The organism is Streptomyces sp. GS7 (assembly GCF_009834125.1).
Classification (GTDB): domain Bacteria; phylum Actinomycetota; class Actinomycetes; order Streptomycetales; family Streptomycetaceae; genus Streptomyces.
Genome location: NZ_CP047146.1, coordinates 4,293,337 through 4,351,007, shown reverse-complemented (window position 1 = coordinate 4,351,007; position 57,671 = coordinate 4,293,337). Strand labels below are relative to the sequence as shown.

Annotated in this window: 36 protein-coding genes and 5 pseudogenes (2 of these 41 only partly in view); 21 read left to right on the top strand and 20 right to left on the bottom strand. The window is 69.4% G+C overall.

Annotated elements, in window-relative coordinates; translation table 11 throughout:
- Positions 1–231: the 3' portion of a hypothetical protein gene (locus GR130_RS40665; protein WP_236573200.1), read on the top strand. The gene continues 330 nt to the left of window position 1, outside the view; only the last 231 of its 561 coding nucleotides appear in the window; its start codon lies beyond the left edge, outside the window; it ends in the stop codon at positions 229–231.
- A gap of 34 nt (positions 232–265) precedes the next feature.
- On the opposite strand, the pseudogene GR130_RS19175 reads toward GR130_RS40665, so the two are convergent.
- Positions 266–715: pseudogene (locus tag GR130_RS19175) on the bottom strand (transposase); the annotation flags it as partial.
- Positions 716–817: 102 nt separating this feature from the next.
- On the opposite strand from GR130_RS19175, the gene GR130_RS19170 reads away from it, so the two are divergent.
- Positions 818–1,228, top strand: a complete 411-nt coding sequence (locus GR130_RS19170) for a hypothetical protein (RefSeq protein WP_159505863.1) — start codon at positions 818–820, stop codon at positions 1,226–1,228.
- Positions 1,229–1,419: 191 nt separating this feature from the next.
- Here the strand turns inward: GR130_RS19170 and GR130_RS19165 are convergent, their stop codons facing one another.
- The 4 genes and pseudogenes from GR130_RS19165 to GR130_RS19145 all read right to left on the bottom strand — a co-directional run bounded on the left by GR130_RS19165 (position 1,420) and on the right by GR130_RS19145 (position 4,865).
- On the bottom strand, positions 1,420–1,797 hold the full coding sequence (locus tag GR130_RS19165) for a hypothetical protein (protein ID WP_268977929.1): 378 nt from the start codon (positions 1,795–1,797) through the stop codon (positions 1,420–1,422).
- A gap of 249 nt (positions 1,798–2,046) precedes the next feature.
- Positions 2,047–2,538: a peptidylprolyl isomerase gene (locus GR130_RS19160; RefSeq protein ID WP_159505861.1), complete on the bottom strand. Its 492-nt coding sequence runs from the start codon at positions 2,536–2,538 to the stop codon at positions 2,047–2,049.
- A 1,174-nt stretch (positions 2,539–3,712) separates the two neighbouring features.
- A pseudogene (locus GR130_RS40660) lies at positions 3,713–3,802 on the bottom strand (transcriptional regulator); the annotation flags it as partial.
- Between the two features lie 247 nt (positions 3,803–4,049).
- Complete coding sequence (locus tag GR130_RS19145) at positions 4,050–4,865, bottom strand: SDR family NAD(P)-dependent oxidoreductase (protein WP_159505860.1); 816 nt, start codon at positions 4,863–4,865, stop codon at positions 4,050–4,052.
- 648 nt (positions 4,866–5,513) lie between these two features.
- Between GR130_RS19145 and GR130_RS19140 the strand changes: the two genes are divergently transcribed.
- Positions 5,514–6,203 carry a haloacid dehalogenase type II gene (locus tag GR130_RS19140; protein ID WP_159505859.1) on the top strand — a complete coding sequence of 230 codons (690 nt, stop codon included), beginning with the start codon at positions 5,514–5,516 and terminating at the stop codon, positions 6,201–6,203.
- Between the two features lie 151 nt (positions 6,204–6,354).
- On the opposite strand, the gene GR130_RS19135 is transcribed toward GR130_RS19140, so the two are convergent.
- From GR130_RS19135 to GR130_RS19125, 3 genes are all read right to left on the bottom strand, one after another.
- Positions 6,355–6,828 (bottom strand): DUF4231 domain-containing protein, encoded by a 474-nt coding sequence (locus GR130_RS19135; RefSeq protein WP_159505858.1) that lies wholly within the window; start codon positions 6,826–6,828, stop codon positions 6,355–6,357.
- Between the two features lie 276 nt (positions 6,829–7,104).
- The gene (locus GR130_RS19130; RefSeq protein WP_236573198.1) at positions 7,105–7,458 is read right to left on the bottom strand and encodes a zinc ribbon domain-containing protein YjdM; all 354 of its coding nucleotides are present in this window, start codon (positions 7,456–7,458) and stop codon (positions 7,105–7,107) included.
- An 863-nt stretch (positions 7,459–8,321) separates the two neighbouring features.
- The gene (locus GR130_RS19125) at positions 8,322–8,678 is read right to left on the bottom strand and encodes a hypothetical protein (RefSeq protein ID WP_159505856.1); all 357 of its coding nucleotides are present in this window, start codon (positions 8,676–8,678) and stop codon (positions 8,322–8,324) included.
- A gap of 1 nt (position 8,679) precedes the next feature.
- Between GR130_RS19125 and GR130_RS19120 the strand changes: the two genes are divergently transcribed.
- The 5 genes from GR130_RS19120 (at position 8,680) to GR130_RS19100 (ending at position 16,630) form a co-directional block, all read left to right on the top strand.
- Entirely contained in the window at positions 8,680–9,285 is a 606-nt protein-coding gene (locus GR130_RS19120) for a polysaccharide deacetylase family protein (protein WP_159505855.1), read from the top strand.
- Between the two features lie 1,121 nt (positions 9,286–10,406).
- On the top strand, positions 10,407–11,348 hold the full coding sequence (locus GR130_RS19115) for an ABC transporter ATP-binding protein (RefSeq protein ID WP_159505854.1): 942 nt from the start codon (positions 10,407–10,409) through the stop codon (positions 11,346–11,348).
- Positions 11,345–12,736 carry an ABC transporter permease gene (locus GR130_RS19110; protein ID WP_159505853.1) on the top strand — a complete coding sequence of 464 codons (1,392 nt, stop codon included), beginning with the start codon at positions 11,345–11,347 and terminating at the stop codon, positions 12,734–12,736. The genes GR130_RS19115 and GR130_RS19110 overlap by 4 nt, the downstream gene beginning before the upstream one ends.
- A 4-nt stretch (positions 12,737–12,740) precedes the next feature.
- The gene (locus GR130_RS19105) at positions 12,741–15,494 is read left to right on the top strand and encodes an alkaline phosphatase family protein (protein WP_159505852.1); all 2,754 of its coding nucleotides are present in this window, start codon (positions 12,741–12,743) and stop codon (positions 15,492–15,494) included.
- Positions 15,495–15,907: 413 nt separating this feature from the next.
- Entirely contained in the window at positions 15,908–16,630 is a 723-nt protein-coding gene (locus tag GR130_RS19100; protein WP_159505851.1) for a dienelactone hydrolase family protein, read from the top strand.
- Between the two features lie 156 nt (positions 16,631–16,786).
- Here the strand turns inward: GR130_RS19100 and GR130_RS19095 are convergent.
- Positions 16,787–17,329: pseudogene (locus tag GR130_RS19095) on the bottom strand (GNAT family N-acetyltransferase); the annotation flags it as partial.
- Between GR130_RS19095 and GR130_RS40650 the strand changes: the two are divergent.
- Together GR130_RS40650 and GR130_RS40645 are read left to right on the top strand one after the other, a co-directional pair.
- Positions 17,328–17,615, top strand: coding sequence for a hypothetical protein (locus GR130_RS40650; protein WP_236573196.1), 288 nt, complete (start codon positions 17,328–17,330; stop codon positions 17,613–17,615). The pseudogene GR130_RS19095 and the gene GR130_RS40650 sit on opposite strands and share 2 nt — an antisense overlap.
- A 385-nt stretch (positions 17,616–18,000) precedes the next feature.
- A pseudogene (locus tag GR130_RS40645) lies at positions 18,001–18,180 on the top strand (histidine phosphatase family protein); the annotation flags it as partial.
- A gap of 337 nt (positions 18,181–18,517) precedes the next feature.
- On the opposite strand, the pseudogene GR130_RS19080 reads toward GR130_RS40645, so the two are convergent.
- Positions 18,518–18,730: pseudogene (locus tag GR130_RS19080) on the bottom strand (recombinase family protein); the annotation flags it as partial.
- 157 nt (positions 18,731–18,887) lie between these two features.
- Complete coding sequence (locus tag GR130_RS19075; protein ID WP_236573195.1) at positions 18,888–19,556, bottom strand: DciA family protein; 669 nt, start codon at positions 19,554–19,556, stop codon at positions 18,888–18,890.
- 134 nt (positions 19,557–19,690) lie between these two features.
- Between GR130_RS19075 and GR130_RS19070 the strand changes: the two genes are divergently transcribed.
- The 3 genes from GR130_RS19070 to GR130_RS19060 all read left to right on the top strand — a co-directional run bounded on the left by GR130_RS19070 (position 19,691) and on the right by GR130_RS19060 (position 20,769).
- Positions 19,691–19,900 carry a helix-turn-helix domain-containing protein gene (locus GR130_RS19070; RefSeq protein ID WP_159505849.1) on the top strand — a complete coding sequence of 70 codons (210 nt, stop codon included), beginning with the start codon at positions 19,691–19,693 and terminating at the stop codon, positions 19,898–19,900.
- Positions 19,900–20,463 (top strand): Clp protease N-terminal domain-containing protein, encoded by a 564-nt coding sequence (locus GR130_RS19065; protein ID WP_159505848.1) that lies wholly within the window; start codon positions 19,900–19,902, stop codon positions 20,461–20,463. The genes GR130_RS19070 and GR130_RS19065 overlap by 1 nt, the downstream gene beginning before the upstream one ends.
- A 147-nt stretch (positions 20,464–20,610) precedes the next feature.
- Positions 20,611–20,769 carry a hypothetical protein gene (locus GR130_RS19060; protein ID WP_159505847.1) on the top strand — a complete coding sequence of 53 codons (159 nt, stop codon included), beginning with the start codon at positions 20,611–20,613 and terminating at the stop codon, positions 20,767–20,769.
- Positions 20,770–20,950: 181 nt separating this feature from the next.
- Here GR130_RS19060 and GR130_RS19055 read toward each other — a convergent pair whose 3' ends face one another.
- Positions 20,951–21,721, bottom strand: a complete 771-nt coding sequence (locus tag GR130_RS19055; RefSeq protein ID WP_236573193.1) for a uridine kinase — start codon at positions 21,719–21,721, stop codon at positions 20,951–20,953.
- Positions 21,722–22,128: 407 nt separating this feature from the next.
- On the opposite strand from GR130_RS19055, the gene GR130_RS19050 reads away from it, so the two are divergent.
- Positions 22,129–22,584, top strand: a complete 456-nt coding sequence (locus GR130_RS19050; protein WP_159505846.1) for a nuclear transport factor 2 family protein — start codon at positions 22,129–22,131, stop codon at positions 22,582–22,584.
- A 447-nt stretch (positions 22,585–23,031) separates the two neighbouring features.
- Here the strand turns inward: GR130_RS19050 and GR130_RS19045 are convergent, their stop codons facing one another.
- The 3 genes from GR130_RS19045 to GR130_RS19035 all read right to left on the bottom strand — a co-directional run bounded on the left by GR130_RS19045 (position 23,032) and on the right by GR130_RS19035 (position 24,449).
- Positions 23,032–23,205, bottom strand: coding sequence for a hypothetical protein (locus GR130_RS19045; RefSeq protein WP_159505845.1), 174 nt, complete (start codon positions 23,203–23,205; stop codon positions 23,032–23,034).
- A 362-nt stretch (positions 23,206–23,567) separates the two neighbouring features.
- Positions 23,568–23,969: a hypothetical protein gene (locus tag GR130_RS19040; RefSeq protein ID WP_159505844.1), complete on the bottom strand. Its 402-nt coding sequence runs from the start codon at positions 23,967–23,969 to the stop codon at positions 23,568–23,570.
- A gap of 195 nt (positions 23,970–24,164) precedes the next feature.
- Positions 24,165–24,449, bottom strand: a complete 285-nt coding sequence (locus tag GR130_RS19035; RefSeq protein ID WP_159505843.1) for a hypothetical protein — start codon at positions 24,447–24,449, stop codon at positions 24,165–24,167.
- Between the two features lie 237 nt (positions 24,450–24,686).
- Between GR130_RS19035 and GR130_RS19030 the strand changes: the two genes are divergently transcribed.
- Both GR130_RS19030 and GR130_RS19025 read left to right on the top strand, forming a co-directional pair.
- On the top strand, positions 24,687–25,352 hold the full coding sequence (locus tag GR130_RS19030; RefSeq protein WP_159505842.1) for a nitroreductase: 666 nt from the start codon (positions 24,687–24,689) through the stop codon (positions 25,350–25,352).
- A 784-nt stretch (positions 25,353–26,136) separates the two neighbouring features.
- Positions 26,137–27,225 carry a serine hydrolase domain-containing protein gene (locus tag GR130_RS19025; RefSeq protein WP_159505841.1) on the top strand — a complete coding sequence of 363 codons (1,089 nt, stop codon included), beginning with the start codon at positions 26,137–26,139 and terminating at the stop codon, positions 27,223–27,225.
- A 336-nt stretch (positions 27,226–27,561) separates the two neighbouring features.
- On the opposite strand, the gene GR130_RS19020 is transcribed toward GR130_RS19025, so the two are convergent.
- Positions 27,562–27,969, bottom strand: a complete 408-nt coding sequence (locus GR130_RS19020) for a hypothetical protein (RefSeq protein WP_159505840.1) — start codon at positions 27,967–27,969, stop codon at positions 27,562–27,564.
- 553 nt (positions 27,970–28,522) lie between these two features.
- Between GR130_RS19020 and GR130_RS19015 the strand changes: the two genes are divergently transcribed.
- Positions 28,523–28,981, top strand: coding sequence for a nuclear transport factor 2 family protein (locus GR130_RS19015; RefSeq protein ID WP_159510083.1), 459 nt, complete (start codon positions 28,523–28,525; stop codon positions 28,979–28,981).
- Positions 28,982–29,057: 76 nt separating this feature from the next.
- Here the strand turns inward: GR130_RS19015 and GR130_RS19010 are convergent, their stop codons facing one another.
- A complete protein-coding gene (locus tag GR130_RS19010; protein WP_159505839.1) occupies positions 29,058–30,656 on the bottom strand; it encodes an FAD-dependent monooxygenase in 1,599 nt (532 codons plus the stop codon).
- An 82-nt stretch (positions 30,657–30,738) separates the two neighbouring features.
- On the opposite strand from GR130_RS19010, the gene GR130_RS19005 reads away from it, so the two are divergent.
- Both GR130_RS19005 and GR130_RS19000 read left to right on the top strand, forming a co-directional pair.
- Entirely contained in the window at positions 30,739–31,404 is a 666-nt protein-coding gene (locus tag GR130_RS19005) for a TetR/AcrR family transcriptional regulator (RefSeq protein ID WP_159505838.1), read from the top strand.
- A 270-nt stretch (positions 31,405–31,674) separates the two neighbouring features.
- Positions 31,675–32,616, top strand: a complete 942-nt coding sequence (locus tag GR130_RS19000) for a cytochrome P450 family protein (RefSeq protein ID WP_159505837.1) — start codon at positions 31,675–31,677, stop codon at positions 32,614–32,616.
- A 62-nt stretch (positions 32,617–32,678) separates the two neighbouring features.
- Here GR130_RS19000 and GR130_RS18995 read toward each other — a convergent pair whose 3' ends face one another.
- On the bottom strand, positions 32,679–32,990 hold the full coding sequence (locus tag GR130_RS18995) for a hypothetical protein (RefSeq protein ID WP_236573191.1): 312 nt from the start codon (positions 32,988–32,990) through the stop codon (positions 32,679–32,681).
- A gap of 1,025 nt (positions 32,991–34,015) precedes the next feature.
- Here GR130_RS18995 and GR130_RS18990 point away from each other — a divergent pair.
- Both GR130_RS18990 and GR130_RS18985 read left to right on the top strand, forming a co-directional pair.
- On the top strand, positions 34,016–34,990 hold the full coding sequence (locus GR130_RS18990; RefSeq protein ID WP_159505836.1) for an alpha/beta fold hydrolase: 975 nt from the start codon (positions 34,016–34,018) through the stop codon (positions 34,988–34,990).
- Positions 34,991–35,013: 23 nt separating this feature from the next.
- Entirely contained in the window at positions 35,014–35,817 is an 804-nt protein-coding gene (locus GR130_RS18985) for a MerR family transcriptional regulator (RefSeq protein WP_159505835.1), read from the top strand.
- A gap of 357 nt (positions 35,818–36,174) precedes the next feature.
- Here GR130_RS18985 and GR130_RS18980 read toward each other — a convergent pair whose 3' ends face one another.
- Together GR130_RS18980 and GR130_RS18975 are read right to left on the bottom strand one after the other, a co-directional pair.
- Complete coding sequence (locus GR130_RS18980; RefSeq protein WP_159505834.1) at positions 36,175–43,743, bottom strand: non-ribosomal peptide synthetase; 7,569 nt, start codon at positions 43,741–43,743, stop codon at positions 36,175–36,177.
- Positions 43,740–57,671, bottom strand: the 3' portion of a protein-coding gene (locus GR130_RS18975) for a non-ribosomal peptide synthetase (RefSeq protein ID WP_159505833.1). The gene runs 423 nt beyond the window's last position; only the last 13,932 of its 14,355 coding nucleotides appear in the window; its start codon lies off the right edge, out of view; the stop codon is at positions 43,740–43,742. The genes GR130_RS18980 and GR130_RS18975 overlap by 4 nt, the downstream gene beginning before the upstream one ends.

Below are 57,671 nucleotides of genomic sequence, written 5' to 3'. Positions count from 1 at the left end.
GCGGCCGAACTGGAGCCCGCCGAGCGGGACGCGCTCGACCAGGGCGTGACCGTACGGCGCGGCCAGGGCTACACACTCCGCGTCAGCGCCGTCCCCGCCGTGCACCGCGGACTCCTCGCCCGCTGTCAGCCGCTCGACGGCGGCCATGGCGCCCCGGCGGTCCCCGCCCAGCGCAAGGCCCGTCGCGAGTACGAGAACCGGGTCAGCACCCTCGCGTCGACTGGACCATGATCAATCTCAGCGCCAACCACGGTTCGATTGATCCCCGGGGCCGGACCCAGCGGTACACGCCCAGGCCGGAGCCGTGCCCGGTGCCGCGCCGGGCGATGTGTGGGTTGATCTGGAACCGGCGGACCTTGTCCCGATGGACCTCGTGGTCATAGCCGCGGCCGGCGTACAGGTGCTTGGGGCGGCGCAGCGGCTGGCCGCGCTTGCCGCGGATCGTCGGGACAGCCTGGATCGGCGGGATCAGTTGGGTGACGTCGTTGCGGTTGCCGCCGGTGGTGATCGCGGCAAGCGGGATGCCGTGCGCCTCGACGATCAGGTGGTGCTTGCTGCCGGCCTTGCCCCAGTCCACCGGGGACGGACCGGTGGCCGGCCCGCCGTTCATCGCGCGGACGTGGCTGGAGTCGACCGCTGCATCGGAGAAGTCCAGCAGGTCCGCGGCCCGCAGCTCGGAGAGCAGCAGCTCGTGCAGGCGCTGGACGACGACAGCAAGCGTAGTGGTGCAGCCACGTGCCTAACTTGCCTGCAACAGTGATGGCCGCCTGACCTGTGGAAACTTGGCCCAACCCTAGATAACGCGCTCTATCGCTGGGTGGGCGGCCGTGAGGAACTGCTCGATCTGGCCAGTGCCGAGATGAGCCGGCGGATCGTGCCCCGGCGCGACCCCACAGAAGCCGACTGGCGTGACTGGCCGGCCGAACTCGCCCACGCGATCCGGCGCGAGTTCCGCGCGGTGCCCGGCTTCGCCGCCCGCGCCCTCACCGGCGGGCACAAGGCGGCGGGACACGACGCCGTCGAGCGCGGCGTGGTGACGGCCTTCACGCTCGGCGGGCTGCCGCCCGAACGCGCCCGTCAGCGTTGGTACGTCTTCGCAACCGCCGTCCTGGGGCGGCTGGCCGCCGAGGAATCCGGTCGGTTCCCGGCCGACCCTCCGATGGACTTCAACGCCATGCTGGAGGTGCTGCTGGCGAACGTCCAGGCTGAGGACCGGCAGAGCCAATAGCCGTGACGACAGGGACAGACTTCAGCCTCCGGATCGCGCGGCCCGAGCCCAAAGGACTTGCTACAGGGGGGTACAGACCATGCACAGGCGGCAGCCGGCACAGACGACTTCGAGAATGACGGGCAGTCGCTGACCATCACCTGCAGACCATCAGGCGGTGACGGGCAGGATGCTCGCTGCTGAGCCTCGCGTCACTGCGATCGGGGAGCGCGCGGGAAGACTTCGCGTACCGGCAGCAGCAGTCCGACGAGCGACAGCACGATGAACACCACCTGGTGGACGTGGTCCTTGCCGGGCGGAAGGCGACCCACCAAATGTGCGATCCAAAACAGCGGGTAGAACCACTGCACCCACCACGCCCAACCCTCCCGGTGCCGGAACGGCACCAGCGTGATCAGCATGCCGAACAGCCCCAGGCCGACGGCGGCCACCCCGTCGGCCCGCATCAACCCCGCGTCACCGGATCCCGGCGCGATGACGGCGACGAGGCCGAAGACGAAGATGCCCGCGCCTACCAGGACCAGGCAGATCCACGAAGCCCGTATCCGGGCACTCTCACGCTCCATCACGTATACGGGGTACCCGCCGACAACACCACACACGCCCACAGAAGAGTGGACGACCAAGCCCCCTGGGTGAGCCTGCGGACCACGAGCACCGCGGGGCGAGGCGGTCACCGGCTTGCGGCGGGCGCGCAGAGCGGTGGTGTATTCGCCTCCGTCGCGGACTTCCTCAGGTTCGCGACGGAGGCGCCCGTCGAACAGACAGTCCGGAAACCTGGGACTGCCGCAGTGCCATCCCCGCCGGCGCAGCGGACGTCAGGCGACGGTGCCGCTCCCCTTGATGACGACGTCGGAGCTCAGGGCACCGCTGCGGGAGCCGAGGGCCTCAATCTGCTTCACCAGGTCCTCGCCCTCGACGACCTCACCGAAGACGACGTGCTTGCCGTCCAGCCAGGGGGTGACGACGGTCGTCACGAAAAACTGGGAGCCGTTGGTGTTCGGGCCGCGGTTGGCCATCGACAGCAGGAACGGCCGGTCGTGCTTGAGGGAAAAGTTCTCGTCGGCGAAGGTCGCACCGAAGATGCTCTTGCCGCCGGTGCCGGTGCCGTGCGTGAAGTCGCCGCCCTGGAGCATGAACCCCGGGATGACGCGGTGGAAGGCGGAACCGGCGTACCCGTAGCCGTTCTGGCCGGTGGCGAGCTCGCGGAAGTTGCGCGCGGTCTCCGGGACAACGTCGTCGAAGAGCCGGAAGACGATGCGCCCGGCGTCCTTACCGTCAATAGCGATATCGAAATAAACGTTCTGCATGGCCACATCCTGACATCCGCCGTCCCCGCGCCCAATCCGGCCCACCAATGAGGCCCCGGCGCCACCCTCGCGATGGCCCGCAACGCGCACCGCTCAGCGGCACCGCCATCGCCGGGCGGACGGAAGCAGACCGGGAGCTGACGTTCGCCTTGCTGCCGGCCCCGAGGACATCACCACGGGTGCGTGCTCCTGTCCGAGCTGCGTGACTGGGCACGGGACTCCCCCACCACGGCGGCACCGGGCATCGCGCGCAGCCTCATCCAGTTCACGCTGAACGTCATCCCGGACCCCGACAGCAAGGACATCGCCGACACCCTGGAGGCAATGCGGGACGAGCGCCTGGTGGTGGCCCACACGGTGCACTCAGCAGCCGGTACGCACCCACCCGGTGCGCACCACCCGGTGCACACCGGACGCGTTCAACGCGGCGAAGCAGGCCGGTTGAGGACGTCGCACTCCCCCTCGACACGGGCCGTGCTCAAGGGGAAACACGCGGGTGCTCATCGGATGGATGCGCGCCATCGTCACCGGCGATGCAGAGCACTCCCCGCCAGTGGGCTCCACTCACAGGAGTGGGGTGCGGTGCATCGTCGGTGCGCACCGCCGCATGGGGTGCGCAGCACCGGATGCACTCAGTGGCCGGCTTCTCGTCCGCGGTGCAGCAGGGCCACCACCGACGCGTCAGCCGCGCCATAGGCGGATTGCTCGGGAGTGTCCTGAGCTCGGCAAAGCGGGCGGTCAGATGCGATCGGCCTCCGCGGCCCTACCGACCCAGTGTCATTTCATGGGCGCCCACTGCCCCTTCAGGACCGTGCGCTGCCGAGCGCAGCGGCGCAGCACCTCCCCTACCGCGTCCGCCAGAGCGGTCAGGTCATCGGGGGCCGGGACTCACAGGACCAGGTGCCGCTTGTTGTGGACCAGCAGCAGGTCGGCGGCCGCGGAGCAGGCGGTAAGGGTGAAGTGGGGCCGCGGTTTGAACGCCTGGTGTCGGTGTAGAGCTTGGCGCGCAGCACCCCGGGTTTGTTCCAGGCATACAGGCCGTGGCGGTTGAGCGGAAGGCGCGGCTTCGGTGCGGTCGGAGGCGAGGTTGAAGCAGAAGCCGGTGAAGGGGCTGTCGCGCCATTCGCGGAGGCCCTGGGTTGGCCGGTCGTCTCGCCCTGGTCGTTGACGAGGCCCGGGCGGCGTCGCCGTGCACGGCCATGCGCGCCAAAGCCGTGAACGCCTTGGCGTAGTCGGCGAGTTCGCGGGGCTCTTGCACAGGCACAAGGCCCCGCCTCCGACGTCGACATTCGCATCTGGTGCGCGTCTTGGGGCGCGGACGACCAGGCCGACGACCTGATCGCCGCCGCCCGCGCCGGCGGCATCGAAACCCCCGGCGACGAGCACGGCTGTGGCCGGGCGCCATCCAGGCCAGCCTCTTTCTGGGGCCCTGGCCCTGCCAAGGGTTCCTGGCTTCGCCACGGGTTCCGGCCCCGCGACGGGCCTGTGGAACGGGCCTGTCCGGTAGTGCGCTACAGGCGCGGGGTGCGCGCCTCGATCCGGTGATCGAAGGCGGCACCGCCGACGCCGACCGTGGTCACCCCGCCGTCGACGGTCAGGACGGCCCCGTTGACGTAGGACGCGGCCGGCGACAGCAGCCAGTCGATCGCCTCGGCGACCTCCTCCGCATCACCCGGCCGCCCGGCGGGAGTCAGCCGGTTCGCCTCCTCGTACGCCGCCTCGGCACCACCCGCCAGCCCCGCCTCGGCCGCGAACCGCGCCATCCGCTGATCGGCCATCTCCGTACGCACCCAGCCCGGGCACACTGCGTTGGCCCGCAGCCCCTGCGACCCGTAGTCGACGGCGAGGGAGCGGCACAGGTGGAGCAAAGCCGCCTTGGACGTCGCATAGGCGGCGTTGCCGGCGCTGTTGCGGAGGGCTGCGACCGAGGCGACCGCGACCACCGCGCCGCGGGCCGCGAGCAGATGCGGCAGCGCGGCGCGCAGCAGCAGGAACGGGCCGGTGAGGTTGGTCCGTATCAGCTCTTCCCAGTCCTCGACGGTGGTGTCGCCGACCGCGCCGCCCCGCCCGATTCCGGCGTTGAGCACCACACCGTCGAGTCTCCCGTAGGCCGCAACCGTCGTCTCGACGAGCTCGCGCACCGCCTCGGGGTCGGCGGCGTCGGAAGGGTGGGCCAACGCTCCGGTCTCCCCAGCAACCCGGCGCAGTGGCTCGGGCCGCCGCCCGGAGATCACAACCTGGTGCCCGGCCGCGCGCAGCAGCCGCGCGGTGGCGGCCCCGATTCCCGTTCCCCCGCCAGTCACCAGGACAACTCGCTGTTCCGACATGGTCGTTCGCCTCCGAAGGTGGTCAGCTTCCGGTTCCCCGCACTGCGAGCATACGAAGCGCCGACACCACCGGGCCGACCGGGTGCCGCAGCCGCCGGCACCACGGCCCGATACGGAGTGGGGGAGGAACGACCACGACAAAGGGCAGCAGCGCACAAGCGGCAATCTACGGGTGGAACAGTCGGACGGTCTGCGGCGGAGACTTGCGGCACAAGCACACCGCATCGAGGCCGCGTCGAGACGGTCCTGCTCCTGAACCCGGCCCCAGCACCGGCGAGCGGCAGGCCACCCGGTCCGCCCTGGTCAATTCCTTCCGCCGCCCCATCGCCCACGGCTTCTTGGGACGCGACCATCACGACGGCTACCTCGCCACCGGCCCGCTCCCCGCAGTCGTGTCAGCCATCCGCCCTGGCACCGGAACGTCGCCCAGCTCCCACCGAGGTTCCCCGGAAAGTCGGGCACTGGCCTGGCCACCAGCTCACGCCACGGCCTTGAACCCGCCGCCCAAGGCCGACCACCGCCACAGCATCGCAACCCGGCGCAGCAACCGGGCACCAGGTGCACTGTGCGGGCCGGAATCAGGATGGCTTCCCGCTGCGTTGGCACAACAGGCACTGTCACAGCACGCTTCGTCCAGGAGACCCTCATATGGCAAAGCCGGAGATCGATGCCGTCGTGTTGGACGTGCTCGGCACACTCGTCGACGAACCTGCCGGTATCCGCGCCGGGATACGTGAACTCGACCCGTCACTCGACGATCCCAGGATCGAGCAGCTCCTGACGCTGTGGCAGGAACACATCGACCACGAACAACGCCGCATCCTCGACGGCGTCCGGCCCTACCTCGCCAGCGACACCCTCGACCAGGAAGCCGCCCAGCTCGTCGCCGACGCCGCCGGAGTCGACGACCCGGCTGCCGTGACCGCGTTGGCCCTGTCAGCTCATCGACTCCCGCCGTGGCCCGACACAGCGGCAGGGCTCGCCCGACTCGGCGAACGGTTCCCGCTGATCGGACTCTCCAACGCGAGCAGGACAGCTCTGCTGGGAATCAACGCCCACGCCAAACTACGTTGGCACCAGGCCCTGTCCGCCGAAGACACCCGGACCTACAAGCCGGACCCAGCGGTCTACCAGCTGGCCGTCACCATCTCCCAACGCCCGCCAGAGCAACTGCTGATGGTCGCCGCCCACGCCTGGGACCTGCGCGCCGCGCAAAACCTCGGCCTGCGCACCGCCTACGTCACCCGCCCCGTCGGCGACCCACCCACACCCTCGGACCAATTCGACCTACACGCCGAAGACCTGACCGACCTGGCCAACCAGCTCGACACAACCTAACCCTCCGCCCCACTCGCGCCCCACGAACTCAGGCGTGAGCCGACAGACTTGTGGGCTCACGCCTACGCTCGGAAAGGCTCGCCCCGCCGACAGCCGCCAAGGCGAGGCAGACGGAGTCGAGTCCCACAGCGCGCTTGCACACGCGTGCCGACTAAGCACTCGACGACGGTGCCGGTTCGCGACGGTGCTCCAGCCACGTACGACTCAGGTCATCCCAAATAGCCTGATACCTACGAAAGATGCGGCCAAGATGGTCATACGTCAGGTCGCCGGCAGCCGTCGATGCCACGAGATACTCCAGGTCATCAGCAAGACGCTGAAAGCGGTACTGCGACTCTTCCATCAGCACCCACCGAGAGCGCCAGTTGAAGAACGATTCGACAGCTCCCATCACCGTCACCAGGGCCACCAGCGCAAAGGCCAGGTCTGCCCATACACGCAGGCCCAGAATGATGGTGGACGCCGCAGACAGTGCCAGCGTCAGCAACTTGATCGCCGAAGCGCGCCGACGGAACTGCCGCTTCTTTCCCCGGGCGTAGTCGTTACCTTGCCGAATCTTGCCCAGCAGGAGAGCAGCCGTCTCTGTCGGGGTGAGACCCGCGCCCAATCCACCGTCCGGGTGCACTCCGCCCCCCACCCAACCCCCGCATCACTTACATCACTTACGGCTCATTCTGTCAGACCTCCTTCGGCAACCGCGTCGTTTCCCAGTGCCTGCGCTCGACAGCCGCGCTGACCGCGGGCAGTCCCACAAGACGATCAAACGTCACTGACAACGGCAAAAGTTCGGACACAGAGGACAGGATGCTTCTTGCCCTGAGCTTGATCACCGAAGCGCGCGAGCGGAACTGCCCGGGACGACGTCCCGGGCAGTTCCGCTCGCGCAGGCGTGTGCAGCGGCTCAGGCCTTCTTGACCACGCTGGACTTGAGGTGCATCTGGCCGAACCCGTCGACCTTGCAGTCGATGTCATGGCCGTCCGGACCGTCCACGAGCCGGATGTTGCGCACCTTGGTGCCCGCCTTGATGCCGGTCGGGTGGCCCTTGACCTTCAGGCTCTTGACCACCGTGACGGTGTCGCCATCGGCAAGGACATTGCCGACCGCATCCCGAATCACCTTGTCACCGGGCTCTTCCGCGGCCTCGACAAGCGCGGGGGTCCACTCGTGGCCGCATTCCGGACAGACCAGGAGCGCGCCCATCTCGTAGGTGTACGCGCCGGCGCATTCAGGGCACGGGGGAAGATTCTCGCTCACAGGGACAGTGTAGATCCGGAGATGGGACACGTAATTCCGTCCATGGCCGATGAGCGACAGGCTCATGAGACGTCGGGCGGGCCGGCATACAGCTCCGGCGATCCGCCGACGCCGTGCGGGGGTGGCTTTACTGTCGCGCTCAGCTCGTCGGTCATGCAGAGGGCTTCAGCGAGCCGGTCCACGGGCGGGCACACCGGCCGCCGGAGGACGATCCGATCGGCCCCCACCGGACTTCAGGCGGCCGGCAGAAAGAAACGCCGTGGTCGGCGACGAGGACCTGGAGCCGGGCCGTAACGGCCCGCGGGCCGAGCGTCGCCCAGATAACCACGGCGGCGCGGCAAGGCCGCGCTCCTGACCTACGCCCCGCCAGCCGGCGACAGGCGGCCAGCGACGGCGGGCCGGAGGCGACGGACAACGGCAGCAAGCCAACGACGGCACACGCCAGCGGACCGGCCGCGGCACCAGACGACGGCGGACGGACAGACAGCCCGTAGCGCTCGGCCTGCCGGGTGGCGTCGCCGAACCGGGAGAGCCGGCGCGGTCTGTGCGCGCCGAAGTCGGTGCCGGCGATGGCCCGGACCGCGGTGGCCGCCCCGAGAACTCGGGGCGACAGCCGTTGCGGCGCATCACCGCAGGTCCGAAGCGATGCAGATCACACAGTGAGCCCCTGGGCCGCGGCTCCGGATTGCCCTACCGTTATCGACATAACGTGCAAAACGGACTATTCGTGTCCGGCCCGTCACAAGGAGTAGGCGAACCAGGAACAGGCGGCACATCGGCCGCCGAGTCCGCCCGCCGCTGCCCGGGTCCACGACGACCACCGCGCGGCCACTCCCCCACCCCGTGGGGCACACCACCACCCATCACCGCTGAACAGGCATGCCCGCCGGGCTGCCGTTGGAAGGATCTGCTGTGGCATTGGACAGTGCGAAGAAGGCGGCAGCCGCCGCCCTGGTGGCGCTCACCGGAGCCACCCTGGCGGCGTGCGGAACGCATGCGGCCAAGACGTCGTCGGCGGGTGAGCCGCCGTCCGCCTCAGCTCCCCCGTCCATCGTCACCACCGGCTCGGCCTCCCCTTCCCCCACCCCCTCGCACAGCGCATCGTCCTCGACATCCAGCGCCGCGCCGTCATCCTCGTCGCCCGCCGCCCCCTCCTCCCCGGCCGCCCCCGCGCCCAATGGCCCAGGCAGCACCTCCACCGTCCCGTCGAGCGGGTTCACGGTGAGCAACGCGCTCCAGTCAAGCATCCACGACGGCGGCAAGTCGGTCGCGCTGACCTTCGACGACGGCCCGGACCCGCGCTGGACGCCGAAGGTCCTGACGCTACTGGCCCAGCACCATGCCAAGGCCACGTTCTGCGAGATAGGGCCGAACGCGCAGCGCTACCCCTACCTCACCAAGTCGATCGTCGCCGCCGGTGACCGCCTGTGCGACCACTCCGTACACCACAACGAGCACCAAAGCAGCATGCCGCTGGACTACAACATCCACGAGATCGCCGACGCTCAGCGGGAGATATCCAACGCGGCCGGTCCCGGGGCCAAGCTCTGGTACTACCGCGCACCCGGCGGCGACTTCAAACCCGCCATCCGAAACATCGCCGCCCAACACGGACTCCGACCCCTCGGCTGGAGCGACGACTCCGACGACTGGAAACGACCCGGCGTCGCGAACATCGTGCAGAACATCAACCGCAATCTGCACCCCGGCTCGATCATCCTCATGCACGACGGCGGCGGCGACCGCTCGCAAAGCGTCGCAGCGCTCGCCCAACTACTGGACCAACTCGATGCCCAGGGCTACACCTACAGCTTCCCGGCACGCTGAGCCCACTCGCACCACCCTTGCCCCAGCACCGAGAAGAACCCGCACCGCGAGCCCGCCCGCCACATGATGGTTTATCGAGCAGACACCACGGGCGCGCGGACGGGCAGGGACAGGCTCCACACGCCGTTCCCCGATGGCCTGGCGGCGCCCGCCCTCGCCGAGGCGGGGCAGCTGCGCGTCGAACTCCACCGCGGCCCAGGCCCGGCGGACGCACCCGATGTGAAGCACCTCCGCACCGGTCGCACCCGCCGCCGGCACCCAGACCGCTCCCAGCGGGTGGAGCGGTCGGCCTGCCCGGGCCGGCGGAGTGTCGCCGATGGTCGCCGGCCTATGGCCGTCCGGACCGAACGACACCGAGGTGACCGCATCGATGTGACCGCATCGATGTGACGGCATCGTGTGGCCGGAGGGAACGACCGGGGAGAGAAGCCAAGGCGAGAAGCCGGCAGCCACAGATAGCGGGGATCAAGCACATTCCACAGCCGCACCCGACCGTCGATGTCGGCCGGTAACCGAGACGGGCAGCGACCGCCCAAGTCACCCACCGTCCACCGGCGAGAGGCTTCGTCACGATCGCACACAGGGCGGTCATCATGCCGCTCCCCCGGCTGCTTCATGGTGACCGCAATCGCGCAGCGCAAGGCTACGCACGGTCTTTCCCCCGGCCGATGCCGCTCGCCAACTCGCCCGAGAAGGAGCCGAGTCGAGGAAGCCTCCGGCATGAACCCACGGGACGGGTGGACCGGGGGGGCGTATGCGGCAGGTCACGTCTCCTCGCACTACCGCCGGTGAACCCCAATCGTGCACGCCGCCGCGAACCTCCTCACCAGCAGAGCACAGACACCATCGACAGCCGCCGGTTCGCTGTCACGGCCGACGAAGTCGCCGTGCTCTTCGGGCAGGCATCCGCGCATCCGCACAGAGTGCCGCACTTTCTCCCACACGCCCGCGCCGTCCACCGCGCCCGCCGCTGCCGACACCCCGGCGCTCCTCGGCGCCCGCCCGGGCATCGTCGCGGTGCATGCCGGTCGTCAACCGTTTCATGGGCATTCAACTGACTGCTCCTGATGACCGTTGTGCACTTCATCTACGGTCCGTGAGGCTTTCGAAGGAAGGGACTCATGGACGCACTCCTCGCAGTCCGGGCTCGCGGGATCACCAAGTGGTTCGGCGATGTGGTCGCGCTCGACGGCGTCGACCTGGATGTGACGCAGGGGCAGATTCACGGCCTGGTCGGACCGAACGGCGCCGGTAAGACGACCTTGCTCGGCCTCCTGCTGGGCCTGGCCGTCGCCGACAGCGGCAGCCTCGACATTTGGGGTACACCGGTCGGGCGGGCGCTCGACGCTCCCGACGGTGTCGCGGGCTTCGTGGACGGCCCCGGTCTCTACCCCTCGCTCACCGCCCGGCAGAACCTCGCCGCGCTGGCCGCTCTCCGCGGTGACGACGCGCGGACGACGGCGATCGACGACGCGCTTGCGCAGGTCGGGCTCACCGATGTCGCCGACGAACGGGCGCGCGGCTTCTCCCTCGGCATGCGACAGCGGCTGGGGCTGGCCGCGGCGCTGCTCACCAAGCCCCGGCTGCTTGTGCTCGACGAGCCGTCCAACGGTCTGGACCCGGCCGGCAAAAAGCACGTTCACGGTGTCCTGACCCGGCTCGCGACGGACGGCACCAGCATCGTGCTCTCCAGTCACCGCATGGACGACCTCGAGGCCCTGTGCTCCGACGTCACCATCCTCGCCACCGGGCGGGTCGTCTTCTCCGGGCCGCTGAGCAAGCTGGCCGCCGAGGAGCAGGAACTGGACTACCGGGTACGCACCTGCGATGCGCACGCCGCGCGCCAACTGGCTGCCGAAACGGCCGGGATCCGCCTCGTAGCCGACGCCGGGCCACGGCACGACGCGCAAGTGCTCGTCGTGCGCGCGCTGGCGCCTGCCCTCGACGAACTGGTGGTGCGGCTGGTGCAGGCGGGCGTCGCGGTACGCGAGCTCTCACCCGTGGTATCGCCGCTCGAGGCGGCGTTCCTCGCCCTCACCGAACCTGAGGAGGCCGGGCGATGACCGCGACCCTCACCCACGCCCAGCCCCACGGTACTGATACCCGCCGTGCCTCGGTGGCGCGTGTCTACCGTTTCGAGCTGGTCAAGCTGGTCTCGCAGTGGCGGATCCGCCTGCTGGTTCTTGCCTGCTGGATCGCGCCGGCGCTCTTCGTCGCCGCGGTGAGCCAACAGAGCACGCTGCCCGTCGACACCCTTTTCGGCCGCTGGATGCACGCCACGGGATGGGCCGGACCGCTGGTGATGCTCGGTTTCGCGGGCACCTGGGCGCTTCCGTTGCTGACCTCGGTGGTCGCCGGGGACGTGTTCGCCGCCGAGGACCGGCTCGGCACCTGGCGCCACCTGCTCGTGGCGGTCCGGTCGCCCAGGCGGATCTTCGCCGCCAAGGCGTTCGCCAGCCTCACCGTCCTGCTGCTGCTCGTGGCCGGGCTGGCCTGTTCCAGCGCGGCCGGTGGGGTCGTGGCGGTCGGCAACCAGCCACTGGTCGGCCTCGACGGCCATCAGCTGACGCCGGCGGACGCCGCCGTCAAGGTCCTGCTCGCCTGGGTCTGCGTCCTGGCTCCGACCCTCGCCCTCGCCGGGATCGGACTGCTCGGGTCCGTCGCGCTGGGGCGCTCCCCGATGGGACTGCTGCTGCCGGTGCTCGTCGCCCTCGCGATGCAGCTCGCCCAGATGATGCCGCTGCCCGTCGCCGTACGCCTCGCCCTGCCCAGCTACGCCTTCATCGCCTGGAACGGTCTGTTCACCGGCCCGGCCCAGCTCGCCCCGCTCCTGATCGGCATCGGTGTCTGCCTGGTGTGGGCCGTGCTGGCTACAGCGCTGGCCTACCTGCTGTTCCTGCGGCGCGACTTCACGAACCCGAGCTACGACGGCTCGGGGCGCCGCGCGATCACGGTCGGAGTGCTGCCGCTGGTCGGGCTGGTCGCCATGACGGTGGCGGTCCTCACCACGTCGATCACGGCCACGACCACGGACACGACCGCGGGCACGGCGACCGGCTCCGGGATCGGGCAGGCAAAGGTGCAAAGCTCGGTCGCCACGGCATTCGCCCACCTGTACCGCATCCAGACCGAGCAGCTCCACCGGCCCGCCGTCACCGAGGCCCAGCTGAGAACCACTGCGGCGTGCAACAAGGGCAGCGGCCAGGTCGCCGCGCAGGGGCCGGGCAACGACTGGCGCTGCGTCGTGTCCTGGTATCTCCCCGGCGTCCAGGCCGCGGGGCAGGCCGTCTATCAGCTCGACGTGACACCGGACGGGCGGTTCATGGCCGATGGCGATGGGCCGAAGGAAGTCAACGGCTACTTCCTGGTGCGGACCCCCGAGGGGGACGCGCCGAACCCACTGTGGCAGTTCGACGGCAATGTCGAACTTCTCTCCACCTCGAAGGGATGACTCCATGCAGGTCATACGCCGCAGGCGGCATGACGAACACGACCGTTCCGGCTTTCTCGACAGACGCTTCGGCCGCCGCAGTGCCCTGGCAACGGCCACCGCGGTCGTTCTCGCCGCCACCGCCGGCATCGGCTATGCCCAGACGCACCAGTTCGGCACCGAACAGGTCGGCCAGAAGACGGCTGACGGCCAGGTCGTCTCCAGCGACCAGTACATCGCCCCGTACGGCGACCGCCTCGTCATCAACAACGGCAAGATCATGTCGTCCTCGGTCAGCCCCGACGGCACCCACGTCGCGGCCTCGCTGACCGACGGCGACGCGGCGCTGGCCATCGTCGACCGCAAGAACTGGAAGGTGCAGCAGCTCGTCGGCGCCTCCGCATCGTCGAACCCGCGCATCAGCAGCAACTCCGTGGGCCAGGAAGGCCCCACGTACTCGCCCGACGGCAAGCAGCTGTGGCTGGGCCAGACCGACGGCTACACCAAGTTCACCGTGCGCCCGGACGGCAGCGTCACCAACCCGACGTTCATCCCGATCCCGGCGGACGGATCCAAGCACGCGCTGGTGGGTGAGCCGGTGTTCTCGTCCGACGGCTCCACCGTGTACGCCGCGGTCAACGGCCAGAACAAGGTGGTTGCCCTCGATGCGGCGACCGGGGCCGTCAAGCACAGCTGGGACGTGGGCAACGCCCCGCGCGACATGGTCAAGGTCGGCGACAAGCTCTACGTCAGCAACGAGGGCGGCCGTCCGGCCAAGCCCGGCGACACCACGATCAACTCCTACGACACCCAGGTACCCGCCGACCCGAAGACCGGTGCCACCACCACCGGCACGGTCAGCGTCATCGACCTGGCGAAGCCGGATGCCGCCGTCAAGAGCATCGACGTCGGTCTGCACCCGACCGCCCTGTACGCCAAGGGCGGGGCACTGTTCGTCACCAACACCGCCACCAACGACGTGTCGGTCATCAGCACCGCCCGCGACAAGGTCGTGCAGACCATCGCCACCCGTCCGTGGCCGGAGGCGTCGGTGGGTTACGAGCCCAACGCGGTGACGCTCACCGACGACGGTCATCTGCTGGTGACGCTCGGCCGCGCCAACGCGGTCGCCGTATACAAGTACAAGAGCCCGCAGGAGCCGGTCAGCTACGTGGGCCTGCTCCCCACGGACTACTTCCCCTCGCAGATCGCCACCGTCGGCAACCAGGTGCTGGTCTCCAACACCCGTGGTGTCGACGCCCGCCGCCCCAACGCCAGTGGCGCGCACGGCACCCACGACACCACCTCCAGCCTGCAGCGGTTCACCCTGCCCGACGACAGCGTCATCAGGTCCGAGACCGCCAAGGTCTTCAAGCAGAACGGCTGGACGGGCGACTCGGTCAACAAGACCGACGGCAAGAGCCACGCCAAGCCGACAGCGGTCCCGAAGCGGCTCGGCGACCCCTCGACGATCAAGCACGTCTTCCTGATCGTCAAGGAGAACCGGACCTACGACCAGGTCTTCGGCGACATCCCGAAGGGCAATGGCGATGCGAAGCTGACGCAGTTCGGCGAGAACGTGACGCCGAACCAGCATGCGATGGCCAAGCAGTTCGGGCTGTACGACAACACCTACGACATCGGCACGAACTCTGCCGAGGGCCACAACTGGCTGATGCAGAGCGACAATCCGGAGTACACCGAGTCCTCGGCCGGTGAGTACCAGCGCAGCTACGACACCGAGAACGACGCTCTCGGCCACCAGAAGTCCGGTTTTCTGTGGACCGGCGCGCAGGCGGCAGGCAAGTCCGTCAAGGACTTCGGCGAGTTCCAGTCGGTGGAGAGCAAGCCGTCCGCGGCGTCCTGGCAGAACCTGTACTGCGACGCCAAGACCATGGACGCAACCGGGAAGCCCACGGCCTACCCCATCAAGACCGGATCGGCCATCCCCTCACTCAACGACGTGTCGGTGCCCGGCTTCCCGATGTTCGACCTCGACGTCCCGGACATCTACAAGTACCAGGTCTGGCAGCGGGACTTCGAGAAGAACGGGCCGGCGAACCTGAACATGCTCTGGTTCTCCAACGACCACACGGGTGGTCCCGCGAGCCCGTCCGCCCAGGTCGCGGACAACGACCTCGCGGTCGGCAAGATGGTCGACAAGATCTCGCACAGCAAGTACTGGAAGGACTCGGCCATCTTCGTCGTCGAGGACGACTCCCAGGCCGGCCTCGACCACATCGACGGCCACCGGGCTCCGATCCAGGTCATCAGCCCCTGGGCACAGCACGGCAAGACCGACAGCCACTACTACACGCAGATCACGATGATCCGGACCATCGAGCAGATCCTCGGGATCCACCCGATGAACCAGAAGGACAGCGCGGCCAGCCCCATGAGCAGCGCCTTCACCCCCCACCCGGACACCACCCCGTTCAAGGCACAGCCCAACCGCGTCCCCCTCACCGACGGCCTGAAGACCCAGCCGTCCTGCGGCTCGGACAACCCGGCACCGCAGAGCCCCAAGGCAGCGGCCGTCTCGCCCGCGAAGGTACCCGCGGACAAGCAGGACCTGGCGGCAACCTGGGACAAGTGGAAGTCCAAGCAGCGGCTGACCGGCCCTCACGCCGTCCCCGACTACGCCAACCCCGCCCAGATGAACCGCCTCACCTGGTACGAGACACACAACTGGAACAAGCCCTACCCCGGCGAGAACAACATCCTCGCGCCGCAGGATGTACCAGGCGCATACATCCCCTCCTCGGAAAACGACGGCTGACGTCTACCGGACGCTGAAGGGCGGCTGACTTCACCACGGCCCGGACCACAACCGGTCCGGGCCCTCGGCCGTCTTCTTCCAGCGGCCACACGTGCAATGCGGCGCAGCCTCAAAGCGCCCCCGAGCAAAATGCCATCGGGGTGGTTTGCGGCACTGAACGGTTTCCTGCGCTACGGAACCACACGGCCCTAGCCTTCAGGCAAGTGGCTCCGCGGCATCCGCCCACGGAGCCTCCGTAAAAAACCTGTTGGCGGACCGTGGCGACCACTGCTACTTTTCCGGAGGCCGTGCGAGAGAACGAGGAGGTGGTACCCGTGAACGCAGTATCGACATGGGTGCTCCCCTCCGGGGTCACGGTCGGGCGATAGGTCGTCCGGGAGCGCCGTTCCAGAGCACTCCCGAAAGGCACGACCATGCACTTCACTTCTGAGCAGCGCCTCGACGACGGCGTCCTCGAACGCGAATTCACTCTCGGCGAGATTCCCGGCACCCTGTGGACGCCTGAATCCGCCGCACCGGCCCCGCTGATCCTGATGGCTCACAACAACGGCCTGCCCAAGGGGGAACCCCGGCTGGTGGCCCGGGCCCGGCGGTCCGCGGCGTACGGCTACGCGGTGGCCACCATCGACGCCGCCGGGTGCGGTGACCGGCCCCGTTCCGCCGCCGACGAGCAGGCTCGCGCCGACCTCCGCCGGGCGATGCAGGCCGGCGAGCCGGTCGACGAGATCTTCGAGTCCTTCGTCGGCCCGCTGGTCGAAAAGGCGGTCCCGGAATGGCGGACCACCCTGGACGCCCTCCTTTCGCTGCCCGAGATCGGCGGCCCGGTCGGGTACTCGGGATGGACCGCCGTCGGCATTCAGCTGGCGGTGGTCGAGCCGCGCATCGCGGCCGCCGGTTTCTTCGCCGGGGGTTACGTGCCCCGTGCCCAGCGCGAGGAGGCCCGGCAAGTCACCATTCCCCTGCTGTTGCTGCTGCAGTGGGACGACGAAGGCAACCCCCGGCAGCGAGCCCTGGACCTGTTCGACGCCTTCGGCACCAAGGAGAAGACGCTGCACGCCAATATGGGCGGGCACGTCGGCACCCCGTGGTTCGAGGTGGAGGACGGGAACCGGTTCTTCGGCCGGCACCTGAAGTGAGACCGGGCCGTCAGGCCGGCAGCAGACGCTAGGCGCTGTCGGCCAGGACGCCGCTCATCGAGGACAGGTCCCGGCCCTCCTCGATGAGCGGTGGCCAGCAGATGCACAACCGCCCCGATCGCGGCGGTACCGGCCATCGGCGGTACCGGCCGATCGGGGCGGCGTGACCGGGTACCACACGCCCATCCACTGTTCGGCGCCCCACGCCTCGTACCGTTGCACCTCGGCGAACCCCAGCTTCGCCGCGAGGCCCATCGAGCGGTCGTTGGCGGTCTGGGTGCAGAGCACAACCGGCTCGCCGGGAAGCGCGTCGGCGAACCAGCCGAGCACCGCCGCGCACGCCTCGGCGGCGTACCCGCGTCCCCATGTCTCCGGCAAGAGCAGGTAGCCGAGTTCGGCCTCCCCGGCATCCGGACGGACATGACTCCGACGCTCCGCGTCGCGCCGGTTGAGTTCGATGATGCCGATCATCGCTCCGTCGAGCTCGATCACGAAAAGGCCGGGGCGCCTCTCGGGCGTCTCAGGCAACGTGCGCTCTAACTCATCACGCGGCCGAGGGCCACCGAGGTAGGTATGCACCTCCGGTGAGGCGAGCAGCTCGATGAACACCACACGGTCCCGGGCCTCGGGCTCGCGGAGCACGAGCCGCTCGGTCTTGATCGGGGTAGGTGGCCAGGCGACGGATCCTAGTTCAGTCATGGCCGGCAAGTTATCGCACGCCCGCCGGGCAGGAGCCTCAGACGATCGACGGCGGCAGCAGCTTCCGACCCGTCGAACCGATCTGGATATCGGTCTCCGTGCACGGCTCGAAACCGTGACTGTGACCGTGACCGTCTGGGACATCCTGGGCGAGTTCTTCGACGGCCTTGCGCGCGACTTCCGCTCGCTCAGCATCCTCGTGTTCCAGCCGAACCCACGGATGCATCGGCCTGAGGCACAGCACTGGACCCGTGGGTTCACGCTGAAAAGCCTTCGGTTTCCCTGAACCCCCGGGGATCACGGCCCGGGAATCCCAGCTCGGACACCACCCGCAAAGTAGACGGCGTGCCCAGCTGCGGCCGGGAGCGAGGTGTCATCGGAGTCCTCATCCGCGGCACTCCGGGCAGTTTGCCCACCTGGGACAGAGATAGGAGCTCCGGGCCCACATGCTGGGCTCGGCACACAGCATGACGAACACCCGATGTAGTGCGCGGCCGGCCGGCCCCTTGTCCACGGGTGCGCATCGCGGTGCCGCACCCCTTGTGTCCACCTGAAAATCGCCCCGTTGTCCAGGCCGAATGTGCCGACGTTCCCCTGGACCACATGCGCAACCCACCCGCTCTGCTCCCTTTCGCTGCACGATGCAGGAGCACGACCCGTGCGATCGCCGCATGCAAGTTCGGCTCACACTTCTCACGGCCGCGCGCAGCGCCCCGCTGTTGGCCGAGCGTTTCCACGAGGACCGGCCGCTCGACCAGGCCGGCCGGTACGAGGTGCAACGCGCCGCCCCCACCCTGCGGCCGCTCGCGGCCGCGGAGTTGCGCTATTGCTCGCCGACCCCGCGCCGACGCGGGCACCACCGCGGCCAAGCAGCGCGACGACACAGCACCCCAGAACCAGCACCAGGCGCACGAGCGAGTCGGCGAAGGAACGAGCAAGACAGCTGAGGGCAGAGAAGGAACCAAGGAGTCGCCGCCCGCAGCCAGCCCCGGCACCGTACTTGCACAGCGTCGTACGGAAGACCCCGAGCAGCCTCGCGACCAAAGTGACCATGCTGTCCAACTGCGCGAGCAAGGCTCCGGCCTGCCCGACCTGTTCGGCGGTCGTCGCCAGCGGCCGCCCGATGCGCTTACCGCAAGCGCGGGCCGCCACCAGGCCCTCGTGGGTGCACTGCACGATGAGTTCACGGATGAACTCCGCCAGGGCCGCGAACACGTGGAACACCAACCTCCGACCCGAGGTGGTGGTGTCGAGCGCCTCGTGGAGCGACTGGAAGCCGATGTCCCGCTTGCACAGGCCCGACACGATGGCGATCAGGTCCTGGATCGAGCGGCCGAGCCGGTCGAGGTAGGGCACCACGAGAGTGTCTCCGAGCCGCGGGTAGTCGAGGCACCTCCACAGTTCCTCGCGTTCCCCGTCCTCGCCCGATCAGCTGCTCTTCCGAGTCCGCGCTGCCCAACACCGCCGCCTGGACCCGCCGTTCGTCAGCCCCCACAAACTCCCCCATCTCCTCCAGCCAACTCACCGCGTCACCAGTGGAGTTCCCCAACCAGATCGCCTATCGGCTCTGCTCATCCCGTACGCCCCAGCTGTGATGCGCCCGCTGCCCTGCCGACCGCTCCGTCCACGGCCTACCCCTTCCAGGCAGCATGCTCGGCCCGCGCCCGGCCTTCCGCCTGGGCGTAGGCTGCGGCGGCTTCACGGCGACGTTGGGCGCGGAGCTGCTCGATCGGGGCGGGCGCATCGTCCGATACAGCGTGGGGCCCCGGCAACGACCTCCGATCGAGCCCGCACATCGCCCGGTTCCGCCGCTCCACCGCGTCCATGATGGCCGGGCCCTCCCCGCGCGGCGGGCCGCCTCCTGGTGCGCGGCCACGGCGCGACGGTAGCCGTCCGAGGCGGTCTCCCGGGTGCGCATCGGCCCGAGGGGCGCGGACGCAGGCGCCGGATCAGCGTCGGCTCGCTCGGGAACGGGCACGGCGCCCGGCGGCAGGATCCGCCGGACGCGGACGACCCTGCGAACGGCCGACGCGTTGGCGGCCGCCATAACGTGAGCCTGCCCCAGGCGCGCCTTCGTCGCCCAAGCCGACGACTTCGGGCGCACGTTGAGCCGGGCCGGAGCCCGCGTGAAGCCGACGACGGCCACGACCTGTCCGGCCGGCTCCGGGACGACGGCTGCCCACCGCTCGCGCAGCGCCGCGGCGGCGGCCGGGAGTTCCCCGCGCATCTCGCCGCCGGGTCCTTTGGCACCTACGGGTGCCCGACTCCGGGACGCCCAACAGGTGCGGTGAGACTGGTGTGATACCGGTTGACGTCAACCAATGTTGACACGATCTTTGTTGTCAATGTAAGTTGACACGCATGACTGAAGCAACGGATCTCGCCGCGCGGGCGAGCGACCCGGACCCCCGGGCCGGGCTCCGCGCCGTGGCCGCGCTGCGCCGGCTGCTGGAGCGGCTCGAAGCCGTACAGGTGCGGAGCGCCCGCGCGAAGGGCTGGTCCTGGCAGGAGATCGCCACCGAGCTGGGGGTCAGCAGGCAGGCGGTCCACAAGAAGCATGGGAGGCGCTGATGTTCGAGAGTTTGACGGTAGGTGCCCGGGAGGTGGTGCGGGGTGCCGTCGAGCACGCGGAGCGCACCGGCAGCGACACCGTCGGCGAGCCGGAGCTGCTGCTCGCACTGCTGGACCGCACCGGCTCCCCGGCCGCGGCCGCGCTCGACACGCTCGGCGCGCGGCGGGAGTCGCTGGCCGGGGAGCTGGCGGTGGACCGGCGCCGGGGCGGTATCTCGGCGGCCGACGCGGCGGCGCTGGCTGATCTCGGAATCGACGTGGACGAGATCGTCGCGCGAGTGGAGCGGTCGCACGGCGCCGGCGCGCTGGCCGACGGGCCCCGGCGCGCCGGGCGCGGGAAGCGTGTGCGTCGGAGGTTCACGCCGGAGGGGAAGGCGGTACTGGAGCGCTCACTGCGGATCGCGGGCGGGCGCGGCGACCGGCACATCGGCGAGGAACATCTGCTACTGGCGCTGACCGCCCGGCCCGGTCCGGCAGGGTCGGTACTCGCCGGACACGGGGTGACGTATGACGCGGTGGTGCGGGTGCTGGAAAGCGCCCGCCCGGCTGGACGGGACAGCTGAAGGGAGAGGAGCGTGATGCGGAGCCGCCCGGGCGCAAGGTGCGCTCCACGAACGGCCGCAGGGTAGCCACACGAGCGCCGATGCACCGGCGTACCTGCGCCTGAGCACCGGCCCGCGGGAAGCAGCGTGCCGGCCTCGGTCCTCGCCATGGCCCACCAGATACTCGACGCCCCCGTCGTGCCGATGGCCACCGGATCGATCGCACTGTTCCTGGTGGTCTTCACCACCGGCACGCTGCTGAAGCCGCACGGCGGGGCCGTCGGGAAATCCGAGCAAACCCCCGCCTCTGGAGGCCGACCGGTCTGAACCAGCAGGCGCACGTCCTACCGCCGCCGGCTCCGGCCACACCGCCCCGATCGCACCGCTCCCGCTGTCGCCCCGTCACTCGCGGCCTGCGCGACTGGCCCACCGCCTGCGGGGGCGCGTCGACCGCCCGGCTCCCGAGATCGCTGCTGGTCTCACCCGGTGGTGTCCTTGCGGGCTGACGTCACGGTGTCACGACCCGCGGACGCGCGAACACCGAGTTGTCGATGACGACGTCCATCATCCGCAACGGGTCGACTTCCTGAAGATAGATACCCTCGGCTACCAGATACCTGTTGCGATGGATCGACTCGGCTTCGGATCCGGCCCAGTCCTGGTCACGCTCGGCACCCCGCTGAACGGACAGCTCTGCATCCACCTGCAACCAGATGCGGAAGTCCCAGTACTCATTGATCTCGGGGCGGAAGGCGAAGACACCATCCACGATCAGCACGGCATCCGCCCCAAGCGGCGTCGCGTCGGACGAGTGATCTCGCTGGGTCAGTGGGTCGATGCTGCACAGGGCACAGGCCGTCGCTCCCGATGACCGGCAGGGATCCAGCAGCAGGCGCTTGACCGCCTCATAGTCATACGCGTTGCGGTAGTACCCCTCACCAGACTCCCGGTCATAGAGGTGCCGCTCCCTCCACGGCTTCTTGAAGTCGTCGAGAGTCGCCCGAAGCACTGGCCGCCCCGCAGCACTGATCCACTCAGCCAGTTCATGTCCGAAGCTCGTCTTCCCAGCAGCGGTGAAGCCGTCGACCCCCACGAGCAGACGGCCCTGGCCGAGAGCCAGGATGCGCTTGGCGATCTTGTCGACCAGCATGCTGCGTTCGACGGAGACCGCCGGATGACGGGGCTGCCGCCACGACGAAGCCGAATGATGCACGTCCCGCCGTGGTGATCCCATGAAGGTGAACCTATCGGCTGGTTCAACGGCCAGGAAGATCACCATCAGCGCTTACAGGGCCGCCCCCCACGGCCATCCTTCCAGCCCAGCAGACACGATGAAGCGAGACAGCCGTCGGCAACTGCTTGGCGCGGGCACGATGAGATGAGACACGGACGTGGTCCCCTCTCACGTCAAAGCACATCCTCGCTGGTCAGAAATCCCCGCACAGGCAAGTTCGAATCAGACGGGACAGCACGCCGGCGGCCGACCTCGGACCGCCGGTGTCCCGTCTCGGCTGAAGTGGTCCGCGTCTCAAGTGATTTGGTCCGATTCGCCGCTGATCTCAGGTGTCTTGTGGGGTTTGGCCGCCATGCCGGGCGACTGGCTGGGGTGCAGCGGAGATTCGCCTGCGTCGAGGGCGGCTAGGCCGTACTGTTTCACGTGCCCTCAGAGCCCAGGATGGAGGAATCGTGCCGCAGACACCGAGGCAGTTACTCGAACGCTTTCAGCAGGCGATGCTGGACTTCTCGCCGGATGCGCTGGCTGACCTGTTCGCCGAGGACGCCGTCTATGAGTTTCCCTTCCTTGCCCCGCAGCGGGAGGCGTCTCGCTACGAGGGGCGCGAACAGATCCGTGCGGGTTTCACCCGGGCTTGGGCTTCGCCGTATCCGTCACCAGTGGTCGGGTTCCGCGACGTGCGGGTGCACGACACGTCGGACCCGGAGCTGATCATCGCCGAGCATGAGTTTGATGCTGTCAATCACGCCACAGGAGAGACTTTCGCATCACGGTTCGTACTTTTCCTGCGGGCTCGCGGAGCACAGATCGTCCATGTGCGGGACTACGCCGACGTTCTGAGGCTCTCAGCCGGCTTCGGGCGGCTGCCCCAACTGTTCGGGCAACTGCAGAGCACTGACCAGAAGTAAGGCACGGGACGGCTGACCACCCAGGCGCGGCTTCAGTTCGAAACCCCAGACGGACCAGATCAACTGAGACGGCAACGGGCACCTGCCTTCCCGGGCCAGATCAACCGAGATACTCGGCGTCCTCACGTCTCACCCATTCCGGTCGCCCCGGGTCGGAGCGCCGCTGCACACCAGACCATTTGCGACGGGACAGCCGGTTTCTGTCCGGTCTCGGAGGATCTGGTCCCAGCACCAGCACCAGCACCAAACGGAACGGTACGGAACGCCCCAGGAAAGCGTGATGCCCTGACATCTGGGCCGGCTGGTGGGCTGGTCGGCTCCGATCCGGAGAGGACCAGTCGCACCCCGCTGACCGCCCGCATCGCCTGCTTCGCTCACCGCATTGCGGCCGACCTGCCCGGCGCCCGCCACACCTGCTTCCGCCCGGATCTATCCCAGGCAGGGAGCTCAGCCGTCGAGTAGGAAGGAGCCGCTCAAGATGTTTTGAAGACCTTCGGTGATAGGGGCGGTTCCGACCCGAGCAGCTCCGGAATCGGGCCCGTCGGCGTTGGCGGTGCCGGCTCCAAGGATGATCAGCACGGAGGCCGTTACTGCTGCAGCGAGAGCGGTCAGGCGCTTCATGAGGGACTCCACTCGTCAAGGCGACTTATCGGCAAGATCACTCGCCATCCTTCCCCCCACCACCCGAACCGCCTCCAGCCGGCAGCCATGTCACTCCAACGCCACGCCGGTGCTACTTGGACAGCTCCGGCTCAGGTCTGTCGTGGCCTTCTTCGCGGAGTTCCTCACCGAGGCCCTCGGTCCGCGTGTCACGGCCTCCTGCGGGTCGCCGAGGAACCACCCTGCGGCCCATGAGGCGTACGGCCCGCCCCGGAGCAGGCGACAGCCGCACCCTGGAGGGGGTGCGGCTCGGCCGGGCGAGCCGGGCGTTGCCGACTGCTCAGCGCGCTTCGCAACGGGCCCGCTTCGCGGCGCGGGCTGGATCAGCCGCAGTCGGGCGTCATCGAGCCGACGGGCGCGCCGCTCAGTTCCTTGTCACCGAAGCCATTGATCTCCTGTTCGGAACCGGCGAAGTGCGCCTTGTCGTTGAGGCGCACGATGCAGCCGAAGCTGTCGGGGATCGGATTGCGCGCCGACAGTGGCTTGATCACCGGGTCGAGCGAGTCGACCTCGGGAATGGTGAAGCCGGTTCTGGTGACCTTGGCGTTGAGCCGGTAGAGGACCTGCCCGGTCTGGTGCGGCCCGCCGAAGAGGCAGAACTCGCCCTTGCGGCAGGCGTTTGACGCCTCGGAGGCGTCGGCGGCCGAGGCGACGGGCGTGACGGATGCCGAGAGGCCGATGACTGCCAGAGAGGCCAGACCGAGGCGTATGGCGCCATGTGGCACGAGAACTCCTTGAATGGGAAACGAAGGGGCAAAACCTGCCACACGTCAACCTACCGAAGACCAATTCACGATCAATGGGCCTTAACGGAATCAAGATCAATTCCAGCCAGGAACCAGCAGCATCGATGGGGCAAGCGCCCAACAAGACCCGTGCGTCCCGAACTGCCGGCCATCGTCACACTCACTCTGCAGCCGTCAGCCGACGCCCCAGTTCCCCGCGAAGTGCCGTGCACAGTCGCCTTGCTGGTCGACAACCATCCACTCGCTGGGCATCCGGCGGGCCCAGTCGACGAGGTCGAGGCCGGTCTCATCAACGATAGGGAGGCGGAAGGCATCGACCGCGTACTGGCAGGCAAGCGACTCCGGCCGCTCGGCGGCAACCTGCTCGGCGGCGACGACCTCGGCGACCTCGGCGGCCGCAGCCGCCGAGGTCGTCGTCGCGGCCGTCCGCCCGGCTCGGCGCCCGCTCCGTCTCCCCAAGGCGGGTGGACGCCTGGTGACGGCCTTTCACCATGGCCGCGTCGTGGGCCTGCTGTCCGCATGGCAACGCCACCAGGCGAGGTCCGGACGCGGGGGCGGCCCCGGCGCCGCTGTCGGCCGATTCCAGCGCCTTGGGACCTGCCGCAGAACTCGGTGCGATCCGGGTCACGTTGCTGCCTGCTGTCTGTGCTGACGACGATAGAGGGGTGTTGTCGTTGAGTGAGAGGTGGAGAAGACGTGGATGTGTATGAGGCGGTGGACAGTCGCCGGGCTGTACGGGCGTTCAGCGATGAGCCGGTGTCCAAAGAGACTCTCGAACGAGTGCTGGCTGCAGCGACACGGGCTCCGTCGAGCGGGAACCTCCAGCCGTGGCATGTCTATGTCGTGACCGGTGAGCCCTTGGCCGAACTGAAGAGGCGCGCGACAGCCAGGGCTCTGGCGGGAGACCCGGGTGACGAGCGGGAGTATCCGATGTACCCGACCGACCTGGCCTCGCCGTATCTGGATCGCCGTTCCGCCGCGGCCACCCAGCGGTACAAGGCGCTGGGGATCGAGCGCGACGCCCCCGACAGGCCCATGAAGATCGCCGCCTTGAACTCGGAGGCGTTCGGAGCGCCGGTCGTACTGTTCTGCTACCTCGACCGGACGATGGGGCCTGGGCAGTGGGGGGACGTGGGAATGTACCTCCAGACGGTCATGCTGTTGCTGAGGGCGGAAGGGTTGCACAGTTGTCCCCAGGTGATGTGGACGATGTATCGCAAGACCGTCAGCCAGATCGTCGGAGCCGATGACGGGCTCGTACTGTTCTGCGGTGTCGCGGTGGGATTCGAGAAGGAAGGCGTACCGCGGCTGCGTACCGGGCGGGCGGACATGATGGAAACAGTGAGCTTCATCGGAGTATGACCGCTCCGGCGTCACGGGAACTGGGCTGCGAACAGCGGAAGTCAGGGACGTTCAAACGAGAGCGTCGTGACGCCAGAGCGATACAGCGGTAGAGCGATACATCGCACCGCGAATCGCCTCGGCAGCAACTCGTGCACGTGGTCGATGGTGCCGAGGTTTTTGTCGGTGGAGGATGGAGCGATCCGGAGCGCTGTGTATGCCTTGGCCAAGTGGGTTGGTCAGGAAGGGCGGTCAGGAGGGCGTATGTGACGAGCCTGCGCAGGTGTGGGTTGCCGGACGGGGTGAGCTCGGTCTCGATCGCAACGGCGCCCCGCCGCCGGCTGTATCCGATTCTCGCTGGTTCGAGGATGTGGATGTGGAAGTGTAAGTAGTTGCTGTCAACAGGGGCCTCCGCCTGTTCTGTTCCGCCTCACCGGTCCTGAGCGGTTCTCACCGACGGCCGGTGACCCACAGCTCGCCTCACCGGACATGTGAGGCGCAGTTCAGGACGTCGCCGGACCGGCCGAGGGGCGCTGGGTGGTCGCCGCCTCGGCCCGTCTGTCTGACGGCCGTAACAGCCCACCCGGCAAGGGACGCCGGTGCGTTGACCGATGGCGTCGCCCTTGCTTGGGCTTCGATGTGAGTGCGAGGGCTCCGGTGCGGCAGGGCGAAGATGGTTCGATCTCGTCGAAGGTGGGTTGTTCTCAGACATTGATCGGGTCCGCGCCCCGGGACCTGGCAGGCTGCCCAGAGGCGCTGTCGGCTTCGCCGGCGGACGAGGGAGCGGTCTTTGGGGAGGCTGGGGTTGGAAAGGGTTCTTCACGTCCTGGACGAGGAGATCGGCTTGGGGGATCCCTGGGAGGGCGTGGACGCGGAGGCTGTGGCACGAGCTGCCCGGCAGCAGGCCGAGCGCCCGGTGCCGGGCGTCACGGACATGGCCTCGTATCTCGCGGCTCAGGTTTCCGATGACTCCCACCGGGAGGTCGTCGGTCCGCTGCTCGATGGCCAGGGTGCGAGCGGCGTCGTCGTCCGGCACGGAATGGTGATCGCGTCCTGGGGTGACCCGACGCGCGAGGAGATGGCGTACAGCGCAACGAAAAGCGTGCTCGCTCTGGTGGCCGGCATCGCCCACGACGACGGCATGCTGATCCTCGACGAGCCCGTGTGCGTCCACGTAGGGCTGCCGCAGTTCGCGGATGCCCATGGGCGGGCGATCACCTGGCGCCACCTGCTGAACCAGTCGAGCCAGTGGGAGGGCGAGCTGTGGGGCAAGCCGACATGGGCCGATGCGCAAAGCACGCGCGAGGGCACCGAGTCGACCGGCGGGCCACCCGGCGAGGGCTGGGCGTACAACGACGTCCGCGTGAACCTGACCGCCCTGGCACTGACCGCCCTGCTCCGCCGTGCACTGCCGGACATCCTGCAGGACCGCGTCATGGCCCCGATCGGCGCATCGTCGTCGTGGCTGTGGCACGGCTACAGCCACTCCTTCCTGGACATCGACGGCACCCGCGTGCCGGTGGTCTCCGGCGGCGCCCACTGGGGCGGAGGACTGTGGATCAACGCGCTCGACCTGGCCCGCATCGGCCACTTGTGCCTGCGCGGTGGCCGATGGGGCCACACCCAGGTCCTCTCCGCCCGCTGGATGGAGGAGATGTGGACACCGTGCCGGGTCAAGCCCAACTACGGCCTGTCCTGGTGGCTCAACGACAGCCGCACGGTATGGCCGGCCGCTCCGGCGACCGGACGCTGCGCCCGCGGCAACGGCGGCAGCCACCTGCTGTGGGTTGACCCTGCCCGCGACCTGGTCATCAGCTCCCGTTGGGGAGGCGAAGTCGAAACCCTCCTCACGGCGGTATCGCAAGCGGTCACACCTGGCCCGCCCATCGCCTGATACCGCATGCCGTCTCCGCTCCCCTCGCACCTGGCCAGGCCCCTCACCGAAGACTGGCCGCCACGAACGGACTTCACTGGTCAGACATGCAACCGGTCACACTTCGGTCGGAAGGGCCAATCGTCGGGGAGACGCGCCGCCGTCGGTCCTACCGACGGCGGCGCGGGGGCGGTAGCACGCCCACCTCGCACCGGGTAGCTCTCGCCGACCCGGACGCCCTTCGTCCGCACCCTTCCACAGTCCCACGCAACAAGCTGGCTGCCCCGTCGCGCTGAAGAGCCCACCACATCCCGCAGGACAACGTACGGACAGTTGAGCGTGCTCACCGAAGCTCGGTCAACGCACCCTGACGGTTTCGGTGGGCGTGACCATCTGCAGATGGAGCTTGTTCGCGTTCCAGCCCGTCTCGTAAAGCGCCCCGCGGAACTGCAGCGTGCCACGGTGCTCGGCCCGGACCCATGTGTCGACCGCGCCGCCGTCGAAGACCGCACCGTGAGCGCACTTCACCGTGCGCCAGGATCCGGTGCCCTGTCGTTGCTGCACACAGAACTTCTGAAAGCGGTCATCGTCGTTCGAGGCATCCCCCTTCACGTGGACGCGCGCGCCGGCCTTCACGACGTGCGGGCTCACCTTGAAGTCGTAACTGATCTTCGCAAAAGCCGTCACCGCACTCAGCCCGAGTGCCGATATGCCGACTGCCGCAACGACGGCCGCACGTGCAGTACGTCGGTTGACAACGCCCATCGCCTGTCTCCCCCTTCGGATGGTCTTGTGCTCGGCAAGAGTGAAGAGGCTTCAGGGCACGAAGCCGTTCCTCGGCCCGCAGCCGCCCGTTCCGCTCACCGATCGCAACCTGTCAGAGGGCGAATGACGGAACACCGTTGCCCCGCGGTTCGTCATTTTTCGGCGGCTCTCAACCAAGTGGGGGCAGCCCTCCCAGAGCCTCCGAGATTCCCCTGTGCTCCAGCCTCTCCACCTCCAGCCTCTGCGCCGCAGTTGAATCGACAGGGCCGCCCATGCTGAGGACGCGGCCTGCGCGTGACGTAGTGAGGGTGTCCCCATTGACGCTGAAGGGCTCAGGCTGCCGGCCGGCCCTGTCGGCATTCAGGTTGTACCGGAGGACACATCGCCCGAGCTCGGAGACGGCGCCATCCGCCAGTTGGGAAGGGACACGCGGGGCTGGGGGACGCGCCCTATGGCGCCCCGGTTCTCGCTCGCGCCACCGTTGACCGCGTGACCAGGCCAGGGCCCTGCGCGATCGTGTTCTGGGCGGCACCCTCGCGGAACTGCTCGGTCTCTGACCGCGCGCACGACGCCGACCGTACGAGGAACGGCGCACACAGGAGGCCGGAGAACGTCCGCCGGCTGCGCTGCCGTTGGGGAACGGACGATCCACGGAGTCACCCACCGCGAGTTCACCAAGCTGCCCGAGCTGTACGCCGAGGACGCCGTCGTGGAGCACCCGTTCGCTCCGGTGGGCTCACCAGAGCGGTTGCTGCGGGGCCGTGACGAGCTGAGGGAACACTTCAGCCGGGTCCTCACCCGTGGACTCGACATGCGGGCGGAGGACCTGCTGGTCCACGAGACCGCCGACCCCGAGGTGATCATTGCCGAGTTCAACTACCGGGGCCGGGTGGCGGCGACAGCGGAACCGATCGAGATCGCGTGTGTCTTCGTGATCCGCCTCCGCGACGGGCGGATCGTCTCCTCCCGCGACCACGCTCACCGCGCCGCGTCGCCGCCAGGAAGCTGCTGACGCGACACCTCTCTGGCGGAGCCGGCTGCGTAGGTGGGACCGGGGGCTTCTTCCCGCCGCGGCGTGCCTGCCGTCGTCAGCCCTGCCTGGCGAGGACCGTGCGGAGGACCTCGGCGAGTACCGCGGCCGGGTCCTTCGCGGTGGATTGGCCGCGCCAGGCGACGAAGCCGTCCGGGCGGACGAGTACCGCGCCGTGGGCGCCGATGCCGTGCGCCTTCTCACCGCCCTCGGTGTCGATGTCTGCGCCGAGGACGTACGGGTGGACTTCCACCCCCATCGCGGTGCCGAGGTCCTTGGCGGTTTTGGCCCACAACTGGCCGTGGTGGCCGGCCAGGAGGACGAAGGTCTCGCCGTACAGGTCGAGGAGGGAGCCGCCGTCCGCGGTCGGGTGGTGCGGTGCCCGCGTGCCCGGTTGTGCACGCAGCTCGACGGCGGGGATCGGTTCGGTCTCGTGGTTGCCGGGCACAGCCGCCGAGGCGTACCGGAAGCCCATCGTCACCGCCGAGTAGTCGAGCAGTTCCACCTCCGCACCGCCGGCCATCCTGTCGCCGAAGCGGGCGAACGCCTGCTGCATGGCGAGCCGCCCGTAGGGGCGCCGCTCGGCGTCGTAGGTGTCGAGCAATCCGGGGCCGGCCCACCCGTTGAGGACGGCGGCGAGCTTCCAGGCCAGGTTGTGGGCGTCCTGGATCCCGGTGCTCCCGCCGAACCCGCCCGTGGGAGGCTGGATGCGCGCGGCGTCCCCGGCCAGGAACACTCGGCCCGAGTGGTAGGACCGTGCGACGTGGGCGCCGATCGGGAAGCCGAGCACGGTGACGTCGGTGCCGGGGATCTGGGGCCGCAAGGAGACGTCGATCTCGTCCAGTCCGGACGCGTCCCGCACCATCTCCGCCACGCGTTCGGTGGTGAAGTCCTCCACCGACTCGCGCCGCGGGTCGTATCCGGTGCTGAACAGCCATCGCGTGCCCGAGTCGTCGTGCGGCATCATCGAGCTGAACGGGCGCGGTTTTTGCAGGTAGGCGATGCCGATCTTTCGGCCGCGCACGGCGGCCGAGAGGTTCGCGTCGACGATTGCGGTGATCGTGTCGAACAGCACTCCCGGCCCGTCCGTTGCGATCCCCAGCCACGTGCGGATCCGGCTGTTCGCCCCGTCGGCCGCGATGACGTAGTCCGCGCGGATCGCTCCCTCGCCGCCGCCGGCGCGGTCCCGGACGGTCACCGTGACTCCGTCGACGTCCTGGTCGAGGGCGGTCACCTCGGTCAAGTACCGGATGTCGGCACCGAGTTCGCGGGCGCGGTCGCGCAGCAGGAGTTCGAGCCGGTCCTGGTCGATCCCCGCGTAGGCCGACGGGCTGTAGGTGCGGGGGTCGACGGACTCCGCGTGGTCGGCTTCCTCGACCGGTTCGTACTCGTCTGCGAGCGTGTTCGCCCGCAGCGGCACGAAGACGTCGTCGCCGCCGCCGCGGAAGCTCTCCTGACGGATCGCCGGACCGAGTCCGACCTGGCGGAGGACCTCGACGGTCCGCGGTGTGATGCCGCGCAGCCTCGGGTGTAAGAGCAGGTCGGGGTGGCGCTCCACCACCGTCACCCGGACGTCCTTGTGGGCGAGGAAGACGGCGGCGCTCAGCCCGGTGAGGGCGCCTCCGACGACGAGTACCTGAGTCTTCTGCTGATTCATACCGAGGAGAATCAATCACCCAGATGAACTTGTCAACCAGATGGTTGATTATGCTGACCGGCCGGATGGCAGAATCCTGGCCATGACCAGTGAGAAGAGCGGCACCAACGCACGGCGGTCGACGCGGCGGGCGCCGGCGGCGCACGAGCGGCAACGCGATCCCGAGCGCACCAAGGCGTTGATCCTCGACGCCGCGACCGAGGTGTTCTCCGCGAAGGGCTTCGCCGGCGCCCGGGTGTCCGAGATCGCCGCGCGCGCCGGTGTGAACCAGCAGCTCATCACGTACTACTTCGACGGCAAGGAGGGCCTCTACCGTGAGATCGGCCGGCGGTGGCGGGCTTACGAGGCCCAGGCGGTCCCCGACGACATGGACCACGCCGAGATGATCAAGCACTATGTGCGGGCGAGCGTCGACCCCCGGCTCGGGGGGCGCCTCCTCGCCTGGGAGGGCCTCGCCGACACCGGGGAGGACGACGAAGAGGCGGCCGAACGCAACGCCCGGCTGCAACACGAGGTGGAACTGATCCGCAAGCGTCAGCTGGCCGGCGAGCTTGACGACCGGTTCGACCCGGCCGCGCTGCTGCTCATCGAAATGAGTGCGGCGAATGCGCTGGCGATCTACCCCCAACTGGCGCGCGGCCTGTTCGGCGCCGACGGAAGCTCACCGGAGCTGGTCGAGCACTTCGCCGAGCAGCTCGCCCGGCTCATCGAGTGTCTCGTGGGCAGCAGCTCCGGCCAACCCGAATGAGGGGAGTGAACCCATCGCCCGTCCTGTCCCTCAGGGAGCTCACATCGGTTCGGCTCCGGCTGCGTAAGGCACACGACACCGACCGCGACGGACTCATCGAGCTTCAGCCGACGAGCGCTCGGGCAGGCTCGCCACCCGCCTCGGCTTCCACCACGTGAGCACCTTCGAGGCACACGACGCGGAGCACACCCTCGCCGCAACCAATCTGCACTCGTTCACAGTCTGAACGGCACGCCACTGCCACCGGCTCTGGACGCCAACCTGCTGAACATGGACGGAGCGGACCACCTCCGACTGCGCCGACTGGTTTCCCGGACCTTCACACCTCGCCACGTCGAAGCCCTGAAGGACCGCGTCCAACTCATCGCCCGGCAACTGGCCGACGACATCGCCGTACGCGGCAGGGCCGACCTTGTCGCCGACTACGCCAACCCTCTGCCTCTCGTCGTCATCGGCGACCTCCTGGGCGTACCCGATGAGATCCGGCGCCCGTTCTCCCGGTGGGCGGGCGCCATGCTCGACCCCGAGTACCCCGGACAAGTCGCCGAAGCCGTGGAGCACATCCATCGCCATCTCCTGGACCTTGTGGCCCTGCGACGCGGCACCCCCGGCGACGACCTCCTGTCACGGCTGATAGTCGCACGGGACCAGGGCGAAAGACTCACCGAGAACGAACTCGTCTCCCTGGGCTTCCTGCTCCTGTGGACCGGGAGCGAGAACACCCAACATCTCATCAGCAGTGGACTGCTCGTCCTGCTCCGCCATCCCGAGCAACTCGCCGCGCTGCGCAGGGACACCAGGCTCCTTCCGGCCGCGGTGGAGGAGATCCTGCGCTTCACCCACCCCAACCAGTTGGCCATCCGCCGCTTCCCGACCGAGGACATGGAACTCGGCGGTGTCATGATCCCCGCCGGCGACACGGTCATGCTGGCCTTGAGCTCGGCCCACCGCGATCCCGCGTGCTTCACCGACCCCGACCGGTTCGACATCCGACGCCAGGACAACGCGCACCTCGCCCTCGGCCACGGCATCCACTACTGCCTGGGGGCACCGCTCGCCCGGATGGAAGTTCAGGTTGCGCTGTCCACACTGCTGGAACGATTCCCCCACATCGACCTGGCTGTCAGCGAAGACCGTCTCCCATGGCGGGCATCGTTCAGGTCCCATGCCCTCAGGCAACTCCCCATCACCGTGTCGACCACTCAGGGCTGACCTGCGTACTGGCCGTGCTGGAGAGGAGCCGGCGGCGTCGGAGCGCAGATGCGGTGGCGCTACTACGCCCCCGACATGCTCCGGTACGTCACGAACAGGAACCAGAGCACCGGTATCAACGCCCCCAGGATCGCGGGCCGTCGATACAACGGTGCTCCGGGATCCAGCTGCGGGCCGGGTTGCCCTGGGATCGGCGCCGGGAGTTTGCCCAGCCTGATCCTGGCTACGAGGTTCCAGATGAGCGTGAAGGGAGTGAACAGGAAGAGGGAGAACGGACTCCACCAGCCCTGCCAGAGCGTACTGCCGGTCATCTCACGGCACAGCGCGATGCCGCAGCTCCGGCAGAAAGGGCCCTTCATGGTCAGGAATCGCATGAGGATGAGAATGCCCTGGTGTCCCCGTACGGTGACGTCCGCGGCCGGCACGGCACCACACAGTCGGCAGCCGGCATGGTGCGGAAGCGGAGCCTGCTGAAACGGTGCCGGGTGCCCCTGGTTCCAGGCGGGTGCGGACTGCTGGTGCTGGCCCCAGGCGACAGGTGCCTGGGGTTGCCCCCACCCCCAGGCTGGCGGGGCGGCCTGCGGGTGGGGCGGCTGGTACGGCTGGCCCGGCTGCGGATGAGGGGCCTGGAACGGCACAGGCTGAGGCTGAGGTTGCGGCGGAGTCGCCACGAATTTCCCCCGTGTGTGAATCAGTGCAAACAGAAAGCGCGTGCCCGCCGTCGGACGGCGAGCACGCCGGATATGTCTACCAACACCCGCACGGGAATTGCAACGAGAAGCGTCACGGTGCCATCGGCATCCCGTGGGCAGGAAGGCGGCGCCGACGCAGTCGGGTCGGGCACAACATCCCGCGGTGCTCAGTGGGTTGGGCAGGCGCAGAGGCTCGAAGTTCTGCCAGACCACGGCTTGTGCGACTGCCGGTTCGTCCTCCAGTGCCTGGTATGACACGCCGATGAGCAGTACACCGTCGGGCGCCGTGCCCCGACCTGAGCGGTTCGCCGCGGGGCGGTTCCTGCGACCGCACGCTACGGGCGCGTCCACCGCCGCGACTGCGACAGTCGACCGAGCGGGTAACGGCGGCCACCGCTCAGCAGCGAGGATCAGCTGCTGGTGGCCTTCGGGCCTACCGCGCGATACCCCCCATTTCCGAGCACCGCGGTGTCAGCGGCTCGGTCGGCTACGGCTTTCTACAAGCCGGTACAGGTTCCTCGCTCCGCCACATCCCGGCAACCGCGAGGCGCACCGGCCGCCGTACGGCAGCACGGCGGTCAGGGGTTGCGCCGTGGTGACAGCTGAAGCCGGCCGCCGCGATCCGCGGCCGGCGGCGGCAGGTGTGCCGAGGTCACTCGCCGCGGCGGTTGACCCTGACGCAGGGGCAACCTCTCAGCATGGTGGGCATGACTACGAGAACCAGTGCGAGCGAGGTCGCGGGACTCCACAGGGGGTACGGCCAGCATGAGGTGGTCGCCGGAGTCGACCAGGGACTGCGCCAACGGACGGGCAACGACAGGCCGACGGGCGACGGCGGGGAACGGATCGGTAGAGACGACCGGACGATGCGGCACTTCGCGGTCCACCACGATGGCGTGACGATCCCGGTGTCCCGTGGCGGCCGGGGGCGACCGCTGGTCCTGTGCCCTGGGCTGAGTTCGACACAGGCCGATCTGCACGAGCTGACCGAGCTGCTGCGGCGCGACTACGACGTGGTGACCTTCGACCTCAGAGGCCATGGCCTCGCCTCGCCCGCCGACCGGTACTCCTTCGAGGCGTTCCTCAGCGATCTCACCGCGGTGATGGCGGAGTTGGAACGACTCGACCTGCCCGAGGCACCCCTGCTCGTGGGCTACTCGCTCGGCGCGGACCTGGCCGTGCACTATGCCTCCGAGCGTCCTGACACCGTGGCCGAACTTTTTCTCATCGACGGCGCGAACCCGGTGCCCGAACCGTTCATCACCGAAGCCGACCTGGCGGAGTTCCGCAGCATGTGGGAGGAGCAGGCGGCGCGGCAAGAGGCCGAGTGGACCACGGACACCATGGACACCACGACTGAAGTGCTGCTCACGGCACAGGACATACTCGATCTGAATCTCGAACTCGATGTGCTTCGTTCCGGAATCCTCGACCAGTACCGGAAGATCGACCACCCGACAAGCCTGATCATGTCGACCTCGATCGCCGGCGACAGCACCGAAGGGCGTGCACCGCGACACAACCAGCTCTGGCGTGACGGCATCGAACGGCTCATCCGCGAGCGGCCGCACGTCTCCACCTCCTGGCTCGACGCCGATCACCGACTGGTCTTCACCCACGCCCCGGAAATCGCCCGGATCATCCGGAGCGCGCACCGTCCTGTCGGCAGGCCGACTTCGTAAACAACTCCTGGGAGACTGGTTCGATGCTGACCATCGGCGAGCTGGCGTCGTACGCCGGAGTGACGGTGCGCGCGGTGCGGCACTATCACGCCAAGGGACTGCTGCCGGAGCCGGAGCGGGACCGCTCCGGCTATCGGAGGTACGACGCCGGCGCCGTGGTCGAGTTGATCAAGATCCGGACCCTCGCCGGGGCCGGCGTCCCGCTGGCGCGCGTGCGCGAGCTGCTACAGGCCGACGAGCAGGAGTTCGCCGCGGTGGTCACAGACATCGACAAGCGGCTGCGGGCGGAGATCCGGGAACGGCAGCGGCACCGTGAGCGGATCGCCCGCCTCGCCTCCGGGGACAGCCTGGCGCTGCCCTTGGAGGTGGTCGGGTTTCTCGACCGGCTGCGGGCGCTCGGGGTCGACGAGCGGATCGTTCAGGTCGAACGCGACGGCTGGATCCTGCTGGCCGCGCACTCACCGGAGCGAGTCCCGGAGTGGATGGCGCGTAAGCGGGAGCAGATCGCCGACTCACCGCTCATCGACTTCTATCTCACCCTCGGTCAGGCACTCGATCACACCGAAGACGATCCGCAGCTGGTCGGGATGGCCGACGAACTGGCCACCTACATCACGCAGTTGGCCGACAACCAGGGCGATTTCTACGTCGACGATGCCGACATCGATCCACCGTTCGCCAAGCTGATGGACACCCTGGCCTTCGACACCGCGCCGCCGGCCCGTCGGCTGATCCAACTGCTGAAGAAGCGAGGCTGGACCGGCTGGACCAAGCTGGAGCGAGTGGACCCCACACGGGATGCGGCCGGAACACGGCAGGAGGACTGAGGTGCACTCTCCCGGATACTCGACCTGGCGGCCGGGCACGGGCTGGGACTCGTCGACGAGACCGTGTTCCCAGGCACCGGTCAAGGCCGCAGCCCGAGACGATGGCGCAAGGCCATCGAGGCTGGCCGCATCCCCTGGTGTACCCGTGCCGACCCGGGCCAGTTGGCGGAGGTCAGCCGACGGCTCTCTGCGCTGCCGGACCAGGACGCGCCGCGGCCGGACCCGCTGTATCGCCTCAAGGCACGACAAGGCATCTTGACCTGCCCCTCGACCTGCTGAGGCGCAGGTCAAGGGGCAGGTCACGAACCTACCTCCACCGTGTGCGTCGCAGGTTCCGAGCGGATGTGCCGGGCCGGTTCAACGGGCGAGCGCGGGCGCGGGGAGGAATCCCGTGCCGGCGAAGAACGTCAGGTAGGCCCGCACGGTCTCGTCGGTCATGGGCGGGAGGTGGACCCCCGATGCCGCGGCCGCTCCGTGGGTGAGGGAGGAGTCGAAGGTCCGACGCGTGCGGCGGGGCCGGCCCTCCGCTTCGCCGGCCGTCCCCTGCCGGCCGGTGCCGCCGAGGAAGAGCTGGGCGGCGTTGTCCGGCTGGTCGGCCACCAACCTGCGCCAGTGGTCGAGTGGTACCGGCTGCACCGTGTAGCCCAGCGTGGCCGCTGCCTGGAACACCTGCGAGAGCATGGGTGGCGCGGGGTGGGTGAGATGGAAGGCCGTATGTTCCCAGCCGGCCGGGTTCCGCGCCGCTTGCCGGTTGCTCGCCAGGGCCACGACTGCCGCGCTCACGTAGTCCACCGGTATCCACTCGGTCGACTCGTCGGCTCCCTCGGGTACCGCCTGTGCCTGGAGGCACCCCTTAATGTACTGCCACAGCAGGTCGCGGTCCTGGCAGGCGCCCGTGCCCGAGGCGCCCGAGATGCGCGCGGGTCGGTAGACGGTCACCGGGATTCCGCGGCTCTGCGCGATACGTACGATCTCCTCGGCGACCCACTTGCTCTGCGAGTAGCCGTCGGGCAGTTCGTGCACGGGACCGACGGCGGACGCTTCCGTGAGGGGGCCGCCGGTGGACGTGTGCGGTGGGTACACGCCGGTGGTCGAGACGTAGTGCATGCCGGTCGATTCCGATGCGGCGGCGATACGGAGGAGTTCCTCGGTGCCCGTTACGTTGGCAGCGCGGAGTTCGGTGTACGGGGCGGCGAAGTTGACCCTGGCGCCGTTGTGGTAGACAGCGCCGACCCGTTTCCGCAGGGCCTTGTGCTCCCTGTCGGACAGGCCCAGGCCCGGCGCGCCCAGGTCGCCCGGCAGTGGACGGATCAGGTCGCCGTAATGCTCCCTCCACAAACCGTACCGCTCCAGGCCGGACCGCAGCCGGTGCGCTCCCTCGGCGGTGTCGCGAGCCCGCACCAGGCAGTCCACCGGACCGCCCGTCGATTCCAGCAGATCGCGCAGGAGGAACGCTCCGAGGAAGCCCGAGGCGCCGGTCAGCAACGGGCGGCGCGCGGCCGCGGGTTCACCGGGCGCGGACCCGGCCGCCGGGGTGATGTCCGGCGCCAGGCGCACGTCCTGGCGCGGGTCGGGGCCGGTCGCGTCCCCGGAACCGCCGGCCGGCTCGTCCAGGAGGCGCCGTACACCGTCCGGGGTGGCTGCGGCGAAGAGGGCACGCATCGACAGCCGTACGCCGAACCTGTCCTCGATGCGCCGGGCCAGCTTGACCGCGAGCAGGGAATGTCCGCCGGCCTCGAAGAAGTCGTCGTCGAGACCGACATCAGGCACGCCGAGGACGTCGGCGAACACCTCGCACAGCAGCTTCTCCTGCTCGGTGTCCGGGGCGCGTCCGGCGCCGGTGCTCGCGGAGGGGCCGGGGGCGGGCAGCCCCCGACGGTCGATCTTTCCGTTCGGGGTGAGCGGCAGGGCGTCGAGCGCGACGAACGTGGACGGCACCATGTACTCGGGGAGTTGCGAGACGAGTGCCTGGCGCATCCGGGCGATCGCCGGCTCCCGCTGTCCGTCGGCGGGAACGACGTAGGCCACCAGCCGCCGGTCACCGGGCCGGTCCTCCCGGACGACGGCGCAGGCGGCGCTGATCCCGGGCACCGCGGCCAACGCCGTTTCGATCTCCCCGAGTTCGATGCGGAAGCCCCGTAGCTTGACCTGGTCGTCGGAGCGGGAGACGTATTCGAGTTCGCCCCGGTCGTTCCAGCGGACGAGGTCGCCCGTGCGGTACATGCGTCCGCCGGTGCGGCTGAACGGGTCGGCGACGAACCGGGCAGCGGTCAGGCCCGGGCGGTGCAGGTAGCCGCGGCCCAGTCCGTCGCCGGCCACGTACAGTTCTCCGATCACGCCCGGCGGCACCAACTCCAGTGCGGCGTCGAGCACATACACCCGTGTGTCGCGCACCGGGACGCCGATCGGTACCCGGTGGGTCGGCGCCTTCGGGCCGGCCGCCTCCTGCACGTCGCTCATGGTCGCGCAGACCGTGGTCTCGGTGGGCCCGTAGGCGTTGACCAGCCGTCGGCCGCCGGCCCACCGCGCGACCAGCGCCGGCGCGCAGGCCTCCCCGGCGAGCACCAGGGTGGTACCGCCTGGTATGCCCTCGTCCTGCGGCATGACCGCGAGGGCGGCCGGCGGGAGGGTCAGGTGGGTGATGCCGCGTTCCACGAGGAGGGCGGCGAGCGGGGGCCCCGGCACCAGTTGTGCCGGGTCGGCAACCTCCAGGCAGGCACCGGTCAGCAGTCCCATGCAGATGTCCCAGAACGCCGCGTCGAAACTGGACGACGCCATCTGCAGCACCCGGCTGGTGGAGGTGAGGCCGAGCCTTTCCGCCTGCGTACGGACCATCGCGCCGACGCCCTGGTGGGTGACGACGACGCCCTTGGGCCGGCCGGTGGAGCCCGAGGTGTAGATGACGTAGGCGGGGTGGGCGGGCAGGGGGCCGGTGTGCGGGTCCGCGGTGTGGCCGGTGGACCAGGCGGCGGTGTCGTCGAGTGCCAGGCAGCGGTCGACGGTGGGCAGTGCGGCGCGCAGGTCCGTAGTGGTGATCAGGAAGGCCGGCGCGGCGTCGTCGAGCATGAAGGTGATGCGGGCGGGCGGGTATGAGGGGTCGACCGGCAGGTAGGCCGCTCCTGTTTTCAGGACCGCCAGTATCGCGACGATCATGTCGGCCGAGCGGGGCAGCGCGAGGGCCACCAGGTCCTCGGGGCCGATGCCCTGTCCGGACAGGTGCCGGGCGAGGTCGTTGGCACGGGCGTTGAGTTGCGCGTAGGTCAGGGTGCCCGTGGCGTCGCGTACGGCCTGGGCATCGGGGGTACGGGTCACCCACTCCCCGAAGAGCTCCGGCACCGTCGGGGCCGACAGGGACGCGGCGGGTCCGCGGCCCCACTCCTCCAGCATCCGCGACCGCTCCTCGGCGGTGAGCAGGTCGTAGCCGCGGACGGGCACGTCGGCGTCGGCCACGACCGCGGACAGCAGGCGGCGGAGCCGGTGGGCGAGCCGGTGCACCGTCTCGGGCTCGAACAGTTCGGTGGAGTACTCCAGATGGCACTCGATGCCCGCGGCAGCACCCGCCGCGTCCCGCGTCTCGGTGAAGCTGAACGTCAGGTCGAACTTGCTGATGCCCGTGTGCACCGGCTGACCGCTCACCGTGACCCCCGGCAGCTCAACACCGGCCGCCGCCTGGTTCTGCAACACCAACATGACCTGGAAGAGCGGATGACGATCCTGCGAACGCACCGGATTGAGCGCCTCCACCAACCGCTCGAACGGCACATCCTGATGCGCGAACGCCGCCAGATCGAACTCCCGCACACGCTCCAGCAGTTCACGGAAAGTGGGATCCCCCGACAGATCCGTCCGCAACACCAGCGTGTTGACGAAGAACCCCACCAGATCGTCCAGAGCCTCATCGCTCCGACCCGCCACCGCCGTACCGAGCGGGACATCGTCACCCGCACCATGCCGCGACAACAACACCGACACCGCCGCCTGCATCACCATGAACAACGTGCACCCGCACGACCGCGCCAACGCCACGAGCCCCCGGTGCGTGTCCTGGTCCAGGCTGAAGAAATGCGCCTCGCCCCTGTGGTCCGTCACGGCCGGCCGCGGGCGGTCCCACGGCAGCACCAGCGCCTCGGGCGCACCGGTCAGGGCCTGGCGCCAGAAGGCCAGTTGGCGGGCCGTCAGGCTCTCGGGGTCGGACTCCTCCCCGAGCATGCGCCGCTGCCACAGGGTGTAGTCGGCGTACTGCACCGGCAACGGCGACCAGTCGGGACCCCTGCCCTCGACACGCGCCCGATAGGCAACACCCAGATCCCGTCCCAACGGCGCCAACGACCAACCGTCACCGGCGATGTGATGCAACGCCAGCACCAGCACATGGTTCTGCGCGCCCAGCCGCAGCAGGCTCACCCGCAGCGGTACTTCGGCTTCCACGTCGATCGGCTCGGTCACCGCCGCCGAGATCCGGCCGGGCAGGTCGGGCTCCTCGACATCGTCGACGGTCAGGGCGAGCCACGCCTGCGCCGGGCCGAGGACCACCTGTTCGGGCTCGCCGTCGTGCTGGGGGAAGACGGTGCGCAGCGCCTCGTGTCGCTCGACGACGTCGCCCAGCGCGGCGCCGAGAGCGTCGACGTCGAGCGGGCCGTCGAGGCGCAGCACCAGCGGGATGTTGTACGTGGCGCCGGGCCCGTCCAGCCGGCCCAGGAACCACAGGCGCTGCTGCGCGAAGGACAGCGGAAGTCTCGCCGGGCGCTGCGCGGGCACGACGGCGTCCCGGGCCGCGCCCGCACCGTCGAGGGCCTCGGCCAGTTGCACGACCGTGGGGTGCTCGAAGAGCGTGCGCACTTCGAGTTCGACGCCGAGTGCGGTGCGGATACGGCTGACCAGGCGGGTGGCCAGCAGGGAGTGTCCGCCGAGCGAGAAGAAGCTCTCGTCGACGGGGACGCGGCCGGTGCCGAGCACGTCGGCGAACAGATCGGCGAGCAGTTCTTCCCGCACGGTGCGCGGGCCGCGCCCGCCGGTGTCCGCGGCGTGCCGGGGCGCCGGCAGTGCCCGCCGGTCGAGCTTTCCGTTCGGGGTCAGCGGCAGTGCGTCCAGCACGACGAACGCCGACGGGACCAGGAACCCGGGCAGCGTCCGGCCCAGCTGCTCCGCCAGTGCCGTCGCGGATGTCGTCGCGCCGTCCGCCGCCACGGCATAGGCCACCAGCCGCCGGTCGCCAGGGGCGTCCTCGCGGAGGACGACACAGGCGGCCGTCACCGTCGGCAGGGCGGTGAGCGCGGCTTCGATCTCGCCGGGTTCGATGCGGTGGCCGCGGAGTTTGACCTGGTCGTCGGCGCGGGAGAGGTAGACGAGCCGGCCGTCCGCGTCCCACCGGACGAGGTCGCCGGTACGGTACATCCGGCCGCCCGACGGATCGAACGGATCGGCCACGAAACGCGTGGTCGTCAGGTCGGGGCGGCCCACGTACCCGCGGGCCACCCCCGGTCCGGCGAGATACAGCTCGCCCACCACGCCCGCGGGCACCGGCCGCAGCCGGGCGTCGAGGACGTAGCACCGCATGCCGTCCAGTGGCCTGCCGATGGGCGGAACCCGGTGCTCCGCGATCGGCTGCGACGGCACCTCGTACCGCGTCGCGAACGTCGTCGTCTCGGTCGGCCCGTAGGCGTTGACGAACGACGTCCGGGGGCAGGCGGTCGCCGCGCGTTGCAGGACGCCCGCTGCCGCCGCCTCGCCGCCCGTCGTCACCAGGCGCACCGTCGCGAACAGGTGGGGGTCGGTGTCGGCGACGATGTTGAACAGGGAGGTGGTCAGGAAGAGGGCGGTGATCTTCTCGGCTGCCAGTAGGCGGCCGAGGCGATGCGGTTCGAGCGGGCCGTCAGGGGCGACGACGACCGTTCCGCCGTTGAGCAACGGGACCCAGATCTCGCAGGTCGAGGCGTCGAAGACGTAGGCGGAGTGCAGGAGGACCGCGTCGGCGGCGCCGCGCCACATGGCATCGGCGGCGAGTGCCGCCACGTCGGCGTGCGTGACGCCGATGGCCTTGGGGGTGCCGGTGGAGCCGGAGGTGAACATCACGTACGCCAGCCGCGCGCCACCGGGGAGGCGGGGAAGCGTGCCCGGCTCGGCGGGTGCGCCGTCGATGACCCGGCCGCCGGTGTCGACCACGACGACCGGGAGCGAGCCGCGGGCTTCCGCCACCCAGGGATGGCCGGCGAGGTCCGCCCCGACGACGAGGGCGCGCAGACCCGCCGAGGCGGATATCCGGCGCAGTCTCGCGGCCGGCCAGCGGGCGTCCAGCGGTACGTACGCACCGCCGGCCCGGACTGCGGCCAGCGAAGCGGTCACCACGGCGGCCGAGCGGCCGACCAGCACACCGACACCGTCCTCGGCCGCGAGGCCCAGGCCCGTCAGGCACCGCGCCAGGGAACCGGAGAGCCCGTCCAACTCTCCGTAGGACAGGGCGCTTTCACCCTGCCTGACCGCCACCGCGTCCGGGGACGACGCCACCTGGGCGGCGAACAGTTCCGGGAGGCCGGCCCGCGGCGGACCGGCCGGCAGGGGGGCGCCCTTCCCCTGGTCGAGGAGCCGTGCCTGCTCTCCGTCGAGCAGCACCGAGCGGTCGGCGACGCGCTGCTCCAGGTCATCGGCGCAGGCTTCCAGCAGCAGCCGCAGCCGCTCGGCCATCAGCCGTACGGTCCCGGATGCGAAGGAGTCCGTGCGATGGCCGAAGGTGATCCGCAGATCATCCCCCGGCGCGATGGTGAGGGTGAGCGGATAGTGCGCCGCGTCGGTGCCCCGGAATCCGGTGACGCGAAGGCCGGGGAGGCCCTCCTGCGCCTGCCGCAGGGCCTCCGCGTCCATGGGGTAGTTCTCGAACACGGCGAGCGTGTCGAAGAGGTCGTCCAGGCCGGTCAGGGCGCGGATCTCGGTCAGCCCGAGGTACTGGCAGCCCAGGAGCCGGCCCTGTTCGTCCTGCATCCGGTGCAGCAGCGTTGCCAGGGTGTCGTCGGGGCGTATGCCGACGCGGACCGGAATCGTGTTGATGAACAGGCCGACCATGGTCTCGACACCGGGGATCTCCGGCGGCCGGCCCGAGACGGTGGTGCCGAACAACACGTCGTCCTGTCCGGTGAGTTGGTGCAGCAGGACTCCCCAGGCGCCCTGCACCACCGTGTTGAGTGTCAAGCGGTTCCGGCGGGCCGTCTCCCGCAGGCGGTCGGTGGTGGCCGCGCCCAGGTTCAGCACCAGTTGCTCGGGCAGCTCGCCCGACGACGCGGAGGCCGGTTTCTCCCCGGCCAGCAGGGTCGGCTGCGCCACTCCGGCGAGCGCCGCGCGCCAGGCGCCGGCCGCGGCCGTACGGTCCTGGGCGGCCAGCCAGGCGAGGTAGTCCCGGTAGGGGGCGACGCGCGGCATGGCGCCGCCGTCCCCGCCGCGCGCATAGAGCTCGAACAGTTCCCGTACCAGCAGCGGCATCGACCAGCCGTCGAGGAGGAGGTGATGGTTCGTCATGACCAGGTGGTAGCGGTGGTGCGCCATCCGGATCAGGGTGAACCGCATCAGGGGCGGTTCGGAGAGGTCGAAACGCCGCGTGCGGTCGGCGGCCAGGAACGTCGCGAGCCGCTCGGCGCGCTCGGCGTCGTCGCCCGTGCCGAAGTCGAGTTCCTCGAAGACCGGTGGGACTTCGACGGCGACGGCCTGGACCGGTTCGTCGAGGTCCTCGTAGAGGAACCCCACCCGAAGGTTCGCGTGCCTGCGGAGCAGTCCCTTGACGGCCGCGTAGAGCACCGCCGCGTCGACCGGCCCCTCGATGTCGAAGACGAACTGCGCGGTGTAGACGTCCACCGCCTCGGAGTCGTACACGGCATGGAACAGCATGCCCGCCTGCAGCGGTGTCAACGGCAGGACGTCCTGCAGCTGGAACCCGGTCACTTGCGTCCACCCCACTTGTTCTGCAGCTTGTTCTGCAGCTTGTTCTGCAGTCGATCGATCTGGGCCTGGTTGAGCGAGACCAACGGAAGGTCGGAGGGCGTGTAGCCGCCGGCGTCGGGTGCCTGGGCGTGTTCCGCGACGGCACGCAGTGCCCGCAGCCAGCCTTCGGCGAGTTCCTCGACGTCCTCCTCCTTGAGCAGATCCGTCGGCCAGGTCCAGCCGGCGACCAGTTGCGGCCCCTCCGGCAGGTCCTTGGTGTAGGCGTTGATGTCCAGCACGTGATGGACCGGCATGTCCGGGTCCTGGCTGCGTGGTCCGCCCCCGTCGAAGAGCAGCTGCCAGTCCCCGGCGTTGCCCGCCGCCGATGAACCGGCATAGCGGCCCAGGTAGTTGAAGCCGATCTGCGGCGTCACCGCGTCCCGGAGCACGGCGCGGGTGCGCGGGTTGAGGTGGCGCAGCAGGCCGTAGCCGATGCCGTGGTCCGGTACGGCTCGCAGCTGCTCCTTGATCCGCTTCAGCGCACGGTCGACGAGCGGGGCGTCGAACGCCCGCGCTTCGTACCGGCTCACCGGACCCGGGTCGAGCCGCACCGGGTACATGCTGGTGAACCAGCCGACGGTACGGGACAGGTCGATACTCTCGGCGATCTGCTCACGGCCGTGCCCCTCCAGGTCGAGCAGTACGGCCGACCCGCCCGCGCCCCCGCGTTCGGCACGCCACCCGGCGATCGCCAGGGCCAGGCCGGTCAGCAGCACGTCGTTGATGCCCGCGTGGAACGCGGCCGGCACGGTGGTCAGCAGGGGCTGTGTCCACTGTGCGGGCAGTGTGACCGTCAGCGTCCGCACGCCGTCGGCGGTGTCCCGGTCCGGGTCGAGCGGTCGGTATCCCCACTGCGGGTCCTCGGTGCGCAGGATCTCCTGCCAGAGCGGCAGTTCAGCGGCGCGCTCGGCGCTCCGCGCATCGGCCACCAGCAGCTCCGCCCATCTGCGGTAGGGGGTACGCACCGGCGGCAGGGGCGAGGTGTCGCCCGCCGCGCCGGCGGCGACCGCCTGCCAGGCGGTAGCCAGGTCTGCGGTGAGGGTGCGCCACGAGACCGCGTCCACCGCGAGGTGATGGACGACGAGCAGCAGCCGACCGGGCCGGTCGGGCCCCGCGTCGTACCAGACGGCCTCCAGCACGCCGCCTGTGCCGGGCCGCAGCCGCAGGCGGGCGGCTTCCGCAGCCTCGGCGACCACCGCATCGGTCCGTGCGCCGTCGAGCCCGGCGATGTCGACCCGTGTCAGCCGCGCGCGGGCGCTCACCGCGCCCTGCGGCAGGACTTCGAGACCGGGCCGCCCGCCGGGCGTCGCGCTCACCCGGAGCCGCAGCATGTCGTGGTGATCCAGGAGTAGTTGGAGCGCCGAGGCGATGTCGCTCTCCGTTGCTCCGGCCGGTGAGCGCAGCACGCTCGACTGGTTGTAGCCGTCGCGCGTGCCCGGCCGGTCGAGGAACCACGCGGCGATGGGCGTGAGCGGCACCTCGCCGGTGCCCGGCGTGGCCGCGGTCTCCGGTTCCGCACCCAGCGGCACGGCGACCGACGCGATCACGGCCACGGTGCGGTGGACGAAGACGTCGCGCGGCGTGATGACCAGACCCGCGTTACGGGCCCTGCTGACGACCTGGATCGACAGGATGCTGTCGCCGCCGAGGGCGAAGAAGTCGTCGTCGACACCGACTTCCGGGATGCCGAGCGTCTCGGCGACCACCCCGCACAGGATCCGTTCCTCGTCGGTACGCGGTGCCTGCCCACCGACCCGGTGTGTCTCCGGTTCGGGTGCGGGCAGGGCGCGGCGGTCGACCTTGCCGTTGGGCAGCAGCGGCAACGCGTCGAGGACGACGAACGCGGCCGGAACCATGTACTCCGGCAATGCGGTCGCAAGGCCCCGGCGCAGCCCGGCGGCGTCCACCGGCTGCTCGGCACCAACCACCACGTACGCGACCAGGCGCCTGTCACCTGGCCGGTCCTCGCGGATCAGCACACGTGCCGCGGTAACGCCCGGGAGTGCCGTCAGCGCACTCTCGACCTCACCCAGCTCGATGCGATAGCCCCGCAACTTGACCTGGTCGTCAGCCCTCCCCAGATACTCGATCCGCCCCTGCGCATCCCACCGCACCACATCACCCGTGCGATACATCCGCCCACCCGACGGATCAAAGGGGTCAGCGACGAAACGGGATGCCGTCAAACCCGGACGACCCACATACCCACGCGCCAACAACCCACCCGCCAGATACAACTCCCCCGGCACACCAGGCGGCACCACACCCAACGACCCATCCAACACATACGCCCGGGCATTCCAGATCGGCCGCCCAATCGGCACCACACCCACACCACCAGCAACCACCGCATGCGCCGTCGCATCGATCGTGGCCTCCGTCGGCCCATAGAGGTTGTGCACCTCCACCGACCACACATCAGCAACCCGAGCCGCCAACTCCCCCGACAACGGCTCACCACCACACAACACAACCCGCAAACACCCAGGAACCACCCCCGCCCCACTACCCAACACCAACGACAGATGCGACGGCACGAACTGCGCCACCGTCACCCCGAAGTCCCGCATGCGATAGAGCAGTTGATCCGGGTCACGGTTCGTCTCCGGTGACACCAGACAGGTGGAGGCTCCATGGAGCAACGGCAGCCAGATCTCCCACACCGAGGCATCGAAGCTCGGCGACGTCCGAGCCAGCACCCGATCCTCACCCGTCAACGCCAGATGGTCGGCCAACCACGCCATATGCTGCGTCACCGACGCATGAGTGACCACCACCCCCTTCGGACGCCCCGTAGAACCCGAGGTGTAAATGACATACGCCGGACCCGCAGCCGACACAGCACCACCCGGACCGGACGCATGCCCCACCGACCAGGACACCGAGTCGTCCATCACGACGAACGGCAGCTCGGTCGACGGAAGTTGCTCCTGAACCGCGCGATCGGTGATCAGCAGCTTCGGACGAGCATCCTCCAGTAGATACGTGATACGAGCAGCCGGATATGCGGGGTCCACGGGCAGGTAGGCCGCGCCCGCCTTCAAGATCGCCAGCATCGCCACGACCATCTCCGCAGTGCCCGGCAGCGCCAACGCCACCAGGTCCTCCGGGCCGATCCCGCGTCCCGACAAATAATGCGCGAGGTCGTTGGCCTCCGCCTCCAACTGGGCGTACGTCAGGGAACGCCGACCGTCACGGACCGCCACCGCATCCGGGGTACGTGCCACCTGCGCGCTGAAGAGTTCCGGCACGGTCAGCCGCGGCACCTGCCGAGACCGACCGCGCCCTGCGGCGATCACCCGCGCCCGCTCCTCGTCGGCGAACAGCGCGACACCGTGGGCTCGCTGGTCCGGGTCGGCGAGCACTGCTGCCAGCAGCCGCGACAGCCGGTCGGACAGCGCCCGCACGGTGTCGGCCTCGAACAGTTCGGTGGAGTACTCCAGGTGGCACTCGATGCCCGCGGCAGCACCCGCCGCGTCCCGCGTCTCGGTGAAGCTGAACGTCAGGTCGAACTTGCTGATGCCCGTGTGCACCGGCTGACCGCTCACCGTGACCCCCGGCAGCTCAACACCGGCCGCCGCCTGGTTCTGCAACACCAACATGACCTGGAAGAGCGGATGACGATCCTGCGAACGCACCGGATTGAGCGCCTCCACCAACCGCTCGAACGGCACATCCTGATGCGCGAACGCCGCCAGATCGAACTCCCGCACACGCTCCAGCAGTTCACGGAAAGTGGGATCCCCCGACAGATCCGTCCGCAACACCAGCGTGTTGACGAAGAACCCCACCAGATCGTCCAGACCCTCATCGCTCCGACCCGCCACCGCCGTACCGAGCGGGACATCGTCACCCGCACCATGCCGCGACAACAACACCGACACCGCCGCCTGCATCACCATGAACAACGTGCACCCGCACGACCGCGCCAACGCCACGAGCCCCCGGTGCGTGTCCTGGCCGATCACGAAGGTGAGGGCGTCGCCCTCGTGGTTCAGCAGTGCGGGTCGCGGCCGGTCCCACGGGAGTTCGGCCAACTCGGGCATCCCCGCGAGTTGTTGCCGCCAGAAGTCCAGCTGGCGGGCCGTCAGGCTCTCGGGGTCGGACTCCTCCCCGAGCATGCGCCGCTGCCACAGGGTGTAGTCGGCGTACTGCACCGGCAACGGCGACCAGTCGGGACCCCTGCCCTCGACACGCGCCCGATAGGCAACACCCAGATCCCGTCCCAACGGCGCCAACGACCAACCATCCGCCGCGATGTGATGCACCACCAGCACCAGCACATGCGCCTCGGCACCCAACCGCAGCAACCGCACCCGCACCGGAACGTCGGTCGCCACGTCGAACGCGCAGGAGACGCTGTCGGTGAGAACCCGGTCAAGCTCGGCGGGCGCCACGTCCTGTGGCCGCGGCACGAGGTCGACGGCGGACGCGTCCAGCACCAGTTGACGCGCGACACCGTCGGTCACCGGATAGACGGTGCGCAGGGTCTCGTGGCGCTCGACGAGGTCGCCCAGCGCGGCACCCAGCGCGTCGACGTCCAGGGGGCCGTCGAGCCGCAGCACCAGCGGGATGTTGTAGGTGGCGCCGGGCCCTTCGAGCCGGTTGAGGAACCACAGGCGCTGCTGCGCGAAGGACAGCGGCATGCCTTCGGGCCGCTTTTCGGGCTGCACCGACGGCCGTGCCGCGTCGGCGGCGTCGAGGACCGCGGCGAGCCCGGCGACCGTCGGGTGCTCGAAGAGCGCACGGACCTCGACCTCGACGCCCAGGACCGAGCGCACCCGGCTCACCAGCCGCGTCGCCAGCAGCGAATGCCCACCTGCCTCGAAGAAGTTGTCCGCCACGCCGACCCGGTCGACGCCCAGGACCCCGGCGAACAGGCCGCACAGGATCTCCTCGCGGGCCGTCCGCGGACCGCGGCCCTCGCCGCCGTCGGGCGCCTCGGGCACCGGCAGCGCACGGTGGTCGACCTTCCCGTTCGGCGTCAGCGGCAGCGCGTCCAGCACGACGAACGCGGAGGGAACCATGTACGCCGGGAGTACCCGTCCCACACCCGCCGCCAGCGCCGCGCTGTCCAGCACCGCCCCGCCGGAGGGCACTACATACCCGACCAGCCGCCGATCGCCCGGCAGGTCCTCCCGCACCCGCACATGCGCGGTGGCGACGCCCGACAGACCGGCGAGGACGCCCTCGACTTCGCCGGGTTCGATGCGGTGGCCGCGGAGTTTGACCTGGTCGTCGGCGCGGGAGAGGTAGACGAGCCGACCGTCCGCGTCCCACCGGACGAGGTCGCCGGTGCGGTACATCCGCCCGCCCGACGGATCGAACGGATCGGCCACGAAACGCGTGGCCGTCAGAGCGGGACGGCCCAGATAGCCGCGCGCCACCCCGGGGCCGGCGAGATACAGCTCGCCGGTCACACCCGGCGCCACCATTCCCAGACCAGCGTCGAGCACATAGGCGCGCATTCCGTCCAGGGCCTGTCCGATGGGCGGCGGGCCGATCGGTGTGTCGGGGGTGACGTGGTGACGGGTGGCGAAGGTGGTCGTCTCCGTCGGGCCGTACACATGGTGGACCCGCGTACCGGTTAGTTGGCCGGCGACCTGTTGCATCGCTCCGGGCGAGGCCGTTTCGCCGCCCGCGCAGACCATCCGGACCCCGGCGAGGGCTTGCGGTTCGACCTCGGCGATGACGTTGAACAGGGCGGTGGTCAGGAACAGGGCCGTGACACCCTCGGCAGTGACGACGTCACGCAGGACATGAGGCTCCAGGGCACCCTCCGGAGCGACAACCACACGCCCACCGTTGAGAAGCGGCACCCAGATCTCGAACGTCGAGGCATCGAAGACATAAGCCGAGTGCAGAAGGACAGCATCGGCAACACCCCCCGACCACGCACCATCGGCAGCCAACGCCACCACATCCGCATGCGAAACCCCAACACCCTTCGGCACACCCGTCGACCCCGACGTGAACATCACATACGCCAGCTGCCCACCACCCACCACCACAGGCAGACAACCACGCCTCACCGGCGCGCCACCGACCACACGACCCACCGCATCGACCACCACGACCGGGACACGCCGCCGCATCTCAGCGACCCACCCGTGACCGGCGAACTCCTCGCCGACCACCAGCACCCGGATGCCACCGACGTCCACGACCTGACGCAACCGCTCCACCGGCCAGCGGATATCCAACGGCACATACACACCACCCGCCCGCACCGCAGCCAACGACGCCACCACCACGGCAGCAGAACGCCCCAGCAGCACCCCCACCCCACCCTCAGCCGCTACACCACACCCCACCAAACACGACGCCAGAACACCCGAAACCTCCTCCAACTCCCCATACGACAACACCACTCCCCCACCCGACACCGCAACCGCACACCGATCCACCGCCACCCGCCCCGCAAACAACCCAGGCAGGCTCGCCCCGGCGGAACCGGCCGGGAGGCGCCCTCCCTCGCCCCAGCGGACGACCTCGGCGCGTTCGCCGGCGGACAGCAGGTCGTAGCCGTGCAGCGGCCGGTCCGGATCAGCGGCGACGGCCTCCAGGAGCCGTACCAGGCGATCGGTCAGGGCCTCGATGGTGGCGGCGTCGAAGAGCGCGGTCGCGTACTCGACTCCGGCCGTCAGCCCGCCCTCCGCGCGGCCCTCACCGAAGGCGAAGGTCAGGTCGAACTTGCTGACCCCGTTGTGCACCAGACGGCTGCCGACCGTCAGCCCCGGCAGCTCGGTGTCGGCGGTGTCCTGGTTCTGCAGCACCAGCATCGTCTGGAACAGCGGGTGATGGTTGCGCGCACGGACCGGGTTGAGGCTCTCCACCAGCCACTCGAACGGCACATCCTGATGAGCGTACGCCGCGAGATCGAACTCCCGGACACGGCTGAGGAGTTCACGGAAGGTCGGGTCGCCCGACACATCCGTGCGCAGGACGAGGGTGTTGACGAAGAAGCCGATCAGATCGTCCAACGCCTCGTCGGTACGGCCTGCGACAGGGGTGCCGAGGGGAATGTCCGCCCCGGCGCCGTGTCGGGAGAGCACCGTCGCCACCGCAGCCTGCAGCACCATGAACAGCGTGCTGCCGGAGGACCTGGCCAGGTCGAGCAACCGGTGGTGCAGTGTGGCGTCCAGCGTGCGGACGTACACGCCACCGGCAGGGTCCGTGACAGCCGGGCGGGGACGGTCGAAGGGCAGTTCCAGCAGCTCCGGCATGTCGCTCAATGCGTCGCGCCAGAAGGAGAGTTGATGCGACGCCAGGCTGTCGGGGTCGCTCTCCGCGCCGAGGAGGTCCCGCTGCCACAGGGTGTAGTCGGCATACTGCACCGCCGGCGCCGCCCAGACGGGCGCCTTGCCTGAGCCGCGTGCCCGATAGGCGGCGCCCAGGTCGCGGGCCAGCGGTGCCAGGGACCAGCCGTCACCGGCGATGTGGTGCAGCACCAGCACCAGCACATGGCGTTCGGCACCGGTCCTGAACAGCCGGCAACGCAACGGCAGATCGGTCGCCACGTCGAAGGGACTCGTCACCGCCTCGTTCACGGCCGCGTCGAGCGCATCGGCGTCGATCTCGCGCACCCGCAGGTCCAGGTCCACGACCGAGGGATCCAGCACGCATTGACGCGGGACCCCGTCCCGCTCGGGGAAGACTGTGCGCAGCACCTCGTGCCGCTCGACCACGTCACCGAGCGCGGACCGCAGAGCATGGGCATCGAGCGTCCCGTCGAGTTCCAGCACGAGTGGGATGTTGTAGGCGGCACCGGGCCCGTCGAGCCGGTTGAGGAACCACAGCCGTTGCTGGGCGAAGGACAGCGGCAGGGTCGTGGGCCGCTCCGCCCGCACGACCGGAGTCCTGCCCCGCCCCGCTCCGTCCAGTGCGGCGGCGAGACCGGCGGGCGTGGGGTGCTGGAAGAGTGTGCGTACGGCCAGTTCGACTCCGAGGACGGAGCGCACCCGGCTGACGAGCCGGGTGGCGAGCAGCGAATGCCCGCCCAGTTCGAAGAAGCCGTCCTCGACTCCGACCCGGGGTCGGCCCAGCACGTCAGCGAAGAGACCGCACAGGATATCTTCCTGGACCGTGTGCGGTCCGCGCCCCTCACTGCCGCTCGCCGACGCCTCGGGTGCGGGCAGGGCGCGGCGGTCGACCTTGCCGTTGGGCAGCAGCGGCAACGCGTCGAGGACGACGAACGCGGCCGGAACCATGTAGTCGGGCAGTATGCCGGCCAGTTCCGTCCGCATCGCGGCCTGGTGCACGATGCTGCCGTCCGCGGGAACGACGTATGCCACCAGGCGCTTGTCACCAGGTCGATCCTCGCGGATCAGCACACGTGCCGCGGTAACGCCCGGGAGTGCCGTCAGCGCACTCTCGACCTCACCCAGCTCGATGCGATAGCCCCGCAACTTGACCTGGTCGTCAGCCCTCCCCAGATACTCGATCCGCCCCTGCGCATCCCACCGCACCACATCACCCGTGCGATACATCCGCCCACCCGACGGATCAAAGGGGTCAGCGACGAAACGGGATGCCGTCAAACCCGGACGACCCACATACCCACGCGCCAACAACCCACCCGCCAGATACAACTCCCCCGGCACACCAGGCGGCACCACACCCAACGACCCATCCAACACATACGCCCGGGCATTCCAGATCGGCCGCCCAATCGGCACCACACCCACACCACCAGCAACCACCGCATGCGCCGTCGCATCGATCGTGGCCTCCGTCGGCCCATAGAGGTTGTGCACCTCCACCGACCACACATCAGCAACCCGAGCCGCCAACTCCCCCGACAACGGCTCACCACCACACAGCACAACCCGCAAACACCCAGGAACCACCCCCGCCCCACTGCCCAACACCAACGACAGATGCGACGGCACGAACTGCGCCACCGTCACCCCGAAGTCCCGCATCCAGCCGACGAGGGCATCGGGATCCTGGTTGGCTTCGGCCGGCATCACGCACACCGAAGAGCCATGGAGCAATGGCAGCCAGATCTCCCACACCGAGGCATCGAAGCTCGGCGACGTCCGAGCCAGCACCCGATCCTCACCCGTCAACGCCAGATGGTCGGCCAACCACGCCATATGCTGCGTCACCGACGCATGAGTGACCACCACCCCCTTCGGACGCCCCGTAGAACCCGAGGTGTAAATGACATACGCCGGACCCGCAGCCGACACAGCACCACCCGGACCGGACGCATGCCCCACCGACCAGGACACCGAGTCGTCCATGACGACGAACGGCACGCCCACAGCAGGCAGTTGCTCGCGAACCGCGCGATCGGTGATCAGAAGCTTGGGACGGGCATCCTCCAGCAGATACGTGATACGAGCAGCCGGATAAGCCGGATCGACAGGCAGATAGGCGGCTCCCGACTTCAACACCGCCAGCATGGCGACGACCGACTCGGCCGATTGCGGTACGGCCAGGGCGACCAGGTCCTCCGGGCCGATCCCGCGTCCCGACAAATGGTGCGCGAGGTCGTTGGCCTCCGCCTCCAACTGGGCGTACGTCAGGGAACGCCGACCGTCACGGACCGCCACCGCATCCGGGGTACGTGCCACCTGCGCCGCGAACTGCTCCGACATCGTCGATGCCGGAACCCGTCGGACGTCGCCTTGTCCCTGTCCGCGCAGGGCGTCGCGTTCGCGCGCGTCCAACAACTCGATCTCGGCGAGCCGTTGGTCGGGGTCGGTGACCACCGATGCCAGCAGCCGCGACAGGCGGTCGGACAGCGCCCGGGCGGTGTCGGGCTCGAACAGCTCGGTGGAGTACTCCAGATACCCGCCGACCCCGGTGGGCCGGCCGGCCTGGTCATGGGTCTCGGTGAGTGAGTAGGTCAGGTCGAACTTGCTGATGCCCGTCTGAACGGGCTGACCGGTCACCGTGATCCCCGGCAGGTCGAGGTCGGCCGCGGCTTGGTTCTGCAGCACCAGCATGACCTGGAAGAGCGGATGACGGCTCTGCGAGCGGGCGGGATTCAACGCCTCCACGACGCGGTCGAACGGCACGTCACCATGGGCGTAGGCGGCGAGGTCGAACTCTCTTACGCGGTCGAGCAGTTCACGGAAGGTGGGATCGCCCGACAGATCCGTCCGCAACACGAGCGTGTTGACGAAGAACCCCACCAGGTCGTCCAGAGCCTCATCGCTCCGACCGGCCACCGCCGTACCGAGCGGGACATCGTCACCCGCACCATGCCGGGACAACAACACCGACACCGCCGCCTGCATCACCATGAACAACGTGCACCCGCACGACCGCGCCAACGCCACGAGCCCCCGGTGCACGTCCGCCGTGACGCGGAAGGGCACGGTGTCACCGCGATGCTGTGACACAGCAGGCCGGGACCGGTCCAGCGGAAGGGCCAGCGTTTCGGGCGCACCGGCCAGTGCCCGGCGCCAGTAGTCCAGCTGGCGTGCCGTCTGGCTCTCGGGGTCGGACTCCTCCCCGAGCATGCGGCGCTGCCACAGGGTGTAGTCGGCGTACTGCACCGGCAACGGCGACCAGTCGGGAGCTCTGCCCGTGGCACGCGCCCGATAGGCGGCGCCCAGGTCCCGGGCCAACGGCGCCAACGACCAGCCGTCCGCCGCGATGTGATGCACCACCAGCACCAGCACATGCGCCTTGGCACCCAACCGCAGCAACCGCACCCGTATCGCGGGGTCTCCCGATACGTCGAAGGCTTCGGTCGCCGCGGACAGCGTCTCTTCCCCGGCCCACTGCTCGACCACGGCCGGATCTGCGCCGCTCGGCGCCTCCTCGAAGCGCAGCGGCACCAGGTCGGCTGCTTCCGCAGCGTCGCACACGTGCTGGCGCGGCGTTCCGCCCTCCTCGACGAAGACGGTGCGCAGGGTCTCGTGGCGTTCGACGACATCGGTGAGCCCGGCACGCAGCGCATCAAGGTCCAGGGGGCCGTCGAGCCGCAGCACCAGCGGGATGTTGTAGGTGGCGCCGGGCCCTTCGAGCCGGTTGAGGAACCACAGGCGCTGCTGCGCGAAGGAGAGCGGGAGGTCTCGCGGACGCTCCTCGCGGACGAGGGCGGCCCGTGCCCGGCCGGCCGTGTCCAGCGCGGTGGCGAGTTCGCCGACGGTCGGGTTCTGGAAGAGCGTGCGCACGTCCAGTTCGGCGTCGAGCGCCGAGCGCGCACGGCTGACCAGGCGCGTCGCCAGGAGCGAATGCCCGCCGAGGGCGAAGAAGTCGTCGTGTACGCCGATGCCGTCGGTGCCGAGGACGTCGGCGAACAGGGCGAGCAGGAGTTCCTCACGGACGGTGCGCGGGCCGCGCCCGGCAGCGCGTTCCGGCACCCGCGGCGCGGGCAGCGCGCGGCGGTCGACCTTCCCGTTCGGCGTCAGCGGCAGCGTCGCGAGAGCCACGAAGGCCGATGGAACCATGTAGGGGGGAAGGACGCGGGCCACTGACGCGGACAGTTCGCCCTCGTCCATGGGGCAGCCGTCGGCCGGCACCACATAGCCCACCAACTGCCGGTCGCCGGGCAGGTCCTCGCGTACGACGACGCAGGCGGCCACCACCGCGGGCAGCCCGGCGAGGACGCCTTCGATTTCGCCGGGTTCGATGCGGTGGCCGCGGAGTTTGACCTGGTCGTCGGTGCGGGAGAGGTAGACGAGCCGGCCGTCCGCGTCCCACTGGACGAGGTCGCCGGTACGGTACATCCGTCCGCCCGACGGATCGAAAGGGTCGGCGACGAAGCGGGTTGCGGTCAGTCCCGGACGGGCTGTGTAGCCGCGTGCGACGCCCTGGCCTGCGAGGTACAACTCACCTGCGACCCCGGGCGGTACGAGTCCCAGGGCGGCGTCGAGGACGTAGGCCCGCATACCGTCCAGAGGGTGGCCGATGGGAGGCGGTCCCGCGGGAGTTTCCGGGGTGACGTGGTATCGGGTGGCGAAGGTGGTCGTCTCCGTCGGCCCGTAGACGTGGTGTACGCGGGTACCCGGCAGTTCGCGGGCGAGCTGCTGCATGGCACCGGGCGCGGCGCGTTCGCCGCCGGTGCAGACGGCGCGGACCCCGGCGAGGGCTTGCGGTTCGACCTCGGCGATGACGTTGAACAGGGCGGTGGTCAGGAACAGGGCCGTGACACCCTCGGCAGTGACGACGTCACGCAGGACATGAGGCTCAAGGGCACCCTCCGGAGCGACAACCACACGCCCACCGTTGAGAAGCGGCACCCAGATCTCGAACGTCGAGGCATCGAAGACATAAGCCGAGTGCAGAAGGACAGCATCGGCAACACCCCCCGACCACGCACCATCGGCAGCCAACGCCACCACATCCGCATGCGAAACCCCAACACCCTTCGGCACACCCGTCGACCCCGACGTGAACATCACATACGCCAGCTGCCCACCACCCACCACCACAGGCAAAGAAGCACCGTGTACAGAAGCACCGTGTGCAGACGCGCCATCGACCACACGACCCACGCCATCGACCACCACCACAGGCAGGAACCCACGCACCTCCTCAACCCACGCATGACCGGCCAACCCCTCACCGACGATCAACACACGCAAGCCGGCACCCTGAGCCGCCTGACGCAACCGCTCCACCGGCCAACGGACGTCCAACGGCACATACACACCACCCGCCCGCACCGCAGCCAACGACGCCGTCACCACGGCAGCAGAACGCCCCAACAGCACCCCCACCGCACCCTCAGCCGCTACACCACACCCCACCAAACACGACGCCAGAACACCCGAAACCTCCTCCAACTCCCCATACGACAACACCACTCCCCCACCCGACACCGCAACCGCACACCGATCCACCGCCACCCGCCCCGCAAACAACCCAGGCAGCGACGGCCTCCGGGCCGGCTCGCGGTCTCGTCGTTCGAGGGGGGCGCCGCGCCCTGCCGCAAGCACCTGACCGGCAGTCTGCTCGTCGAGCATCGCGAGGCGGGAGAGAGGAGACGTCGCGTCCGCCCGGGCGAGTTCGGAGACCAGTGCGGTGATGCCCTGCTGGTGCGGCCGGACGTCCTCGGGACGGTACAGGTCCGGGTTCACATCGAAGCCGATCAGCGGTCCCTTGCCCTCCGAACGCTCGGAAACGAAGAGGGAGACGTCGTCGACCGGGCCGGTGGACAGCAGCCTTGAGACACCGGTGCTGCCGGCGAAGTCGAGGTCGTACTCGTAAGGCATGACGTTCACGACCACATCGCACAGCCGCGCCGCGTCACCCGTGATCCGGAGGTCGCGCGCGAGCTGCTCCCTGGAGTAGCGACGGTGACGCAGCGCCAGCCGCATCTCGGCGGCGACGGTCCGCACCAGGGCCTCGACGGTCATGCCCGGAGTGATCTGAACGCGCAGCGGGAGAATGTTCGCCGTCATGCCCGGGATCGCGCGCAGACGGGCGGGGCGACCGTTCGATGCGAGCCCGATCGTCACGTCGGCGGTACCGGTGACACGGCTGAGGTAGGCGGCGACCGCGCTCACGAAGACGGCGGACCAGGTGGTCCTGGTCACGGCGGCCAGTCCGCGCAGGCCGTCCATCACCTGCGGGTCGAGAGTCTCGCCCTGGTGCAGGTGGTTACCGCGCACCGAATGCTGTTCGCTGTCGTTTCCCGGTCGCGAAGGAACGCGCCGCGGCTGGGAAGCCTCATCGCCCACTCGGCGAGCGGTTGCGAGAAGGGCGTTTCCGGTGTCGCGGCCGGACCGGGCGAAGTCGGCGAATTTCCCGGTCCAATACGCCCGGTCACGTTCGAAATCAGGAGACTGGAGATACACCGTCTCGTCATCGACGAGAGCACTGAACGGAGCGAATAATTCCGGCACCGCTTCGCCGCGCACCGCGGCGGTATACGCGTCGGCCACTTTGCGCGCGAGAACGGAGCCGCCGAGTCCGTCCATCAC

What these genes read in the sequence shown, in the direction of transcription:
- GR130_RS19160 (WP_159505861.1), bottom strand. Translation starts at nt 2,538, where the DNA reads ATGCAGAACGTTTATTTCGATATCGCTATTGACGGTAAGGACGCCGGG.
- GR130_RS19145 (WP_159505860.1), bottom strand. Translation starts at nt 4,865, where the DNA reads ATGTCGGAACAGCGAGTTGTCCTGGTGACTGGCGGGGGAACGGGAATC.
- GR130_RS19140 (WP_159505859.1), top strand. Translation starts at nt 5,514, where the DNA reads ATGGCAAAGCCGGAGATCGATGCCGTCGTGTTGGACGTGCTCGGCACA.
- GR130_RS19115 (WP_159505854.1), top strand. Translation starts at nt 10,407, where the DNA reads ATGGACGCACTCCTCGCAGTCCGGGCTCGCGGGATCACCAAGTGGTTC.
- GR130_RS19110 (WP_159505853.1), top strand. Translation starts at nt 11,345, where the DNA reads ATGACCGCGACCCTCACCCACGCCCAGCCCCACGGTACTGATACCCGC.
- GR130_RS19105 (WP_159505852.1), top strand. Translation starts at nt 12,741, where the DNA reads ATGCAGGTCATACGCCGCAGGCGGCATGACGAACACGACCGTTCCGGC.
- GR130_RS19100 (WP_159505851.1), top strand. Translation starts at nt 15,908, where the DNA reads ATGCACTTCACTTCTGAGCAGCGCCTCGACGACGGCGTCCTCGAACGC.
- GR130_RS40650 (WP_236573196.1), top strand. Translation starts at nt 17,328, where the DNA reads ATGGCCGGCAAGTTATCGCACGCCCGCCGGGCAGGAGCCTCAGACGAT.
- GR130_RS19075 (WP_236573195.1), bottom strand. Translation starts at nt 19,556, where the DNA reads ATGCGCGGGGAACTCCCGGCCGCCGCCGCGGCGCTGCGCGAGCGGTGG.
- GR130_RS19070 (WP_159505849.1), top strand. Translation starts at nt 19,691, where the DNA reads ATGACTGAAGCAACGGATCTCGCCGCGCGGGCGAGCGACCCGGACCCC.
- GR130_RS19065 (WP_159505848.1), top strand. Translation starts at nt 19,900, where the DNA reads ATGTTCGAGAGTTTGACGGTAGGTGCCCGGGAGGTGGTGCGGGGTGCC.
- GR130_RS19060 (WP_159505847.1), top strand. Translation starts at nt 20,611, where the DNA reads ATGGCCCACCAGATACTCGACGCCCCCGTCGTGCCGATGGCCACCGGA.
- GR130_RS19055 (WP_236573193.1), bottom strand. Translation starts at nt 21,721, where the DNA reads ATGGTGATCTTCCTGGCCGTTGAACCAGCCGATAGGTTCACCTTCATG.
- GR130_RS19045 (WP_159505845.1), bottom strand. Translation starts at nt 23,205, where the DNA reads ATGAAGCGCCTGACCGCTCTCGCTGCAGCAGTAACGGCCTCCGTGCTG.
- GR130_RS19020 (WP_159505840.1), bottom strand. Translation starts at nt 27,969, where the DNA reads ATGGGCGTTGTCAACCGACGTACTGCACGTGCGGCCGTCGTTGCGGCA.
- GR130_RS19010 (WP_159505839.1), bottom strand. Translation starts at nt 30,656, where the DNA reads ATGAATCAGCAGAAGACTCAGGTACTCGTCGTCGGAGGCGCCCTCACC.
- GR130_RS19005 (WP_159505838.1), top strand. Translation starts at nt 30,739, where the DNA reads ATGACCAGTGAGAAGAGCGGCACCAACGCACGGCGGTCGACGCGGCGG.
- GR130_RS19000 (WP_159505837.1), top strand. Translation starts at nt 31,675, where the DNA reads ATGGACGGAGCGGACCACCTCCGACTGCGCCGACTGGTTTCCCGGACC.
- GR130_RS18995 (WP_236573191.1), bottom strand. Translation starts at nt 32,990, where the DNA reads ATGCGATTCCTGACCATGAAGGGCCCTTTCTGCCGGAGCTGCGGCATC.
- GR130_RS18990 (WP_159505836.1), top strand. Translation starts at nt 34,016, where the DNA reads ATGACTACGAGAACCAGTGCGAGCGAGGTCGCGGGACTCCACAGGGGG.
- GR130_RS18985 (WP_159505835.1), top strand. Translation starts at nt 35,014, where the DNA reads ATGCTGACCATCGGCGAGCTGGCGTCGTACGCCGGAGTGACGGTGCGC.